Origin of the sequence: Pseudomonas sp. Root329 (assembly GCF_001424925.1) — a bacterium.
Lineage (GTDB): Bacteria > Pseudomonadota > Gammaproteobacteria > Pseudomonadales > Pseudomonadaceae > Aquipseudomonas > Aquipseudomonas arabinosi.
The window spans coordinates 1-57671 of record NZ_LMCV01000025.1 but is presented as its reverse complement, the minus strand read 5'-3'; the positions used below and the strand labels follow the sequence as shown (position 1 = coordinate 57671).

The following is a 57671-nucleotide window of genomic DNA, read 5'->3' as shown; positions in this document are numbered from 1 at the left end:
TCTGGTCGCTTTCCGACAGCTCCCGATAGCGCTCCAACAACTTCATCTCGTCCGAACTGACCCGACGCCTTCGGCGCACAGTGGTCAGGCAAGGAAGGATTCCCAGCAACTGGGTGATGCCTTGTACTTTCGTCATGGACGATGTCCTTCTATAAGCCCGAGAAAACTTCAAAAACCGCATCGCCCTCTCCTTTTTGTCAGTCGCCGGCCTGAAGGGCAGAAACCGGTCATGACCACAGAATAGAAACTATCCGGGCGCTGAAAAGCGGTTTTTAGAGTAATTAGTCAAAAAAAGCAGAAATGCCCTATAAATCAGAAAGTACTGTCGGAAAACTTAACCGACATTTCTTGTTTCATTGCCGCGAAGCCAAAGTGCTACCCATCATTTTTTCTACACAACCGAACGGTTTAAGCTATTTGTTATCTGTTTAATGTCCGTTGCGTTTGGCCGAAGGCATGTCCGAACCTTTATTTTTGATCCAGCACGTGCCAGGAACGGCGCGGGATTGTTCACGACAGGTTGAACTTATGCACCGCAGGAATTTGCTCAAAGCATCCATGGCCATCGCTGCCTACACCGGATTATCAGCCACCGGCCTGCTGGCTTCGCGGGCCTGGGCCGGTACCGGGGCGGCTGATGGCGAGGCTCAGGCGTTCGACTTCGAAGCGCTGAAAATCCAGGCCAAGCAGCTCGCCGGCAATCGCTATCAGGACACCAAGCAGGTGCTGCCGCCGACCCTGGCGACCATGACGCCGCAGAACTTCAACGCGATCCGCTACGACGGCAACCACTCACTGTGGAATGACCTCAACGGCCAGCTGGATGTGCAGTTTTTCCACGTTGGCATGGGTTTCAAACAGCCGGTGCGCATGTACAGCGTCGACCCCAAGACTCGTCAGGCGCGGGAGGTGCATTTCCGCCCGTCCCTGTTCAACTATGAAAAAACCACGGTCGACACCAAACAGCTCACGGGCGACCTGGGGTTTTCCGGGTTCAAGCTGTTCAAGGCCCCGGAGCTGGACCAGCACGACGTGTTGTCCTTCCTCGGCGCCAGCTATTTCCGTGCGGTCGATGCCTCGGGCCAGTACGGTCTGTCGGCACGCGGCCTGGCGATCGATACCTATGCCAAGAAGCGTGAAGAATTCCCGGACTTCACCAAGTTCTGGTTCGAGACCCCGGACAAGGACAGCACCCGCTTCGTGGTCTACGCCCTGCTGGATTCACCGAGCGCCACCGGCGCTTACCGTTTCGACATCGACTGTCAGGCCAGCCAGGTCGTCATGGGCATCGATGCCCACATCAATGCGCGTACTGCCATCGAACAACTGGGCATCGCGCCGATGACCAGCATGTTCAGCTGCGGCACCCATGAACGGCGCATGTGCGACACGATTCACCCGCAAATCCACGACTCGGATCGCCTGGCCATGTGGCGCGGCAACGGCGAGTGGATCTGCCGCCCGCTGAACAACCCGGCCACCCTGCAATTCAATGCCTTCGCCGACACCGATCCGAAAGGTTTCGGTCTGGTGCAGACCGATCACGAGTTCGACAGCTATCAAGACACCGTCGACTGGTACCACAAGCGTCCGAGCCTGTGGGTAGAACCTACGACCGCGTGGGGCGAAGGCTCTATCGATCTGTTGGAAATTCCTACAACCGGCGAAACCCTGGATAACATCGTCGCGTTCTGGACCCCGAAGAAACCGGTCGCGGCCGGCGACTCACTGAACTATGGCTACAAGCTGTACTGGAGCGCACTGCCACCGGTCGGCACGCCATTGGCGCGGGTCAACGCCACTCGTTCGGGCATGGGCGGCTTCATCGAAGGCTGGGCGCCGGGCGAGCATTACCCGGAAGTCTGGGCGCGACGGTTTGCCGTGGACTTCACGGGCGGCGGTCTGGACCGCTTGCCGGAAGGCGCGGGGATCGAGCCGGTAGTCACGTGCTCGAATGGGCAAGTGAAGGATTTCAACGTGCTGGTACTGGATGACATCAAGGGTTACCGCATTACCTTTGACTGGTACCCGACCAATGACAGCGTGGCGCCGGTGGAGCTGCGGTTGTTCATTCGCACCAATGACCGGACGTTGAGTGAGACCTGGTTGTATCAGTACTTCCCGCCAGCGCCTGAGAAGCGCAAGTACACCTGACGGTAAGACAGTGTCTGGGCGGGTCTCATCGCGATCAAGCTCGCTCCCACATTGGATCTCCATGAGACACAGGTTTTGTGTGCGCCTCAGATCACCTGTGGGAGCGAGCTTGCTCGCGATGGCGGCAGCACAAGCGCTGAATATCCATCAGACAAACAAAAGCCCCGATCACAACGATCGGGGCTTTTTGGTTTTACAGCATCACTCAGTCGCGCAAATCCGACTCATGAATTGGCTGTTCACGATGGGTGGCTCGCTGATACTGCGCCGGCCAGATGGCCTTGCGTCCCCCCAGGTCATCATCGGCATGCAGTGGCCAGTACGGATCACGCAGCAGCTCACGGGCGAGAAAGATGATGTCGGCCTGGCAGGTGCGCAGAATGTGCTCGGCCTGCGCCGGCTCGGTGATCATTCCTACCGTGCCGGTGGCAATGCCTGACTCTTTGCGCACACGTTCAGCGAAGCGGGTCTGATACCCGGGACCTGTAGGAATCTCGGCGTTGGCCGCAGTACCGCCCGACGAGACGTCAATCAGGTCTACGCCCAACGCGTGGAGGCGTCGTGCCAGCTCGACGGTTTCATCGGGGTTCCAGCCGTCTTCCACCCAATCGGTGGCCGACACCCGCACGAACAGCGGTAGCTCTTCAGGCCACACCGCACGCACCGCTTCAGTGACTTGCAGCACCAGCCGGATGCGATTCTCGAACGAACCACCATATTGATCGCGCCGCTGATTGCTCAGGGGCGAAAGAAACTGATGCAACAGGTAACCGTGGGCGGCGTGTATTTCCACCACTTTGAAACCGGCGGTCAGTGCTCGCTGGGCTGAAGCGACAAAGGCCTGAATGACCTCAGCGATCTCGCCATCATCAAGCGGCTTGGGATGTGTGTGCTGCGGGTCGAAAGCAATCGACGATGGACCCACCGGGATCCAGCCACCGTCCTCGGGTTTGACGCTGCCATGTTTGCCGATCCACGGCCGATGGGTGCTGGCCTTGCGCCCGGCGTGAGCCAACTGAATGCCGGCCACAGCGCCTTGAGCCGCAATGAAGCGCGTGATGCGTTGCAACGGTTCGATCTGTTCATCGTTCCACAGGCCGAGGTCCTCGGCGGTGATGCGCCCGTCGGCCGTGACCGCCGTGGCTTCGGTAAACACCAGGCCGGCCCCGCCGACAGCGCGGCTGCCAAGGTGGACCAGGTGCCAGTCATTGGCCAGTCCATCGACGCTGGAGTACTGGCACATCGGCGACACCGCAATGCGGTTGAGCAGGGTCAATTGGCGAAGGGTATAGGGTTCAAGCAGCAGACTCATGGGGCACCTCTCGAATCAGTGGGCAGGCTCCAGGGTTCTGTTTGAAAAGTCGACGAGTGACAGGAAAAAGGTGCAGCACCCGCCCCCGCGGGCAAAAAATTCGACAAGACGTCACAAGGATAATCAAGCAGTGCTTAGAGACTAGTCGACATCGCGGGATGAGGGAGGGTTCAGATGGATTGGGTGCCAGAAGATCGCTTCAACGCGGTTCGATGTGGGCAATCATCAACTGCACCGTCTCGTTGCCACGAAACTCGTTGAGGTCGAGTTTATAGGCCAATTCCACCCACTTGATGGTCGGATTCGGCCAGATGTCGCGGTCGATTCCGAAGGCAATGCCATCCAGCTTCACTGAACCACATTCAGTCTTCAGTACCACTTTGAGGTGCCGCTCGCCGACCACCCGCTGCTCGACCAGCTGGAACACACCGTGGAACAACGGCTCCGGGAAGTGCTGCCCCCAAGGACCGGCATGGCGTAGGGCGCGGGCCAGTTCCAGGTGGAACTCCTCGACCGCCAGCGTGCCGTCCGACAGCAATCGCCCGGTCAGGTCCTCTTCGCGCATTTGCCTACGCACTTCCGCGTCAAAGGCTTCGGCGAACAACGGAAAATTCGCTTCCGGCAGCGTCAGGCCGGCTGCCATTGCATGGCCGCCATATTTGCTGATCAGATTCGGATGCTGCGCCGCCACCACGCTCAGCGCGTCGCGAATATGAAACCCCTGAACCGAACGCCCCGAGCCCTTGAGCAAGCCATCGCCGGCATCGGCAAAGGCAATGGTCGGACGGAAATAGCGCTCTTTCATACGCGATGCGAGGATTCCGATGACACCTTGGTGCCACTCGGGATCGAACAGACACAAGCCGAACGGCATCGACTCGACCGGCAAATCCTTCAGTTGAGCCAGCGCTTCACGCTGCATGCCCTGCTCGATGGATTTGCGGTCCTGGTTCATGCCGTCGAGTTGAGCGGCCATTTCACGCGCCAGCCCAGCATCTTCGGTGAGCAGGCATTCGATGCCCAGGCTCATGTCATCCAGACGCCCCGCCGCGTTCAGGCGCGGGCCAACAATGAAACCCAGGTCGGTAGAGGTGATACGTGTGTGGTCACGCTTGGCGACTTCGAGGATCGCCTTGATCCCCGGCCGAGCACGCCCGGCGCGAATCCGCTCCAGGCCTTGGTGCACCAGAATCCGGTTGTTGGCATCCAGCGGTACCACGTCGGCGACGCTGCCCAGCGCCACCAAGTCCAGCAACTCGCCGATGTTCGGCTGCGGCTTGCTCTCGTACCAGCCGAGGCTGCGCAAGCGCGCACGCAGGGCCATCAGCACATAGAAAATCACCCCGACGCCGGCCAGCGCCTTGCTCGGAAACTCGCAACCTGGCTGGTTGGGATTGACGATGGCATCGGCCAACGGCAACTCGTCACCGGGCAAGTGGTGGTCGGTGACCAGCACCTGGAGCCCGGCCTTTTTCGCCGCCGCCACGCCTTCAACGCTGGAGATACCGTTGTCCACAGTGATCAGCAACTGTGGTGTTCGGGTCAGCGCCACTTCAACGATTTCCGGCGTCAGGCCGTAGCCGTACTCGAATCGGTTTGGCACCAAATAGTCGACGTGCGCCGCGCCCAGCAGGCGCAAGCCCAACATGCCCACGGTACTGGCCGTCGCACCATCGGCGTCGAAGTCACCGACGATCAGAATCCGCTGACGCTGCTCGAGCGCCGTCACCAGCAAATCCACCGCCGCATCGATGCCTTTGAGTTGCTGGAACGGGATCAACCGCGCCAGGCTCTTGTCCAGTTCAGCCTCGGACAGCACGCCCCGCGCCGCGTACAGACGGGTCAGCAGCGGCGGCAGATCACCGAGGAATGGCAGGGTGTCGGGCAACAGGCGAGGTTCGATGCGCATGGGGTGACAGGTGCTTCTCTTGAATACGTAGGATAAAAACGCGTAACACAGACCAGCAGCGAGTAATCAGCCGCGTTCGCCGCTCAGCCACTGCAACTGGACTTCATGCTGACCACGGTCGTCGGTGACGAAAATCGTCCCTTCGCTGATCATCACGTCCCACTTGATAACGCGGGGCATGTCTTTGGCCAGGGTTTCCAGCACTTCCTGCGGAACAGCCGCGATGTGCACGTTTTTCAGGTTCTTGATCGCCGGGATCACTTTGGTCTCCCACACGCGCAGGCTGCCGTAAGCCAGCAGGCTGGTGCGTTCGGTGCGACGCGAGCACCAGGTCAGGCGATCGGCGTCTGGCTGGCCGACTTCGATCCAGTGCAGAACACGGTCGTCCAGGCTCTTTTCCCACAGGGCAGGTTCGTCCACGTCTGACAGACCGCGACCAAACGACAACTGCTCGTTGTACCAGAAGGCGTAGGCCAGCAGCCGCACGGTCATGCGCTCTTCGGTTTCCGAAGGGTGGCGGGCGATGGTCTGCTTCACGCTCTCGTACACGCTGCGATCGAGGTCGGTAAGGTTCAGTTCAAACTTGTAGGTCGTGGACGGCTGGGCCATGAACGGGCTTCTTGATACGGGGAAAGGCGGCAAGTCTAACCGATGCGGTAGGCAATCCACGAATTGAAGGCGATCAACCTTGGTCGTCTGACGTTCGGCTATGTTAAAACCCTGTATTCGCTCAACCTTTGTCCTACAGGATCCAGCATGCCGCTCACCGGAAAACCGCTCTCAGGTCTGAAAGTCATTGAATTGGGGACGCTGATCGCCGGGCCGTTTGCCTCGCGCATTTGCGGCGAATTCGGTGCCGAGGTGATCAAAATCGAGTCCCCCGATGGCGGCGATCCGTTGCGCAAATGGCGAAAACTGTATGAAGGCACCTCGCTGTGGTGGTTCGTCCAGGCGCGCAACAAGAAATCCCTGACCCTGAACCTCAAACACCCCGACGGTCTGGCGATCCTGAAAAAACTGCTCAGCGAAGCGGACATCCTGATCGAGAACTTTCGCCCGGGCGTGCTGGAAAAACTCGGTCTGGGCTGGGACGTCTTGCACGCTCTGAACCCGAAACTGGTGATGGTGCGTCTCTCGGGTTTCGGTCAGACCGGACCGATGAAAGATCAGCCAGGCTTTGGCGCCGTCGGTGAATCCATGGGCGGCTTGCGCTACATCACAGGGTTCGAAGATCGGCCACCGGTGCGCACCGGGATTTCCATCGGCGACTCGATTGCCGCGCTCTGGGGCGTGATCGGCGCATTGATGGCCCTGCGTCATCGCGAGGTTAACGGTGGCCTCGGCCAAGTGGTGGATGTGGCGCTGTATGAAGCGATTTTCGCCATGATGGAAAGCATGGTCCCCGAGTTCGACGTGTTCGGCTTCATCCGCGAACGCACCGGCAACATCATGCCGGGCATCACGCCCTCCTCGATCCACACCAGTGCCGACGGCAAACATGTGCAGATCGGCGCCAATGGCGATGCGATCTTCAAACGCTTCATGCTGATCATGGGTCGCGAGGACCTGGCCAATGACCCTGCGTTGGCGAGCAACGACGGACGCGATAGCCGTCGCGACGAGATTTATGGGGTGATTGATCGCTGGGTCAACTCGCTGCCGCTGGACACCATCATCGAGCAGTTGAATCAGGCCGACGTACCGGCCAGCCGGATCTTCAGTGCTGAAGATATGTTCAGTGATCCACAGTACCTGGCCCGGGAAATGTTCCTGAAGGCCAAGTTGCCGGACGGCAAAGATTTCAAGATGCCAGGAATCGTGCCGAAACTATCAGAGACACCCGGCACTTCGGAATGGGTCGGGCCGCAGTTGGGCGAACACAATGCGCAGGTACTCAACGATCTTGGTTACGACAAGGAACAGATCGCAAAGCTGCGTGAAGACGGGGCCATCTAAGCTGAGGTGCCTGCTTGCGCGGCCCATCAACCGCTGCCTGACGCGCGGCGGACGAGCAGTGTGCGCGTTCGCGTTTTTCCTGTTGCTCGCCGGCCAGGCTCAGCCAACGTTGGCGCAACCGAAGGAAACCCTGGTCTGGCTGTTGCGCGACCTTCCACCGCTGATGATTTTCGAAGGATCGAAAAAGGGCCAGGGCGTCATCGATCAACTGCTGCAGCTGCTGATCGCCCGCATGCCGCAATACGAACACACCCTGATGCGGGTCAATCGCGCTCGCGGCTTGCAAATGCTCCACGAGCCATCCCTCACGTGCGATGCGGCGCTGAATTGGAGCAAGGAGCGCGATGACTGGATCGCGTTTTCCATCCCGGTCTTTCGGGCCATGAGTAATGGCCTGGCCGTGCGCCGCGTTGATCGGGAGGTGCTGGCACCCTTTATCAAGGACGGCGAAGTGGACCTGGCGGCCCTGCTGGCCAGTGGCCGCGAGAAACTGGGCATTATTGCCGAGCGCAACTACGGCGAGTATCTCGACGCGCTGCTCAAACAAGCGCCAGCCAACTCACTGACCCTCCACTACGGCAACGACGCTTTGGGCAGCCTGTTGCAAATGCAACGCTTGGGGCGCTTGCGGATGCTGTTGGGGTACCGCTCGGAGATCCTCTACCAGGCCCAGCAGCAAGGGATCGCGGAAGATGAATTGCAGTTCTACCCGATTAGCGGCACGGGCAAATACCTGTCCGGTTACATCGGCTGTACCGACACCCCCCAGGGCCGGCAGGCGATCATCGAGATCAACCAACTGCTGCGCACCCTGCCCCACGATCATTTGAGCGAAGCATACGCCGCCTGGCTGGACCCCGAAAGTCGCAGCGACTACCTGGAGGCCAGCCGGGCATTTTTCATGCATCAGGCCGAGCAATGACAAATCGCAGGCAAAAAGAAACCCCGAGAAGTGGGGAGACGACTCGGGGTTAAACGTGGCCTACATAAAGACCAGTAACAACAAGCTACAAGCACCGGAGCACAATGCTTGATCCTGCTGTTACAAGGTCTGACTGACCTAAGCGCAGGAAGGTTCCCACAAAAAACAATTCAATTTCGGTTGGCCAGGATTTTATCCTGAGCAGCATTACGCAACGCCGCGATGACGCAGGGCTCCAGCCTGCCTTCGGCGATCAGCACGTCGCGATGCAATCCGTCGACGACATCCGTCAGCAGACGTTTACTGGTCAACTGGGCCTGATTGAACGCCCGCTCGACCACGATAGCGCCGGTCGCATTTTTCAGTGTCACCAGGCATTCGCCATGGGTTCCCGACGGGGTCAACGTTACCTGATACGGGCTCAGAGCTTCACCGAGCAATAGACTGATACTTTCCATCTCGATCACCACTCATTAGTCCGAAAACAAAGTGCCTGGGGCGTGCCTACAGTAAATGACCACTGGCTCGAGAAGAAAGTTCTGGATACCGACTGCTGGTGAACCTGCGCCTCTGGTCAATAGAGCATGCACGGCCAAGATGACAGATAAAAAACAGCCGCGTCATGCCTGCTGCTTGCGCTTACCAATATCGGTCCATCCACCCAGCAGGCCCCGCAACTGTCCGTCGGCACCGTAAAAAGGCACCGTCCACTGATAGACATGCCTGACGCCGTTCTTGAACCTCAATTGACGCTCACTGAAGCGCGTCTTGCGCGTACCGAGCTGGGCCATGAACTCTGCATGCAGCAGTTCGGCAGTCTCTTTGGGCAAGACGTCCAGTTCAATCAGCTGTCGTCCCTGAACCTGGTCGAAACGCGTCGACAAGCCCTCCTCATAACTTTTGTTGCACATGATCAAACGCCCTTCCAGATCACGAACAAACATCGGATCGGGCATGGCGTCCATCAACGCATGCTGGAAGGCAAGCTGATCACTCAGACTCTTCTCGGCATCCAGGCGCTGCTGGATCAATACCGTGAGCCGTCGGTTCCAGAGCAGGGACAACAGGCCGAACAGACTGACGATAAACATTCCCCAGCAGCCCCACTCGGCGAGTCGTTGCCAGGCGCCAGGCACCTTGACCGGGGCAATCCCATTGAGCCATTTCAGGCGAATGGCGCGCAATTCAGCAGGATCAAGCGCCTCAAGCGCCTTGTTGAGGATGCTCGACAACTGAGGCTGACCTTTGCGTACGGCCAGGTGGTCCGCCTCCCATTTGCCTTCCACCGTATACCCGACCTTGAGCTGCCCGGACGGATAGAGTTGTGCTCCGGTTTCGTTTTCGATGGTGGCATAGGCCTCACCGCTCTCGACCAGCGCCCGGGCCTCCGCGTAGGTTTTAACCGAGCGTAGCTCGATGTCCGGATGGTCGCGGCGAATCGTGGCCTCGAGCGCATGCCGGGTCGGTAACACCAGAACCCGTCCCGACAGCTGCTCCAGGGATTTCACCTCTGACGCCCCGGCCCGCCCGACGAACACCCAGCCAGCGCCACCGAACGCATGACTGAAATCCAGAAACGTCTTGCGTTCGTCATTCATCGCCAGCGTCGTGCTCATGTCCGCGGCGCCACTTTCCAGTCGCCCGAGCAACTGATCGGTGGAAAACGATTCTTCGTGAACAAACTGCAATCCCGTCATTGCGCTGATGCGGTTGAGCAGATCATTGTTCAAGCCGCCCCAGTGGCCGCGCTCATCCTTGAACAGGTACAGCGGATATTGCACCGATGCGACGATGACTTTTGAATGCTCGGCAATCCATTTCAACTCCTGAGCATCCAGCTCGATCTTTAGGCCAGCAACCGATCCTTTGGAGTCGGTCGCCGCCAATTGCGACGCGCCCCCCCATTGAGCAAAGCCCAGGGTGCCGACTAAAAAAAACATCCAGCACGCGGCTGGTTTTAACCCTCTGAAAAACAGCATTGCCACTTCCTTGGTGATCGTCTCGCCCGCCCTTCATAGGCGGCTCTTCATTTACGAAACCCGACAAGTGTGGCATGCAGAAATGAGAAAGCCCGTCAGGAGACGGGCTTCAAAATGTGACAGTTTTAATCGGTTACAGAGGCTTGCCGCGGTTGCCATGCTTGCTGACAAAGGCCTGCACGGCTTTCAGGTCATTTGGCAGCACGGTGCAGCGCTCATCTCGCTCAAACAAATCAGAAAGATGTGCAGGTAGTTCGAGCGCTTTTCCTACGCCTGCTTTTTCCACTGCGTCCGGGAATTTGACCGGATGCGCCGTACCAAGGATCACCATCGGGATATCCAGGCTGCGACGGCACTCGCGCGCCGCCTTCACGCCGATGGCGGTGTGCGGATCCAGCAGTTCGCCGGTTTGCTCATAAACTTCAGCAATGGTTTCGCAAGTTTGTGCGTCATCCACGGCCAGCGAATCGAACAGCTTGCGGGCTTCGGTCCAGCGTTCCTGTTCGACGCTGAAACCGCCACCTTGCTTGAAGGTGTCCATCAGCCCGGCGATCGCTGCGCCGTTGCGACCGTGCAGGTCGAACAGCAGGCGTTCGAAGTTCGACGACACCATGATGTCCATCGACGGCGACAGCGTGGCGTGCAGGGTGTCCTTGACGTACTGATTGCCGCTCATGAAGCGGTGCAGGATGTCGTTGCGGTTGGTAGCGACGATCAACTGGTTGATCGGCAGGCCCATGTTGCGCGCCAGGTAACCGGCGAAAATGTCGCCAAAGTTGCCGGTCGGCACCGAGAACGACACCGAACGTGCCGGGCCGCCCAACTGCAGGGCTGCATGGAAGTAGTAAACGATCTGGGCCATGATCCGCGCCCAGTTGATCGAGTTCACGGCCACCAGACGCGTGCCTTTGAGGAAGCTCTGGTCGGCGAAGCTGGCCTTGACCATTTCCTGGCAGTCATCGAAGTTGCCTTCGATGGCGATGTTATGGATGTTCTCGCCGAAAATGGTGGTCATCTGGCGACGCTGCACTTCGGACACGCGGTTGTGCGGGTGCAGGATGAAGATATCGACGTTATCGCAGTGCTTGCAGCCTTCGATGGCGGCCGAACCGGTGTCGCCGGAGGTGGCGCCGACAATCACTACGCGCTCACCACGTTTTTCCAGCACGTAGTCGAGCAGACGACCCAGCAGCTGCAAAGCGAAGTCTTTGAACGCGAGGGTCGGGCCGTGGAACAGCTCCAGCACCCATTCGTTGCCGTTCAGCTGACGCAGTGGCGCCACGGCGTTGTGGGAAAACACGCCATACGTTTCTTCAAGAATCTTTTTGAAATCGGCATCAGGAATGCTGCCGGTGACGAACGGGCGCATCACCCGAAAGGCCAGCTCGTGATACGGCAGGCCGGCCCAGGAAGCGATTTCTTCCTGGGTGAAACGTGGCAGGTTTTCCGGGACGTACAGACCGCCGTCCGTGGCCAGACCGGCCAGCAGGACGTCTTCGAAATTCAGGGCCGGTGCCTGGCCGCGGGTACTGATATAACGCATGACTGGCTCCAATAGACAGTGTTCGCAAACCCGGGCCCGCAGGCGGGCCCGGTGAACGATAACGGCTTAGTTCAGGTGCTCGACGCGGATCCGTACGACCGGACCGACCACGCCCGCCAAGGCTTCCAGGGCGGCGATCGCGTCGTTCATGTGCTGTTCCAGCACGCGGTGAGTCAGCAGGATCATCGGCACCAGGCCGTCGTGTTCTTCGACTTCCTTCTGCATGATCGATTCGATGTTGATGCCGCGCTCCGACAGGATACTCGCCACCTGCGCCAACACGCCCGGATGGTCCTTGGCCTGGATGCGCAGGTAATAGGAGCTTTCGCAGGCCTCGATCGGCAGGATCGGGTGCGCCGACAGCGAATCCGGCTGGAAGGCCAGGTGCGGTACGCGGTTTTCCGGGTCGGACGTCATGGCGCGAACCACGTCCACCAGGTCGGCGATCACCGACGAAGCGGTCGGCTCCATGCCAGCGCCAGCGCCGTAGAACAGGGTCGAACCGGCGGCATCACCGTTGACCATCACCGCGTTCATCACGCCGTTGACGTTGGCGATCAGGCGATCGGCCGGAATCAGCGTCGGGTGCACGCGCAGCTCGATGCCGGCCGCGGTGCTGCGCGCCACGCCCAGGTGCTTGATGCGATAGCCCAGCGCTTCGGCGTAGTTCACGTCAGCGGTGGTCAGCTTGGTGATGCCTTCGGTGTAGGCCTTGTCGAACTGCAGCGGAATGCCGAACGCAATCGACGCGAGGATCGTCAGCTTGTGGGCCGCGTCGATGCCTTCAACGTCGAAGGTCGGATCGGCTTCGGCGTAACCCAGGGCTTGCGCCTCGGCGAGTACGTCTTCGAAGGTGCGGCCCTTCTCACGCATTTCGGTGAGGATGAAGTTGCCGGTGCCGTTGATGATGCCGGCGACCCAATTGATGCGGTTGGCCGACAGGCCTTCACGGATCGCCTTGATCACCGGAATGCCACCGGCCACGGCGGCTTCGAACGCCACAATCACGCCCTTCTCGCGGGCCTTGGCGAAAATTTCATTACCGTGAACGGCGATCAACGCCTTGTTCGCGGTCACAACATGTTTTCCGTTCTCGATCGCTTTGAGTACCAGCTCGCGGGCAACGGTGTAGCCGCCCACCAGCTCTATGACGATGTCGATCTCAGGGTTCGTGGCCACTTCGAACACATCGTTGGTAATCGCAATACCGGTCGTCTGGAACTGAGGCTTTGGCGTGCGCATGGCAATTTGTGCCACTTCGATTCCACGCCCGGCACGACGAGCAATTTCCTCGGCGTTACGCTGAAGTACGTTGAAGGTACCGCCACCGACGGTCCCTAACCCACAGATGCCTACTTTGACCGGTTTCACTGTGAACTCCCCATAAAACGGCCGACTCAAGGCCGGCCGTGAAAACAACCGCATACTCGCGGTTCTCTATTAATGGCCCGGCGAATGCTGCCGCCGAACCATGATCGTCAATGGCTGACCGTGACGATGCGAATTTACTTCGCGCCCAACGCCAGTTTGGCGACTTGTGGCGCAGGCTGGTAGCCCGGAATGACCTGGCCGTCGGCCAAAACGATGGCCGGTGTACCGTTCACGCCGATCGACTGACCGAGGGCGAACTGCTTGGAAACCGGGTTATCGCACTTGGCGGCCTTGATTTCCTTGCCGTCGACCATCTTGTCCATGGCCGCTTTCTTGTCTTTCGAGCACCAGACCGCTTGCAGCTGTTCGTCACCCGGCGAGCCAAGGCCCTGGCGCGGGAACGCGACATAACGCACTTCGATGCCGCGCTTGTTCAGCTCAGGCACTTCGGCGTGCAGCTTGTGGCAGTACGGACAGGTGGTGTCGGTGAACACGGTGATGTGCGATTTGGTTTCGCCGATCGCCGGGTAGACCACGGTTTCAGCCACCGGAATTTCGTTGACCAGTTTGGAAACGCCCAGGCGTTCAGTCTTTTCGGTCAGGTTGACCGGCTTGCCGTCCTTGAGCTGGAACATGTAACCCTGAACGATGTACTGGCCATCGGCGCTGGCATAGAGCACGCGACTGCCCTTGAGTTTGACTTCGTACAGACCTGGCAGCGGGCTGGCGGTGATGGTTTCTACCGGCACCTCGAGCTGGAGGTTTTCCAGGCTTTTACGAATGGCTTTGTCGGCCGCGTCATCGGCGACGGCAAAGGTGCTGACCAACGCAATGGCTGCGGCGGCGAAAATCTGGGTCAGACGCATGAGAACTCCTGAAGGCGGACAAATGGGACGATCAGAACGCCCGTGCCGAAACACCGGGTCATAAACGCCCATCGTGCAAACCGGCAAAGCCTACCACATAAGGCCCGTGTGGCCGAATGCGGGTGACAAGACACCTAACTCCCGGTGTACGACGCTTTATGTAGCAGCTGGCGAAGCCTGCGTTCGGCTGCGTAGCAGTCGTAAACCCTGAATCTTCGGTTTAACTGAAGCACCGCAGTGTCTGATTCACGACTGCTGCGCAGCCGAACGCAGGCTTCGCCAGCTGCTACAAAGCCCTGCGTTATCCGCGCGGATGGTGTTTGGCGTGCAGGTCCTGCAAGCGGGCGCGGGCGACGTGGGTGTAGATCTGCGTGGTCGACAGATCGCTGTGGCCAAGCAGCATTTGCACCACCCGCAAGTCCGCACCATGGTTGAGCAAGTGCGTGGCGAAGGCATGGCGCAAGGTGTGCGGCGACAGCGACTTGCCGATCCCGGCAACCTTGGCCTGGTGCTTGATGCGATGCCAGAAGGTCTGCCGAGTCATCTGCTCGCCGCGCTGGCTGGGGAACATGACATCGCTGGGACGCCCGCCAAGCAGCTCCTGGCGGCCATCGCGCAGGTAACGCTCGACCCAGACAATCGCCTCCTCGCCCATCGGCACCAGCCGCTCCTTGCTGCCCTTGCCCATCACTCGCAGCACGCCTTGGCGCAGATTGACCTGCTCCAGCGTCAGGCTGATCAGCTCCGTCACACGCAAGCCGCAGGCATAAAGCACTTCGAGCATGGCGCGGTCGCGCTGGCCGATGGCTTCGCTCAGGTCAGGCGCTTTTAACAAGGCCTCCACATCCGCTTCCGACAAGGACTTAGGCAATGGCCTACCCAGCTGCGGCATGTCGACACGCAAGGTCGGATCGACGGCAATCAGCTTTTCCCGCAGCAAATAGCGATAGAAGCCACGCACGCCGGAGAGAAATCGCGCCGTCGAGCGGGGTTTGTAGTTTTGCTCCAGACGCCAGGCCAAGTGATCGAGGATCAATTCGCGGCCGGCATTGATCAACTCCAGCCCTTTTTCCTGCAGCCAGCCGTTGAACAGGGCCAGGTCGCTGCGATAGGCATCGCGGGTGTTATCGGAAAGACCTTTCTCCAGCCACAGAGCGTCGAGGAATTGGTCTATCAGTGGATGATCGATGGCAGGCATAAAGGCTCAGGCAAGACCGACAGTACGGCCAGGAAAGATAAATCGCAGGCAACAAAAAAGCAGCCCGTAGGCTGCTTTTTTCTGCATCGGAAGCTGGACTTAAGCCAGTTTTTCCTTGATGCGAGCTGCTTTACCGGACAGGTCACGCAGGTAGTACAGCTTGGCTTTACGTACGTCACCGCGACGTTTAACGGCCATGCTGTCGATTTGCGGGCTGTAGGTCTGGAAAGTACGCTCTACGCCAACACCGTTGGAGATTTTACGAACGGTGAAAGCACTGTTTACGCCGCGGTTACGCTTGGCGATAACAACACCTTCGAACGCTTGCAGACGCGAACGGTCGCCTTCCTTCACTTTCACCTGAACGACAATAGTGTCGCCCGGGGCAAAGGTAGGGATCTCTTTGGTCATCTGCTCTGCTTCGAGTGCAAGGATGATTTTGTTAGTCATGCTGTGCTCCTAAGGTAAATCGTCGGATCTACCATCGATACGTTGTTAACTATCGTCCCGCTCGCGGATGTATTCCTCGAGCAGCTTCTTCTCTTCTCCAGAAAGCGAGCGGCTTTCCAGAAGATCGGCGCGTCGTTCAAAGGTCCTACCAAGGGACTGCTGTAAACGCCAACGCCGGATATGCGCGTGATTGCCACTTAGCAACACGTCGGGAACACGCTGATCCGCATACACCTCCGGTCGGGTGTAGTGCGGGCAATCCAGCAAACCATCCGTAAAGGAATCTTCCTCGGCGGAGTCCGCATGCCCTAAAGCTCCAGGCAGCAGTCGTGTAACCGCATCGATCAGGACCATCGCCGGCAGCTCGCCGCCAGACAGTACATAGTCGCCAATCGACCACTCTTCATCGACATGAGCCTCTATAAAACGCTCGTCAATGCCTTCATAGCGGCCGGCAATCAGGATCAATGCATCCAGATTCGCCAACTCGCGTACCGCCGACTGAGTCAGTTGACGGCCTTGGGGGGACAGGTAAATTACCTTCGCCGCCTCCCCGGCTGCTGCCTTGGCCTGAACCAACGCATCTTCCAGGGGCTTGATCTTCATCACCATGCCCGGACCACCGCCAAATGGGCGATCGTCCACAGTGTGATGTCGATCCGTCGTGTAGTCTCGCGGATTCCAACAGGTGAGCTGCAAGAGCCCCTGTTTCACCGCACGACTGGTGATGCCGTACTCGCTGATGGCGGAGAACATCTCGGGAAACAAACTGATCACTTCTACGCGCAAGTTAGCCACGCTTAGAAGTCCGCATCCCATTCCACCTTCATCTCGCCTGCGGCAAGGTCGACGGCCAACACGCATTGCTCCGTATAGGGCAACAGGCGTTCGCGATCATCCAGGCTGCCAGCGCAAGGCTTGACCACCATTACATCATTGGCGCCGGTTTCCAGAAGATGATCGATTTTCCCGAGCAATTGCCCGAGTTGATCAATGACCTTCAAACCTTCCAGCTGGTACCAGTAGTACTCGCCGTCGGTCAATTCAGGGAACAGGTTGCGCGGCACGCAGATCTCATAACCGGCCAGAAGACGCGCTTCTTCACGATCATCAAGACCCTTGAGCTTTGCGACCAGGAACTTGTCGTTCCCACGTCCGCTGACCAGCTCAACCTGTTTCACACTACCTTCGCGCTTGAGCGTCCAGGTTTTGTACTGCAACAGGTTTTCAGTCGGATCAGTAAAGGAATACACCTTCACTTCGCCGCGAACGCCATGAACCGAATAAATTTTGCCGATAACGATCAAATCATCAGCAACAGCTGGCGTCGCGTTCATATTGCTCAGGCCGCAGCCTTAGCCGCGTCCTTCAACAACTGAGCAACACGCTCAGAAGGTTGTGCACCAACGCTCAGCCAGTAGGCTACGCGCTCTTGGTTCACGGACAGACGGACTTCTTGACCACGAGCAACAGGGTTGAAGAAACCAACCTGTTCCTTGTGCGAACCGTCCCGCGGGTTGCGGCTGTCGGTTACGGTCAAGTGGTAAAACGGGCGCTTTTTGGAGCCGCCAAGGGCAAGACGGATTGTTAGCATGTGAACATCGTTCCTGTAGTCGGTGCTGCAAATCTAAAGGCACAGCGGGCATAGGTGCCCGAAAGGCCGCATATTCTAAGGAATATCCGGACTTTTGCAAATGTCTTTTTCCGGCTGCCTATCGGCCGCCATCAAGATTTGCTATAGAGCCGTCGTTGAAAACGGCCAGTCAGCTCCCGCCAAGTGCGGGTTTGCTGGAGATCCCACTTCCGTGTGGGAGGTGCAAGGGCAAGCCCCTGCGTAAATTATTTACATTCTCGGCATGCCGCCGCCGGGCAACATACCGCCCATGCCGCGCATCATTTTGGCCATTCCGCCTTTCGCGGAGAACTTCTTCATCATCTTCTGCATCTGCTTGTGCTGCTTGATCAAGCGACCGATGTCCTGCACCTGAGTGCCGGAACCCATGGCGATCCGGCGTTTGCGCGAACCGCTGATCATCTCAGGGTCGCGGCGCTCGGCCGGGGTCATGGAATTGATGATGGCTTCCATCTGCTTGAATTGTTTCTCTGCCGCGCCTTGGGCGTTGCCCATCTGCGCCAGGTTCATACCGGGCATGTTTGGCAGTTTGTCCATGAGGCCGCCGAGGCCGCCCATGTTTTTCATCTGTTGCAGCTGATCGCGGAAGTCTTCGAGATCGAAGCCCTTGCCCTTCTTCAGCTTCTTGGCCAGTTTGTCGGCCTTGTCCTTGTCAAGGGTCTGCTCGGCCTGCTCGATCAGGCTGAGTACGTCGCCCATACCGAGGATGCGCGAAGCAATACGCTCCGGGTGGAACGGCTCGAGCGCGTCGCTCTTCTCGCCCATACCGATGAACTTGATCGGCTTGCCGGTGATGGCGCGCACCGACAGCGCGGCACCGCCACGGGCATCGCCGTCGACCTTGGTCAGGATCACACCGGTCAGCGGCAGCGCATCACCGAAGGCCTTGGCCGTGTTGGCGGCGTCCTGACCGGTCATGGCGTCAACCACGAACAGCGTTTCGACCGGGTTGATCGCGGCATGCAGCGCCTTGATCTCGCCCATCATCTCTTCATCGATGTGCAGGCGACCGGCGGTATCGACGATGACCACGTCGATGAATTTCAGTTTTGCTTCTTTAATCGCCGCTTGCGCGATGTCGACCGGCTTCTGGCTCAGGTCGGACGGGAAGAAGGTAACGCCGACTTCACCCGCGAGCATTTCCAGCTGCTTGATCGCTGCCGGACGGTAAACGTCCGCAGATACGACCATGACCGACTTCTTCTTGCGCTCTTTAAGGAAGCGCGCGAGTTTGCCGGCGGTGGTGGTTTTACCCGCGCCCTGCAAACCGGCCATCAGCACGACGGCAGGAGGAACGGCGCTCAGGTTCAAGTCTTCGTTGGCCGCGCCCATCAGGCTTTCGAGTTCGGCCTGGACGATCTTCACGAAGGCCTGGCCCGGCGTCAGGCTGCGCGACACCTCGGTGCCGACGGCGCGTTCCTTGACCGAATTGACGAAGTCCTTGACGACCGGCAAGGCGACGTCAGCTTCGAGCAACGCCATGCGCACTTCGCGCAGGGTGTCTTTGATGTTGTCTTCGGTCAGCTTGGCCTTGCCGGTGACATGGCGCAGCGTCTGCGAGAGACGGTCGGTTAAGTTTTCAAACATTGCGCGATCCTTTCAGGCCCTGTGTAGACCGGGATAATGGCGGCCCAGACCGGAATAAACATGTGCTCGGCGAGCCTGCGGCGTGGGCAGGTCGCGGATTATAGCGAAGACTGCGTCTGGCGGACACCTCGTCGTCAGCTTGCATGGTCTTTCGTGCTGCGGGGGTTCTATGCCAAACTCAGCGCCTTTCGGGCTTGCCTAACAGGATTTATGCTCCCCTTGTCACCCAGTTTGCTAGCTACCCTCGCCGCCGCCTGCTTATATGCCGCTGCGACCCTCTATCAGGGCACTCGTCTGGCCACCGCTGCCAAGGCGAACAAACGCCTGCTGGTCACGCTCGGCGTGCTCGCCGTGCTGGCTCATAGCGCCAGTCTGTTCACCCACCTGCTGACACCGATTGGCCTGGGTCTGGATTTTTTCAGCGCCGCCAGCCTGATTGCCGCCGCGGTGATTGCCCTGACGCTGTTGGCCTGCTCGCGGATCCCGGTGGAAAACCTGCTTATATTGCTGTTCCCGCTCGGCGCCGCCACCGTGCTGCTCGCACAGTTCGCCCCCGCCGGCACCGTGCAGATCATCGACGAAGAACCGGGCATCCTCGCCCACATCCTGTTGTCGATCCTCGCCTACGGCATGTTCACCATCGCGGTGTTCCAGGCGTTGCTGCTGCTGGTTCAAGACCATCAGCTCAAGCACAAGCACCCGTCGGGCCTGATCAAGAACTTCCCGCCGCTGCAAACCATGGAAAGCCTGCTGTTCGGTTTTCTCTGGGCCGGCTGGACCCTGCTGTCGCTGTCGCTGATCTCCGGCTGGCTGTTCGTCGACAACCTTTTCGCCCAGCACCTGGTGCACAAAACCTTGCTGGCATGCCTCGCCTGGATCGTCTTCAGCGTGCTGCTATGGGGCCGTAATCGCCTCGGCTGGCGCGGACACAAGGCCATTCGCTGGACCCTCGCCGGTTTCTGCCTGCTGATGCTGGCGTATTTCGGCAGTAAGCTGGTTCGTGAATACATCCTGCATATCTGACGGGCGGCATTAATGGACGACTTGCCCATAGGGCCGATGCTCGCGGTAGTGGCCTTGCTGATTTTATGGTCGGGGCTGTTTACCGCCATCGAAGCTGCGCAACAGTATTTGCTCGCCCAGCGGACCGCTTCGCGCTCGAGCGACAAGCCGGTGGCAAAGCTGAGCTTTTCGCTCAATAGCCTGATCCTCTGCAACACCCTATGCCGCGCACTGGTCGTGGTCATCAGCACCTTGCTGGCGATTTTCACCTGGGCGGAAAACGGTCCATGGGTGGCCTGCCTGGGGGCTGGCGCCGTGCTTCTGGTGTTCGCCGACTACCTGCCGCGTACCCTCGCCGTCCGTTATCCGGACGCCGTCCTGGCCCTGGGCAACACCTTGCTTGGCGCGCCACTGAAAATCATCTATCCCGCTGCCTGGTTGCTCAATGGCCTAAGCCAGCTGCTGATGCGACCGTTCGCCCGCAAAGTCAAAGTGGTGCAGCAGAGCGAAGACGAGGCCCCGAACGATCGGCACGACGATCACGAACACGCCGTCTGCCGCCCACACCCGCTGTCAGGCATCCATGCGCTGGACAACATCACGGTCAACGACATTCTGGTGCCACGCAGTGACGTCGACGGGGTCAACCTGGATGACTCCCTCGAGGAAATCATCGAGCAGCTTCGCGTCAATAAACGCACGCGCTTGCCGGTTTTCCACAGCGACATCAATCAGGTCGAGGCGGTGCTCAATACCCGGCAGATCCGCCATCTGCTGTCCGACGCCACTCTGACCCGAGAGGCACTGCTGGCAGCCTGTCACGACCCCTACTTCGTGCCGGAAAGCACCCCGTTGCAACTGCAGCTGTTGAACTTCCACAAACAACAGCGACGCCTGGGCATGGTGGTCGACGAATACGGCGAAGTGCTCGGTGTCGTGACCCTGGAAGACATTCTCGAAGAAATCGTCGGTGAGTTCGAAAGCCAGCACAGCCTGAAAAACCCGCACATCCATCCACAGGCCGATGGCCGCCTGGTGATCGAAGGGGCGGCGTCAATTCGCGAATTGAACAAGAGCCTGGGCTGGCACCTGCCCAGCGACGGTCCGAAAACCCTCAACGGGTTGGTGACCGAGGCGCTGGAGACGATTCCGGACAGTTCGGTATGCCTGAAGATCGGGCGTTATCGGCTGGAGATTCTGGAGACTGAAGACAATCGCGTCACTCGGGTTTTAATCTGGCATACCAGTTCGACGCCTGCGATTGTTTCTATCCGTTAGACAGTTAAAAGATCGCAGCCTCGCTTCGCTCGACAGCTCCTACAAGGGAACGCATTCCAAATTGTAGGAGCTGTCGAGCGAAGCGAGGCTGCGATCTTTTTCAATATCTATGCCCTTGTTTGATCGTTAGCCGCCTTCCTATAATCGATCCGCTTACCCAAGCCCCGCCATACCCCCGTGCTACCCGCACCCCGCATCAAACCCACATCCCTGGGTGTTCGACCATAATAATTCGCTCCACTGGGGCACATGACTGTCAGGGATAACCGCATGACGACCAGCACGACTTACAACGACACCGCGCCTGCGCAACCGACGAACTCCGCCACCCGCGTGGCGACCGCGAGTTTCATCGGCACCGCCATCGAGTTCTACGACTTCTACGTCTATGCCACTGCCGCTGCGCTGGTGATCGGTCCAGTATTTTTTCCGCAGACCTCCGGCACGGCCCAGATGCTGTCGGCGTTCCTCACCTTCGGCATCGCCTTCCTGGCTCGACCGCTGGGATCGGCGCTTTTCGGCCACTTCGGTGACCGCATCGGGCGCAAATCGACACTGGTTGCCTCGCTGCTGCTGATGGGCGTGTGCACCACACTGATCGGCGTACTCCCGGGCTACGACAGCATTGGGGCCTGGGCGCCGATCCTGCTCTGCGTGCTGCGCTTCGGCCAAGGCCTGGGACTCGGCGGCGAATGGGGCGGCGCGGCGTTGCTGGCGACGGAGAATGCACCAAAGGGCAAACGCGCCTGGTTCGGCATGTTCCCGCAGCTCGGTCCTTCGATCGGTTTTCTCGCGGCCAATGGCCTGTTTCTGACGCTGGCAATGACCCTGAACGACGAGCAGTTCCGCTCGTGGGGCTGGCGGATTCCGTTCCTGCTCAGTGCTGCGCTGGTGATGGTCGGTCTGTACGTGCGCCTCAAGCTTCACGAAACGCCGGTGTTCGCCAACGCAATGGCTCGCCAGGAGCGAGTGAAGATCCCGCTGGTCGAGCTGCTCAGCCAATACTGGGCGCCGATGTTGCTGGGTGCCGGAGCGATGGTGGTGTGCTACGCGCTGTTCTATATCTCGACGGTGTTTTCGCTGAGCTATGGCGTGTCGACGCTTGGCTACACCCGCGAAACCTTCCTCGCGCTGCTGTGCTTTGCCGTGCTGTTCATGGCCGCCGCTACGCCACTGTCGGCCTGGGCCAGTGATCGTTACGGGCGCAAACCGGTGCTGATCATCGGCGGTGTGCTGGCGATTCTGTCCGGCTTCCTGATGGAGCCGCTGCTGACCCAAGGTTCGACCTGGGGCGTGGCGCTGTTCCTGTGCATCGAGCTGTTTCTGATGGGCGTGACGTTTGCGCCGATGGGCGCGCTGCTGCCGGAGCTGTTTCCGACTCACGTGCGTTATACCGGTGCGTCGGCGGCCTACAACCTGGGCGGTATTGTCGGGGCCTCGGCGGCGCCGTTCTTCGCACAGAAGCTGGTGGCGATGGGTGGCTTGAGTTATGTCGGCGGGTATGTGTCGGGGGCGGCGGTGCTGAGCTTGATTGCCGTGCTGTGCCTGAAGGAAACGCGCAATAACGATCTGAATCGGGTTGCCTGAAGAAAAAGCAAAAGCTTCGCGAGCAAGCCCGCTCCCACATTAGATTTTGGGTGAACACAAAATCTGTATTCACCCCGATCAAGTGTGGGAGCGGGCTTGCTCGCGAATGGCGCGACTCGGTTTACAGCTCTACAACAACAGCCTGGGAAGCGCGGGTCGCTTTAGCGCGAGCAGCGTCAATCGACTCATCACGCGCCAACGCCACACCCATCCGACGCTGACCATTGACCTCAGGTTTGCCGAAGAGACGCAACGCCGTATCCGGCTCGCTCAACGCTGCGCCGAGATTGGCGAAAGCCGTCTGGGTCGACTGCCCTTCCACCAGAATCACCGCCGAAGCCGATGGGCCGAACTGACGGATCAGTGGAATCGGCAGGCCCAGAATCGCCCGTGCGTGCAGCGCAAACTGCGACAGGTCCTGGGAAATCAACGTCACCAGACCGGTGTCATGTGGACGCGGCGAGACTTCGCTGAACCAGACTTGATCACCTTTGATGAACAGCTCAACACCAAACAGACCACGGCCACCCAAGGCTTCAGTGACGGCTTTGGCAACGCGCTCGGATTCGGCCAGGGCAATCGGGCTCATGGCTTGTGGCTGCCAGGATTCCTGATAGTCGCCCTTCTCCTGACGGTGACCGACTGGCGCGCAGAACGTAGTGCCGCCAACGTGACGCACGGTCAACAGGGTGATTTCGTAATCGAAGTCGATAAAGCCTTCGATGATCACGCGGCCTTTACCGGCACGGCCGCCTTCTTGGGCGTAATCCCAGGCTTTCTGCACGTCATCGACGCTCCGCAGCAAGCTCTGGCCTTTGCCCGAGGAGCTCATCACCGGTTTAACCACACATGGGAAGCCGAGGTCTTCGACAGCCTTGCTGTAATCCTCGAAGGTGTCGGCGAAGTGGTACGGCGAGGTCGGCAGGTCCAGCTCTTCAGCGGCCAGACGACGGATGCCTTCGCGGTTCATGGTCAACTGCGCGGCGCGAGCGGTCGGGATCACGGTGAAGCCTTCGGCTTCCAGTTCCACGAGGGTCGCGGTGGCAATGGCTTCGATTTCCGGCACGATGAAATGCGGCTTCTCGGCTTCGATCACCGCACGCAGGGCGGCGCCATCGAGCATGTTGATCACATGGCTGCGATGGGCAACCTGCATGGCCGGCGCATTGGCGTAGCGATCCACGGCAATCACTTCAACGCCCAGGCGTTGCAGCTCGATCACCACTTCCTTGCCCAACTCGCCACAGCCACACAGCAATACGCGGGTCGCGGTTGGCGACAATGGAGTTCCGATACGGGTCATCTCAGGTCCTCAAGAAGCGGATCATCGAGGGTCGCAGCGCCTGGCGCGCTTCCCATGGGGAGAAAGCGCGGCATTTTACATGAACCTGAAGGTTTGGCTTCAGCTGACGACGGCCTGCTTACGCAAGCGCCAGGCCATGATCAGCCACACGGCGGTCACGCCCGCGAACTTCGAGCCCATGGCGGTGAGGATCACGCCGGGGGTGAAGGCATCGATCATGCCGAAGAAGATGAAGGTATCGAGGGGAATGCTCAGGGCCGAACTTATCCACAGGCGGTCGTGCAAGGGACGTTTGGTGATGCTGAACACCAGCCAATCGATGCATTCGGACACCGCGAACGCCGTGGCGCTGGCCAGCGCGATGGAGGGATCGGACGTCACGTAGGACAACACCAGCGCTGCCAGCATCGCCGCGATCGCGCCATGGCCGAAACGGATTTGCACCATGTCGCGCAAAACGAACACCAAACCACCCCAGGCTGACCAGAGGATGTCCAGGTGCGGGGCGGTGGAAAAGGCGTAGTTGATCAGCACGACGCTGCTGATGTAAGCGATCAGGAAGAACATGGGGCGGCGGGATACCTGTCAATTTGGCGCACAGGGTACTTCAGCCATACACAAGCACCAAACCCAAACGCGAATCCTGTAGCAGCTGGCGAAGCCTGCGTTCGGCTGCGCAGCAGTCGCAAAATCAGGCAATGCAGTCATTCAGGCACACCGCGGACTCAGGATTTACGACTGCTGCGCAGCCGAACGCAGGCTTCGCCAGCTGCTACAGGTTGGGAGTTTTGCCGATCATCCAGAGAATGCCACTCGATTTGGCCCGCTCATGACACAACCCCAACACTTTGCGGCGCTCTTCGTTGTCCATCCGGCTCCAGCGCGTGATCTCTTCCACCGTGCGCTGACACCCAGTGCAAATATCGTCCTCGTCCAACGCGCAAATGTTCACGCAGGGCGATAGTACCGGCCGTTCAGTGGCGCTCATTCTTCCTGCTCAACCAGATCGCGGGCATAACGTTGCGAGTTATGCACATAGTGAGCAGCGCTGGCCTCCAGCATTTTTTTCTGCGGCTCGGTCAGCTCGCGCACCACTTTGCCGGGGGAGCCCATGACCAGCGAACCGTCTGGAATCTCCTTGCCCTCACCGATCAGTGAGTTGGCGCCGATGATGCAGTTCTTGCCGATTTTCGCGCCGTTGAGGATCACCGCATTAATCCCGATCAAGCTGTAATCGCCCACCGTGCAGCCATGAAGCATGGCGTTATGGCCGATGGTCACGCCGGTGCCGATGGTCAGCGGGTAACCCATGTCGGTGTGCATCACCGTGCCGTCCTGGACGTTGCTGTTCTTGCCGATCAGGATCAGTTCGTTGTCGCCACGCAACACAGCGTTGAACCAGACGTTGGCGCCCTCTTCCAGTTTGACCTTACCCACCAGCACAGCATTGGGTGCGACCCAGCTCTGCGGATGGGTTTCGACGCGGGCGTCGCCCAGGCGATATTTCATCTTATTGTCCTCAAGGCCAGGCTGGCTCACTTGCAAAAAGCGGGGTTCGCGCCATACGGGCGATGGCTTCAGGTGTTGATAAACGTCTTGGGTGGCTGGTGCAGGCTGATTTTGGCGTCATAGAGCAGGTTGATCAACTCGACGATCATAATCGCCGTCAGGCCCCAGATTTTGTACTCGCCATAACGATAGCTCGGCACGTACCAACTTCGGCCCTGGTAATCGATGCGATGGGTGTGTTCGCGCGGATCCTTGCGGAAGAACTCCAGCGGTACGCTGAAGACTGCGGCGATCTCGGCATCGTTGGCCCGGTACTCGACAAAGTCCGGAATCACGCCGACATAGGGTGTGACCTTGATGCCGTGCAGGGAGATCAACGGGCTCAGCGGGCCGATCACTTCGACCAGCCCGGGCGGCAGGCCGATTTCTTCTTCGGCTTCGCGCAGGGCGGTGAAAATCAGGTCAGGGTCTTCGGGGTCGCGCCGCCCGCCGGGAAAGGCGACTTCGCCGCCATGGGTCGAGAGCCCGCTGGCGCGCAGGGTCAGAACCAGTTCCGGTTCGTCACTGCGAGTGATGGGCACCAGTACCGCGGCTTCAGGGAAACGTTTGTCGGTTTCCAGTGTTCGAGGGGTGTGGTTGCTTACTCGATGCAGTAGCTCGTCCAGCATGAGACTTCTCGATTTGTTCGCTACCTCGCATCATGCACCAATCGAACCGACCGCCCAAGCCCATAACCACTGCATGTCGCTAAACGACAACTTGCCGACAGACACCGTCGCACGCCAAGATAGGCGCAGCATTCAGGAACCCAAGCATGAAATTTTGCAGTCAGTGCGGCAACCCGGTGACCCAGCGCATTCCAGAGGGCGATTCGCGCTTGCGTTTTGTCTGTGACAGCTGTCAGGCGATTCACTACCAGAACCCCAATATCGTCGCCGGTTGCGTCGCGACCTGGGGCTCCAAGGTCTTGCTGTGCCGACGCGCCATCGAGCCTCGGCTCGGTTATTGGACCCTGCCCGCCGGCTTCATGGAAAACGGTGAAACCATCGAGCAGGCGGCCATTCGCGAGACGGCCGAAGAAGCCTGCGCGCGGGTGCGCAACCTGAGCATCTATACGTTGATCGACGTGCCGCACATCAGCCAGGTGCATGTATTCTTCCGCGCCGAGCTGGTGGACCTGGACTTTTGCGCCGGTCCCGAGAGCCTTGAAGTGGCGCTTTTCGAAGAAGCCGACATCCCTTGGTCCGACCTGGCTTTCCGCACAGTGGGCCGTACCTTAGAATGTTTCTTCGCTGACCGGCGGACCGAGGTCTACCCCGTGCGGTCCGAGTCGATCCCGCCGCTTGCCCAGCCTGCCATCACTTAAAGCTTCTAAACTCACCTATAACTATTAAATAGTCGCGACACCTTTTAGGGATATCGTTTCATGCGCTGGTTGCTTGCCCTGTTTTGCTTGTCGTTCGTCGCTGTCTCCCAGGCTTCCGTTGCGGAAACGCTGGACGGCAAAGTCATCGAAAAAGTTCTGGTGCTCAAGTCCGCCCACCAATTGCAATTGATCAATGACGGCAAGCCGCTCAAGACCTATCGCATTTCCTTGGGCAAACGCCCCAAGGGGCCGAAGCTGATGGAAGGCGACAAACGCACGCCTGAAGGTTTCTATTGGCTGGATTGGCGCAAGGTCAGCGATAAATTCAATCTGGCGATGCACATCTCCTACCCGAACATCAGTGACTCCGTGCGCTCCCGTCGTGAAGGCGTCGAACCCGGTGGCATGATCATGATCCACGGCACCCCGGACACTGAAGAAAACCCCGAAGACCTGTTCCACACGCTGGACTGGACCGACGGCTGCATTGCCATGCGCAACATGGACATGCGCGAGGTTTGGGGTTTGGTGCCGGACGGCACGATGATCGAAATCCGCCCGTAACCCCCCGCAATGATCGTTCCCACGCTCTGCGTGGGAATGCAGCCCGGGACGCTCCGCGTCCCATGCGATCAATTGGCTACCGCTGGTCGCTCCTCGAAAAATAAATTCAAAAGATCGCAGCCTTTGGCGGCGCCTACCGGGTAGATACCACTCCCATCGGTAAGAGCTGCTGCAAGCTGCGATCTTTGCGTTCAAAAACCCAACCTCTAATACCACTTCAAACCAACAACCCTCTTACCCATCAATCAGGGCAGGCTTTCCCGCGCCAACAGCAAAGTGGTCTCATTGACATGGTATTTAAGTGGTATTAGGTTTCACCCCACCACCGGGCGACAACACTCCAATATCCGCATCGGACCAAACCTACATGAATGACCTTCAGGCCCTACGCCCTGACGACACCCAGCCCACGCCGTTGTACCTGCAACTGGCGCGCAATCTGGAAGCGGCGATCCATGCCGGCCAGTGGAAAGCCGAACAGGCCATGCCATCGGAGCGCAACCTCAGCGAAATGCTGGGCATCTCCCGGGTCACTGCACGCAAAGCGCTGGAAGTTCTGTTCGAGCAAGGCCTGATCCGTCGCAACCAGGGTTCCGGCACCTTCATCACCCCACGCCTGGAACAACCGCTGTCGCGCCTCTCGGGTTTCAGCGAAATGCTGCGCCTGAAAGGCTTCGTCCCCGGCTCGCAATGGCTGGAGCGTGAAATCACTCCGCCGACCCACGAAGAACTGATCCGTCTCGGCCTCTCGCCGAACGACAAGGTCGCGCGGCTCAAACGCCTGCGTAAAGCCGACGACACAGTGATGGCGATCGAGATGAGCACCCTGCCCGCCTCGATCATTCCCAAGCCACAAGCGGTGGGCGACTCCCTCTACGAATACCTCGACGGCATCGGCAAGCCGATCGTCCGCGCCCTGCAGCACATTCAGGCGATCAACGCCTCGGACGAGTTCGCCGCCCTGGTGGGCATCGCGCCCGGCACCGCCATGCTGCTGATGACCCGGGTTGGCTACCTGGAAGACAACACACCCATCGAAGTCACCGACACCTACTGCCGCAACGACTACTACGACTTTGTCGCAGAGCTTCGTCGATAACCCGCTTCACCGCCAAAGAACCGAGAACCGATCATGTCCGAAGACAACATCCTCACCGCCCGCGGCTGGATTCGCGGCCGGCTGATTCACGAACACGGCAAGGTCGTGTCGATTGAAGGCCAACCGTGCGATCCGGCCGACAACGACCTGCCTTACCTGCTGCCGGGTTTCATCGACCTGCACGTTCATGGCGGCGGCGGCAAAGACATCATGGAAGGTGCGCCAGCCTTCGAGACCATCACCAAAACCCACGTGCGTTTCGGCACCACGTCGCTGCTGGCGACCACCATGACTGCGCCGAACGAAGAAATATCGCGAGTACTCAAGGACGTCGGCGAGTTCTGCGAGCAGCGCCCGAAAGGCAGCGCCCGAGTCCTCGGCGTGCACCTGGAAGGCCCATACATCAACCCCGGAAAACTCGGTGCCCAACCGAATTTCGCCCACACCGCATTGATGGCCGAAGTCGAAGAATACCTGGCACTGGCGCCGATCCGGGTGATCACCATCGCCCCGGAAATCGCCGGCCATGACGCCTTGATTCGTGACCTCAGCGCTCGTGGCGTGCGCATGCAAATCGGCCATACCCTCGGCAGTTATGAGGAAGGCGTTGCCGCGCTGAACGCCGGCGCCAGCAGCTTCACTCACCTCTACAACGCCATGAGCCCGCTGCATCACCGCGAGCCGGGCATCGTCGGCGCGGCACTGGCTCACGCCAAATACGCCGAGTTGATTCCGGACTTGCTGCACGTACACCCCGGCGCCATCCGCGTGGCCCTGCGTTCGATCCCATGCCTGTATTGCGTCACCGATTCCACCGCCGCCGCTGGCATGCCCGACGGTGAATACAAGCTCGGCAGCCACACCGTGACCAAATGCCTGGGCGGCGTGCGCTTGCCCGACGGCACGCTGGCCGGCAGCACGCTGACCATGGATCAGGCCCTGCGCAATCTGGTGAAGATCGGTTTGCCGATCGCCGAGGCCTCGCAACGTCTTTCGCAATTCCCCGCCGACTACCTCGGCCTCAACGAACGCGGACGCCTGCAACCTGGCAGCTGGGCCGACTGCGTGCGGCTCGATCGCTCACTCACACTGACCGCCGTCATGGTCGAAGGAGAAGACATTGACTTCAAAAATGCTTGAAGAGGCGCTGTCCTCGTTCGAGGCCGTGCAAGCCCAATTGCAGCAACTCGACCCGCAGATGATCGAGATCGCCGGGCGCCTGCGCCGTCAGCCACCGCAAGTGGCGATGACCGTCGCTCGCGGCAGCTCCGATCATGCCGCCAGTTATTTTGCCTACCTGACCATGCAGCAGCTGGGCTTCCCGGTGGCGTCGTTGCCGATGTCGGTGGTGACCATGTTGCAAGCGCCACTGAAGGTCAGCGGCCAAGTGGCGTTCGCCTTCTCGCAGTCCGGGCAAAGCCCCGATCTGGTGAACAGCATGCGTCTGCTGCGCAAACGCGGCGCACTGAGCATCTCGATGGTCAACGCCGAGAGTTCGCCGCTGGAGGCCGCCTGTGAGTTCAGCCTGCCGCTGTGTGCCGGCACCGAAAGCAGCGTCGCCGCGACCAAGAGTTTTATCGCCACCCTCAGCGCCAGCGCCCGTCTGATCGCCCACTGGAAAGAGGATGCGCAATTACTGGAGGCCGGTCTCGCGCTGCCGGAAGGTTTGCGCGAGGCGGCGAAACAGGACTGGAGCCTGGCCATCGACGCGCTACGCAATTGCCAGCGCCTGATGGTAATTGGCCGTGGTGCCGGTTTTGCCATCGCCCAGGAAGCCGCGTTGAAATTCAAGGAAACCTCGGCGATCCAGGCTGAAGCCTTCAGCAGCGCCGAGGTCCGTCACGGCCCGATGGCGTTGATCGATGAAAATTATCCACTGCTGATCTTCGCCCCGCGTGGTGCCGAGCAGGTCGGTTTGTTGAGCCTCGCCGCCGACATGCGCCAGCGCGGTGCCCGCGTATTGCTGGCCGCACCGGATGATGTTGCCGAACGCGACCTCACCCTGACCCGCGCCGAGCACCCGGCCCTCGACCCGATTCTGGCAATCCAGAGTTTCTACGTCATGGCCGCCGGTTTGGCCGTTGCCCGAGGCATGGACCCGGACCAGCCGCGTCATTTGAGCAAAGTGACGCGCACGCACTGAGTCCGAACCCGTACGTATTTCCTGATGAGACCGAGCCATGCACAACAATAATAAAGAGCTGACCCTCAGCGCCCCGCTCAGCGGCCCGGTGCTCACGCTCGCCAAAGTCCCGGACCCGGTGTTCGCCAGCGGCGCCATGGGCGACGGGATCGCCATCGATCCGCTGAACGACACCCTCCACGCCCCGTGCGCCGGCATCGTGGTGCACGTCGCGCGCACCGGCCACGCCGTCACCTTGCGTGCCGACAACGGCGCCGAGTTGCTGCTGCACCTGGGCCTCGACACGGTCGAGTTGCAGGGTGAAGGCTTCTCGATGCTGGTCAAGGAAGGCGCGCGGGTCAGCAATGGCCAACCGCTGTTGCGCTATGACCTGGACAAGGTCGCGCAGCAGTGCAAAAGCCTGGTCAGCTTGATGATCCTGACCAACAGCCAGGACTTTCAGGCGCGGCCGATCACGCTGAAGTCGGTAAAAGTTGGCGAGCCATTGCTGCACATCATTCGTCGGCACGCACCTGGAGCGCAGGCTGAAGCGGAGCTATCCGGGGAAGAGATTGTCGGCCACATTCGTATCGCCCATCGCGGCGGGCTGCATGCTCGTCCGGCAGCGCTGATTCGTCAGACAGCCCAAGGTTTCAAGAGCAAATCGCAGCTGCATTTCGCTGGCAAATCGGCGACCTGCGACAGCTTGATCGGGCTGATGGGTTTGGCCGTTGGCGAACAGGACGAGGTTCAGGTCAGCTGCCAGGGCCCGGACGCCGAAGCCGCGTTGCAAGCGTTGCTGATCGCGTTATCCACAGCGCTGGCCGAAGACAGCCACGCCGCCGCGCCGACACCGATTACCCGACGCACTCGAACTGCCGAAGTGGGCGTGCTGCACGGTGTTTGTGCAGCGCCCGGTTTGGTTGGCGGCCCGTTGTTCCGCTTGAGCGCAATCAGCCTGCCGGTGGACGCCGGCAACCATGATCCCGAGCAACAGCTGCACGCTCTCGATACCGCGCTGACCGTTGTGCGCAGCGAAATCGATCACACGCTGGCCCAAGCCAGGAAACATAAAAACACCGACGAAGAAGCAATCTTCGCCGCGCACCTCGCCCTGCTCGAAGACCCGGCGCTTCTGAACGCTGCGAACACTTCCATCGACCAGGGCATGGCCGCGACCCACGCCTGGAGCCGATCGATCGACGTGCAGTGCGAGGTGCTCCAGCAACTCGGCAGCCCGTTGTTGGCCGAACGCGCCAACGATCTGCGCGACCTCAAACAACGCGTGCTGCGCGCCCTGCTCGGCGAAACCTGGCACTACGACGTGCCTGCCGGCGCCATCGTCGCCGCGCATGAATTGACGCCGTCCGATCTGCTGCAACTCAGTCAGCAAGGTGTCGCCGGGTTGTGCATGGCCGAGGGCGGCGCGACCTCCCACGTCGCCATTCTCGCTCGCGGCAAAGGCTTGCCGTGCATAGTCGCGCTAGGTTCTACGCTGCTGGATCAGCAGCAAGGCCAAGCGGTTGTGCTGGATGCCAATGGTGGTCGCCTAGAACTGATGCCAAATGCCGAACGTTTGGCCGAAGTGCATCAGGCGCAACTCGATCATCAACAGCGCCGCGCCGAGCAACAGGCTCAGGCTCACACCCCGGCACTGACGCTCGACGGTTTGCAGATTGAAGTCGCCGCCAATGTGGCCTCCAGCGCCGAAGCGGCTGATGCCCTGGCCAATGGCGCCGACGGCGTCGGCTTGCTGCGTACCGAGTTTCTCTTCGTCGACCGCAACACCGCGCCGGACGAAGAGGAACAGCGCGCTGCTTATCAAGCCGTGCTCGACGCCATGGGCGACAAGTCGGTGATCATCCGCACCATCGACGTCGGCGGCGACAAACAACTCGACTACCTGCCGCTGCCGGTTGAGGCCAATCCCGTGCTTGGCCTGCGCGGTATTCGCCTGGCTCAGGTCCGCCCGGAATTGCTCGATCAGCAACTGCGCGCCTTGCTGCATGTCAGCCCGCTGTCGCGCTGCCGGATCCTGTTACCGATGGTCACCGAGGTCGATGAGTTGCTGCACATCCGCCAGCGTCTCGACGCGTTGTGCACTGAACTCGGTGTGCTTGAGCGCCCGGAGCTGGGCGTGATGATCGAAGTCCCCGCCGCCGCGCTGCTGGCCGAGCAGCTTGCAGAGCATGCGGACTTCCTGTCCATCGGCACCAATGACTTGTCCCAATACACCCTGGCCATGGACCGCGACCACGCCGGTCTCGCCTCGCGGGTCGACGCCATGCACCCGGCACTTCTGCGGCTGATCGCCCAGACCTGCGCCGGTGCTGCGGTGCATAACCGTTGGGTCGGTGTCTGCGGCGCCCTTGCCTCCGATCCGCTGGCCACGCCAGTTTTGATTGGCCTGGGCGTCAGCGAGTTGTCGGTCAGCCCGGTGCAGATCGGTGAAATCAAGGACCGCGTCCGCCACCTGGACGCGAGCGAATGCCGACGCCTCAGCCAGGACCTGCTCAAGTTGAGCAGCGCCAGCGCGGTGCGTCACGCCTGTCACCAGCAATGGCCTCTGAGCTGAAAACAACAAAAAATCCAGGGAGATCCGCCATGTACCACTACTTCATCGAAGGCCTGCAACGCCTTGGCCGCGCGCTGATGCTGCCGATCGCGATCCTGCCGATCGCCGGCCTGTTGCTGCGCCTGGGCGACACCGACCTGCTGAACATCGCGATCATCCACGACGCTGGCCAAGTCATCTTCGCCAACCTGGCGATGATCTTCGCCATCGGCATCGCGGTCGGTTTCGCCAAGGACAACAACGGCACCGCAGGCCTCGCCGGGGTGATTGGCTATCTGGTGATGATCTCCACCCTCAAGGTGCTCGACGCGAGCATCAACATGGGCATGCTCGCCGGGATCGTCAGCGGCTTGATGGCGGGCGCGCTGTACAACCGTTTCAAGGACATCAAACTGCCGGAGTACCTCGCGTTCTTTGGCGGCCGGCGCTTCGTGCCGATTGTCACCGGGTTCGCCGCCGTCGGCCTGGGCGTGATCTTTGGCTTGATCTGGCCGCCCATCCAACACGGCATCAACAGCTTCGGCACGTTGATGATGGAGAGCGGCAGCTTCGGCGCGTTCGTCTTTGGCGTTTTCAACCGCCTGCTGATCGTCACCGGGCTGCACCACATCCTCAACAACATGGCGTGGTTCGTCTTCGGCAACTTCACTGACCCGACCACCGGAGCCATCGTCACCGGCGACCTGTCGCGCTACTTCGCGGGTGACCCGAAGGGCGGCCAGTTCATGACCGGCATGTTCCCGATGATGATCTTCGGCCTCCCCGCCGCATGCTTGGCGATGTACCGCAATGCGTTGCCGGAACGCCGCAAGGTCATGGGCGGGATTTTTCTGTCGATGGCGCTGACGTCGTTTTTAACGGGGGTGACTGAGCCGATCGAATTCGCCTTCATGTTCCTCGCGCCGCTGCTTTATCTAGTGCATGCGTTGCTGACTGGGCTGTCGATGGCAATCACCAACTTGCTGAATATCCATCTCGGCTTTACGTTTTCCGGTGGTTTGATCGACATGATTCTCGGCTGGGGAAAATCCACCAACGGTTGGTTGATGGTCCCGGTCGGCCTGGCGTATGCGGTGATCTACTACGTGGTGTTTGATTTCTGCATTCGTCGGTTCAACTTGAAAACGCCGGGGCGTGAAGATGCTCTGAATGGCGACAAAGTGGTCATCGCTGAGAATGAACGGGCCGGGGCTTACATCAAGGCGCTGGGTGGTGCGCAGAATTTGATCACCGTGGGTGCGTGCACCACTCGGTTGCGGCTGGACATGGTGGATCGCAACAAGGCAAACGATGCGCAGTTGAAAGCACTGGGTGCGATGGCGGTGGTGCGTCCGGGCAAGGGTGGGAGTTTGCAGGTCGTGGTCGGGCCGATGGCAGACAGCATTGCCGATGAGATTCGCTTGGCGATGCCTGCGTTGGGGCGCGCACTTGTTTCTTCCCCTCCTGCTGTTATCGATGCGCCGAAACCTGCGGCGGTGGCGAATTCAGAAGCACAGCAATGGCTGAAGGCCTTGGGTGGTGGCGAGAACGTATTGCAGCTGGATTGCATCGCCATGACCCGGATTCGATTGCAACTGGCGGATGGCAAGGTGTTGTCGGAATGTGAATTGAAGGCGTTGGGTTGCCAGGGTGTCAGTCAGTTGGAGGGTGGGGTTTGGCATCTGTTGGTTGGCGACAAGGCATCGAGTTTGAATGATGCGCTGGATGCGTTGGTGAATCGCAGTGAGGTGAGTGCCAAGGTTTAGATTGTGGGTGCCACTCCTCATGATGGCGAGCGGATAGGACGCATGGAAGATTCTTTCTTGCCAACATTTCCGATGGTTAAACACCGCTCGACGGCGTTTGTTTAAAACGCCTCAAGGTTACTTCCTGCAAGCTACAACACCTTGCGCCGTTGCCTACGGCTACGCCAGAATCCGCCGGCTTGTGCGCCTTGGGGGCGGTCGGTAACTTGGTTCCTGTCACTGCCCATCAGTGATCGGGTTTAGTAGCCCGTCGATGTCAAGACGCACAACGTATCTATCTAGCAGGCAGCCCATGCCCGCACTTGATGGCGGTTGTGTGCAGGGCGCTTCGGCGCGCCGATTTCTTGGCTCATCGGTCTACTAACCTGTGCACAGCTGCCACCCTTACGTTTAGTAGCGAACGGGTTGCAGCCTCACTCATATGAGGATTGAGCCAATGTTCAAGGTCACACCAAATCCGCCGGAAACCGATCCGGCATCGCCCTACGAATCACTCGACTCCAACAAGCTCCACGAAGCCGCCGAGCGCGCCCTCGACCATCACTTCCCGCCAGCCGATCCCAAGCCACCAAAACGCAACGGCCAGCTCTTCAGCGAAACCCTTCTCGCCAATGCCTCGGAAGATTTGCTGTCCATCAGCGCCATCGCCGCCAACCTCGCCGACGATGTGGACGGTTCCCGCCGCTCCGTAGCCTTGGCGCTCAGCCGCATGGCTGACGGCGTGCATTTGTTGGTGGAGCGAATGCTGGATCATCTGGATGAACCCGAGATGGCGGCGATTTTCGCCAAGCTTCAAAATCGAGTCAGCTGATTCGTCAGGCATAAAAAAAGGGCACCCAACCTCGTTGGCGTGCCCATTTTTTATTCCGCTCCCGCGCTACGCGGGAAGTCGGCGCGTTTGTTGTAGTTGTGGAACCAGACGCAGAGGCCGATGAATAGGGTGCTAAAGCCGGTTACGGAACGCCGCCCGAAGCAAGCTCGCTCCCAAAAAAAAGCAAAGTAGCGCATGCCCGCCTCGCTCCTCACCACTCATCAGGCCGAGCGTTAGCTCGCCAGCAGCTTTTATCCCCGTTCGGTTGCGCAGTAGCCGTAAAGCGGGACTTGACGATGAAAATTCACGATTTGTGTATTCACAATTTTTTCACCAAGGCCAACCACCGTCTAAGCTTCAGACAAGTCCTCTCAATCTGCGTGAATGGATCAGTCGACTATGGGCGCTTTATGGCAAACCGATTCGAGAAAAAATGTGGTTCCGACTGAACGTGTGGATGAAGCGCCTTTACCTGAAAAACCCCCTCGCAGTCGTATAAAGCACGGTTGGGGGGCGTTCTGGTTGTTGTTGCTGATAATTCTGATTGTCCTCGGGCTGGCCGCGGCCAAGGAAATGCGCACGTCGAAGTTTCAATCCCGGGAACTCAGCCAATTCGCCGCCACCCTGAGCTACGAGCTGAAACCCGGTCCCAGCGATGCCATTCACTATCCCGGTGCCGGTCCTTTCGACCTGCGTCTGGGCTACAGCTCCCTGGGTGAATTCCTGCCGCGTCTGATCAAGCGTGACTATGTTGTGGCGTCCCAGACCCGGTTTTCCCAAAAGTTGATGGACTACACCGGCAATGGCTTTTTCGTGCCCTACGCGGAGAAAATCCAGGCTGGATTGTCGATCACCGATTGCCGTGGGGCACCGCTTTACCAGTACAAATACCCACAACAACTGTATTCAAGCTTTGCGGCGATCCCCCCCGTGGTGGTCAACAGTTTGCTGTTCATCGAAAACCGCTTTCTGCTCGACCCCCATCAGCCCCGGGCCAACCCTGCCGTGGATTGGCCACGGTTCGGCATGGCGGCGTGGTCCCAGGTCGCCAAGTTGATGCACCTGCCAGGCCAGTCGGCGGGCGGCAGTACCCTGGCCACGCAACTTGAGAAGTACCGGCATTCGCCCGATGGCCTGACCGTATCGGGCGCGGAAAAAATCCGTCAGATGATTTCTGCCAGTGTGCGCGCCTATCAGGCCGGACCGGAGACCCTCGAAGCCCGGCAGGACGTGATCCGCGATTACCTCAACAGCGTGCCCCTGTCGGCAGTACCGGGCCACGGTGAAGTGCATGGCATGGCCGAAGGTTTGCGCGTCTGGTACGGCGCCGATTTCAACCAGGCCAACGAGCGGCTGGCCAGTAAGGAGACAGATCCGAAAAGCATGTCGGAAAAAGGTCTGGCCCTGCGTGAGATGCTGTCTTTGATGATTGCCCAGCGCCGCCCTTCCCACTACCTGACCAAGGGCCACGATGAACTGGCCGAACTCACCGACAGCCACATTCGCCTGCTGGCACTGAATGACGTGATCGATGCGCCACTCGCGGCAGCGGCATTGACCAGCAAAGTGACCTATCGCGACTGGCAGACACAGCCAACCATTCAGCCGATCGAAACCAACAAGGGCATCAGCGTGGCACGCAGTCGTCTGGGCGGGTTGCTCAACCGTCCGCTGTACGACCTCGATCGCCTTGATCTTTCCGCCACCAGCACCCTGCAAGGCGAGTTGCAAACCAAGGCTACCGAGTACCTGAAGCATCTGGCCGACCCTGTGTTTGCTGCGCAGATCGGCTTGATGGGCGAACGCCTGCTGACTCCCACCAGTACCACCCAAGTGCGCTACAGCTTCACCCTGTTCGAACTGACCCCGGACGGCTCGCGGGTGCGGGTGCAGACCGACAGCACCGACCAGCCGTTCGATATCAATGAAGGCAGCAAGCTGGAACTGGGCTCCACCGCCAAGATGCGTGTGCTGACCACCTATTTGCAGATCATCGCCGAGCTGCACGATAAGTACGCAACGATGACCATCCCGGAACTGAAGAAGGTCGACGTCCCTGATCAGGACCGCCTGAGTCGCTGGGCCGTCGATTACCTGATCCAGAACAAAGACCGCAACTTGCCAGGCATGCTCGGCGCTGCGCTGGATCGCAAATACTCGGCCAGCCCCGGTGAAGCTTTTTTCACCGGTGGCGGGCTGCACACATTCGTTAACTTTCGCAAAGAAGACAACGGCCGCATTCCTACCCTGCGTGATGCCCTGCGTGAGTCGATCAACCTGCCGTTCATTCGGCTGATGCGTGACCTGGTGCGCTACACCACGTACTCCGGCGCCAATAGCAGCGCCGAATTGCTCAAGGACGACCGCGACCCTCGGCGTCAGGAATACCTGGCCTCGTTCGCCGACCGCGAAGGCACGTCGTTCCTGCTGAAGTTCTGGAAGAGATACAAGAACAAGGACACCCAGGCGCGGCTCGAGACCTTCCTCGACAGCATGCGCCCGACCCCGATTCGCATGGCCGCGGTGCATCGTTATCTGTTGCCACAGGCCAGTCAGGAAAGCTTCAACATGTTCGTGCACTCGCACCTGTCAGGCGCCAAGCTCACCGAAAAACTGACCGACGAACGCCTCCAACGGCTCTACGAAAGCTACGGCCCTGGCGCCTACGACCTACCGGACCAGGGCTTCATCGCCAAGGTTCACCCGCTGGATCTATGGTTGATCGGCTACTTGTTGAAAAACCCCGACGCCAAGTTCAGCCAGATCGTCAAAGCCAGCCAGTTCGAACGCCAGGAAGTCTACAGCTGGCTGTTCAAAAGCCGTCACAAGGGTGCCCGCGACAGCCGCATTCGCACCATGCTGGAGATCGAGGCGTTCCTCGACATTCACCAACGCTGGCAGAAAGTCGGCTATCCATTCGACCATCTGGTGCCGTCGCTGGCCACGGCCATCGGCAGTTCCGGCGACCGTCCGGCCGCCTTGGCGGAGCTGATCGGTACCATCCTCAACGACGGCGTGCGCATGCCGACACTGCGCATCGACAGCCTGCACTTCGCGGCGAACACGCCATATGAAACCAAACTGATCAATGATCCGGATGTCGGTAAACGGGTGATGCCTTCCGAGGTGGCCACGGCCATGCGTGAAGCGTTGTCGCAGGTGGTGGATGCCGGTACGGCCAAGCGTGTGTCCGGCAGTTTCGTGACGCCCGATGGCAAACCGTTGGCCATGGGCGGCAAGACCGGTACGGGCGATAACCGCATCGAAGCCTTCGGTTCGGGTGGGCGAATTCTGAGTTCGAAATCCATCAACCGCACCGCGACCTTCGTGTTCTACATCGGCGATCGTCACTTCGGCACGATGACTGCGTTCGTGCCCGGGCAATCGGCCGAAGCGTTCAAGTTCACCTCGGCCTTGCCAGTGCAAGTGCTCAAGGGGATGGCGCCGATTCTGACGCCGTACCTGCAACCGGGCAGCAGTGTCGCGTGTCAGCCAGTTCCGACATCGCGACTGTGAGCTTTTGCGCAGCAGGTGGTATTTAATTATTTTTCAGATTTGAATACTGACCTGTTTACCGGCTGAAAGCGCCGGTTAAGCACAGATCTTTAGACTGTTGTTTTTAGCCCCGACAGATAGGCTGATCATTCTTAAAACGATCAAGGATGATTGCCATGTCTGACGCTCCCACGCCTGCCGCAAACACCGATAAAGGCCGGCACTCCGACTTCATCAAGAACGCCACCAGCGACAATTTCAAAACCGCCACCCTCAACCGAGGCCTGGCCCTGGCGGCCACTCCATTGAAGATGCAGCCGTGGTACACCACCGTGTCCGCCTCCCATCATGACAAGCTCAAGGCCGCTAACCTCAAGGCCTGGGGCTCGCAGAACCGGGTGGATCATCTGTTCAAACAACTGGACGTGTATCCGTTTGCCAAGCCCCTGCTCCAAGCGAAACTCAAGGAACGCTACGGCATCGAGGATGACGTCAGCACGACTTACCTGCGCTTGTACCTGCCCAAAAGTTTGCCTTGGTATGCGCATGATGTGACGGGCGGTGTCACGACCCGGACCGTGTCCCTGCTGGATGCGGCGCTGCATAACTTCGCCAAGACCGAAACGGTCGATGCCGACTCGCAGTTCATCAGCAAACCCGACGATTGCGGGCACTTCGATGTCATCGCGATCAAGCACAAAATGACCATCGGCCAGTTTCAGGCCCTGTGCCGGGAACTGGACCTCGGCGCGCTTTACAAGAAACACCTCGAGAGCTATCTGCTGCCCGGCGAACCGGTAGCCGAAACCTTCATGCAGCTTAAGGTGACCGCAAGCCAGAAAGACGCACTCGCCGTCGCCGCGCAACTGGCATGGATCACCGCCGATATCCAGTCCGATGCCTGCCAGCTGATGCTGGACCTTGCCAAGGATGAACCTCAACTGCTGCTCAATGGCAGGCTCATGCGCTGCTGCGACCTGTCGATGATGGGAACCCGCCTGACCGGCATTGTTCTGCTGATTCCTGCCGTGCCCGGCAGGGGCGGCATTCGGAGGCTCATTGCCTACATCCCCCATGACCCCGATCACCCGCTTAAGGAGTACGACTCAGCCGACACGTTCATGACTGAACTGGCGCGTCAGTTACGCGAAAACAAAGTCGGCGCCTCATCAAAGCAGAGCTATCGACAATTCTTCAGCCAGTTCGTCGATCAACAACAGCGCGGGCATTTTTTCGCAGACCTTGATCGACGGCTCGTGACTGTCAGGTGGCATGACAAAGAGGGTCCGACGGATCAGCGTCCGACGTGGCGAGAGGATGCTGTGGCTCGCCCCCGCCTGGAGTTCGAGCACTTTCCACTCTCCGGTAACTATTGGGCCTACGCCTACCGGCAAAAGCTCAACAAGATCCTCAACGATGCACGGCAGATCGCCGTATCCACCGCCGACACGGACAGCAACGCGCGCTGGGCCTGGTGGGACGACTTCAAGAAAATCGTCTCGGATATTTTCAATGTCGCACTGTTGATCGCCACGCCGTTCGTGCCGGGGTTGGGCGAACTGATGATGGCGTACACCGTTTACCAGCTGACCTCGGACGTCATCGAAGGGATCGTCGATCTGGCTGAAGGTCTCGGCTCTGAAGCGGCCGAACATGTGATCAGCGTGGTGACGGATGTCATTCAACTGGCGGCATTTGGAGCCGGCGCTGAAATAGGTAACGCTTTGAAGTTGAAACTGTCGCCGTTGGTCGATGGCATGAAGCCGGTCAAGCTGCCTGATGGCAAAAAAACGTTATGGCAACCCGATCTCGCACCTTACGAGCAGAAGAATGTCACCCTCTCGGCGGACTCAAAACCCGACGAATACGGCCTGCATCGCCACGCCAATCAGAACATTCTGCCGCTGGATGACAAGTTCTACGTCGTCGAGAAAGCCTCGAAGGCGCCGACCTCCAGGACGCACCGTATCAAGCACCCCACTCGCCCTAATGCCTACAAGCCCACGCTGGAACACAACGGCCATGGCGCCTGGGTGCACGAGGCGGAAAACCCGGTCGAATGGGAAAGCGAAACCTTGATGCGCCGCCTCGGCCACCGCGTAGATCGCTTCTCGCCCACCGAGCTTGAGCACATCCGCGTCAGCAGCGGCACGCAAACCAATGCGCTACGCCGCATGCATATCGATAGCGCGCCGCCTCCACCGATTTTGGCTGACACGATCAAGCGCTTCATTGCGTATGACGAGGCCAAGGCCCTCGACGGACGCGCAGGCAGCTCAGGCGAAACCTCAAAGCGCCTGTACCAAGCAGGAGAGACGTCGGACAAGGCGCAAATCCTGCTGCTGAGGCAATCCTTCCCGAACATCCCTCTCACCGTCGCAGAAACAGTGCTGGCTGACGCAAAATCCGCCGAGCGCACGATAATGGCCGAAGAAAGTCGCCTGCCGCTCCGCATTAAAACCCTGGCCCGTGAAATGAACTTCGAAGCCGGAACCGCCAGAGCCTACGATGGTTTTTATCGCAATGAGCAGGTTGTACCGGACACCGAAAGGCTGGCGCTCAACACATTGAAATTCCACACCGACAGCTTCGCCGATTTACGCATCGAAGTTTGGGACGGCACTCATGACGGCACACTGCGCTGCAGCGCGGGTCCGGAGGATGCTTCGACGGTTCGACGGCTGATCCGGGATGAACACGGCCAATACGAAGTGCTCGACGGGGACAATAAAAAACTGCACAACTCCGGCGACCTCTATGAGTCGATCCTGCGCGCCTTGCCTGAGGACAAACGCGCGGCGTTGGGCTACCAACGGGGTCAAGGTCGCCTGTTCAAACTCTGGATCATGGAAAAGTCCGCACCACCTACTGAACGTCGGACATTGCTGGCAGAACCGCCCATTCGCGCAGTTGCCAAAACTGAAACCGTCAATCTGGTGCGTGGTCCGTTCTGGTTCTTTGGCGAAAAAACCCCGGAGCAGAGGATCAAGGAGCTGCATCCGCAATTGAGCGATCAGCAAGTCACCCGGTTTCTCGAGGCATTGCGTGCCAAGGGCGATCCCGACCAGGCCATCGACCGCATCAGGGATGACCTCAAGCAATTGCGCAACACCTTACAGGCGTGGCGCGACGACCAGCCGACTCAATTCGACAGTGTCGGGGATCCCATCGCAGGGATTAACAGGGACTTCCTGCAAAACGGCGGAAGGCATATCGAGGAACGGCTGCTTGAGTGCTTCGAACGTAAGAGCGAAGCGTTCGGCGAGCGCAATATCCATCCGGACGGTGGCTACACGCTGGACCTTTCCTCCGAAATCATGGGCCCGGATCTCGAGCGCTGGTGGAAGCAAGTACGCAAGCTGGCCGACATCAGAAAATACGTTGATCAGATCACTGTGCTGAATCTGGACAAAGCGCGTTTTTCGGTCGACAGGAACGGTCTATTGAACGACTTCCCGAACCTTCATCAGCTGAGCGCCCGCAACACAGGATTGACCACGGTGCCATCCGATATCGGCAAGCTCGGTCAGCTGACAACCCTGGATTTGGCTGACAACCGAATCAGTCTGAGTGCCAATTCACTCGAGCAGTTGAGCAACCTCACCCACCTGGAAACGCTGAGGCTGGACGGCAATCCGCTGCGCCAGCCCCCGAATGTCGGTGGCATGCGCGACTTGAAAGTATTAGGCCTGGCAAGTACCGGTATCGAAGACTGGCCGCAAGGTCTTTTCAGCGATGCGGCCGGCGAGAAAAACCGCCCGCGTGGTTTTTCTCTCGACATGCGCCAATGCCCGATCAAGACCGTACCAGAGGTCACGTCAGGGTCGGATCAAGCGTTCATCCTGGCACGTGCGCGATTCGGCACCCTGCGGCTTTCCGATGCTGACCGGATCCGTTTTGGCGACTACCGCGAATCCGTGGGCTTTGCCCGTCAGCAGGCCTATTCAGGCGCTGTAGAGGATGAACTGAGCCATTGGAAGCCGTCCTCGACCGCACCCTCGGTTTTCGATTTGTCCGAGGGTTACAAAGTACACAGGGAAGAGTCCTGGCACGATGTGATGGCCGAACCCGGCTCCACCGATTTTTTCAGGGTCATCAGTAAGCAGAGAGACAGCCAGGACTACCAGAACGTCGGAGCTCGCAAGCAGTTGACCAAGCGCGTCTGGCAAATGATCGATGCCATGGCGCTGGACTCCGAATTGCGCGAAGAACTGTTTAAACAGGCCAGTCAGCCCGAGACCTGCGCGGATGCCGGGTCGCAACTGTTCAACAACATGGGACTCAAGGTGCTGGTGTCGCAAGCGTACAGCGAGTCGGCGTCCGCCACGGTACTTGACGAAAGGCTGGTGAGGCTGGCCCGTAGCGCCGCTCGCCTGGAAAAGGTCGGTGATGTCGCCAGAGCCGAAATCAGCAGCCAGCAGCAAAAGTTTCTGATCAATCCGGCAAACAACACCGCTCCGGATGATGTGGAAGTGCACCTGGCGTTTGAAACGGGACTGGCGAAACGCCTGGAGTTGCCGTGGCAGTCCGAGGGCATGCTGTTTGAACCGAGATCCGGTGTGGATCGGGTAAAAATCGAAACAGCCTATGACACGATCATCGAACGGGAGAAAGGTGACGGGTTGGTCAACGGGATGGTCGATTCATTCGAGAACCCGTTCTGGGAGCAACATTTGCGTAAAACCTACCCTGAACAGTTCGAGTCGAACGATCAACTTTTCGAGGGAAAACTAGGGCAGCTCGAAGAACTGCGCGAGGTTCAAAACAAGTGGGCCAATAATCAGGACAGGACTCAGACAACACGGCTTCAGAAAAAACTGGAAGCGTTAGCCCGAGTGCTAAACGTTCCAGAGAAAGTAGTGTTCAGTGGTGAAGAAATGAGCACCTCGTTTTACAACAGGCTGATTCGAGACATGGACTATGCACGTAACGAGTTGGCCAGAGACCTGACTCGTGCAGCGATGGCACGAGCCGGGATTTAAACATGTAACGCGTCTGGGGACCTTTTGATTGACCCTACGCCAGCGCCGAGTCTTATCACTCGGCGCTGCTTCTCGATCGACACATCAATCCCCCGGCGCCCTGGCGTTGAACAACAACAGTACGTTGCCACTGTAATCCCCCGGGCGGAAGCCCCCCGCCGGTTTCACCGGATCGATTTCCAGCAACACCCGCTTGCCTGCTGCCGCGTCAGCCGCCGACACCACCAGACGTGGGGCAAGGTCCGAGCTCAACTCCATACCGTTGAAACTGACCCGCAACGCAATGTCGTCAGCCGGCCTGCCGTTCGACAAATAGGGAGCGACCTCCAGGCGCGCTTCGATGGCGCTGGTGTCATGCCGTACATCAAAGTTCCTGCGCACACTGCTCAGGGTCGTTGTCGAGGGGCTCCAGATCAACCGCTGCGGCCGGTGTATCCAGTCCGGTTCGGCCGGGATCACATAGAACGAGCGTGCCGGGATGCTCACAATCACCTCGAAGGTGTGCTCTTCCCGGGCAGCCCATGTCAAAGAGCCCATCAGTGCGGTCATTGCCGTCAGCGCGACGGCGGCGCATTGCTTGATCATGTTCGATACCCGTTGTGTCAATGGAAAGCCGGCCTATCGGCTGGCAATCTTCAGGACTTTTTTACTGTCGCCTTCGATCAGGGTGAAACGGTATTCGCGCCCCTTTTCCTTGTCGAAGCCAAATGCCTTGCCGGCCATGACGTGGTGTTTGGTGGTCGCTCCGCATTCGGTTTCATTGCTGATTGCGCAGCTTTTGAACTCGTCGACGATGACCACGGTGTTGCCGTTATTGCGCAACTCATAACGTTGGTCGGTTTCACTGATGGCGCTCTCGAAGCGAGCGTTTTTTGGACGAACGAAGAAGACCGTGCCAAACCCGGTCATCACGTTGACCCCCGCAGACAGGTTCTTTTTGTAGTCTTCGCGCTCGTCGCTTGAGACGGCGAATTCATCTTCCTTCTCCGGTACCACTGGCACGAAACGCACGCGAAAATAGCGTTCTCGGTCTCGCTCGCCCATGTACAACAGGCGTGTGCCCTGCATGCCCTGGGCCGGCACGATCAGCCGCGCCGGGCTGGCCATCACGCCGTTGCGCGAGGCACCGTCCACGGTAGCCTCGACCGGAATTTCCTTGGGCGCGCCATCGGCGTCGTAGACGATTTCCAGCACGTTGACCTTGACGAACGCGGTGGCATCACCGCTGTTGAATACCCGTTTGAGGTAGGTACTTTTATCCGCATCCAGATAGTCATACACGGTGCCGACATTGATCTGTGGCCCGGCGTTGGCCGTCCCGCAAAACACACTGAGCACCCACAGTAAAAACACACGGTTCATTGTCTTTAATCTCATCAGAAAAAAGTGGCCAGACTCGAACGGTCAAACATCCGAGTCCCAGATAATGGTGATGTTGCCGCTGAACGTGTCTCTCATGCCGGGCCGCAGCAGAAAATCGATGGAGTCCCTGGGCATCTCGAAACGTAGCGAGCCGGCCTTGCGATTCACATAGATGTCTGGTTGAAAGACTGACGTCCAGGTGTTGTGTCTAAGCGGGTAAAGCTTGACCTGGGTCGGCGAGCCCGACTCACCCGACCTGATGATTCCGGGTGGCAAGGTGAGGTAGGTTTCCACTTCGGTGGTATTGCCTGTGGGGCTATACAGCTTGCAGCGAGTGCCGCCGGTCGAGTTGCATAGCATCATGACTTTGAAGCGTGACGACGCCGACAGATAAAACAGCTGGTCGCGGTAGAGCTTGTTCGGTTTGCGACCGCTTTCAATCCAGCGTTGCCACCCGCCCTCGGGTTCCAGCGAAACTTTGTTGCCGCCCGCTGGCAGGTCAACCTTCAAGGTGTGTTGCACATCCAGATCGAAACTTAGGGTCAGGGTCGAGTCATCAGGCTGCATGATGTCGCCCATGTCGAAATCCATCCCGGGTCCGATATCGTAAGTCCAACTGCCAAAATAATTACCGGAAGACATCTCCAGCGGGTTTGGCGTACGCAACTCATAGCCAATCTGCATCCGGTCATAGGTCACGGACGGAATTGGGTAATTGGCCTTCGCGGCACACACGCTGGATCCGCTGGTTAACCAAAAGAAGGTTCTACTGGCCGGTAACGTGTACATACCTCCTGTGTATTGACAAGGTTGAGGAGGTTGCCACGTCCAGTCGCCCCAAAGGCGTGTGTGCCAACCCTGAACACTTGTGGGCTCGCCTGTACCGACCAAATTTTCCGCCGTATCAGGCAGGATATAGCGGCCACCGATCGAGACTATCCGGACTTCCAAATCAGCTTTTTCGAGTGTCTCTGAATGCTTGACACTCAGTCTTTGCCATTCACCGGGTACCCGAAACATCGGCCCCCTGCGTTGATCGGCATTCCCCGCCTCAAAGGGCGCAACAGATCGGAATCCGATGGGTATAAGCAAAGAAAACAGCTCTCTGTCTTTGCAAAACGCAGGTTGCATTTCGCAATGTCCACTTAGAGGGGTTTCATTAACAAACTTGTTTTGCAGTGGTTTTGAAGGATCGGGTCGAAACACCGCACGAATATCCATCGTTGCACTCACCGCTGCTTCGGCCATCAGGCTTAATATCAAAAACCAAAAACTGCGGCTTCCTGTTTTACCCCTTATCATCGTTTCAACCCGCCTTCTGTTTAATAAACGACGCATCCGCCAGGGTATCCGGCGTGCACCGCAGATCACCGATCATCAACACGTTGTTTTCACTGCGGTGACGACTCGCATCGAGGCGGAACTGGCACAGCAATTGATTACCCTGACGCACTTCCAGCGTGGGCGAGCCAGCATTCATTTCCATCGAGAAGAACCCGTCGACTTCCGTTACCCCGCGACTGGCGTGGTTAATCACGTGATGCCCCTTGAGCGGTCGCCCCTGCGCATCGACCAGTCGGCCAAGCACGGTCAGGGTCTTCATCACGCGGACCTTGCGGTATTCCACCCCGCCCTTGTTCAGGTGATAGCGGGTGCGCGCCGGCTCGATGGTCGCTGCCGGGACATGGTTGCCCTCGAAGTCGAAACTCACCGAGCTGTTCTGGTATGCGGTAATCGGGATGAAATTACGCCCCGGCTTCAACGCCGCGCCGCCACCGCTGTAATCGTCGGCGCGCAGGGTGATGTCATCGATGTCCGATTCCACGTCGACAATCATTCCCGCGCCACGCATTTCGTAATGGCTGGTCATGAGCATTTGCTCGCCGCCGACGACCAGGGTGCTGTCCAGGTTAAGACCGCCGGTGAAGTTGCCGTTGTACGACGAACGCTGGACGAAACCGTCGCCATTGACTGCGTCGGTACGAAAGCTGGCAAGGCTCGACACACCCACACCGTAGGTGTCAGTGAGTGCAGTCATCGAGACGTTTTGCAGCACGTGATCGTTGAAATCCTGGCGCCAGCCGAGGGAAGCATTGTTGTCGCGGCTGCCGTCACGGGCCGTGCGCGAACCGATGCTGCCGGTGATCTGCTGGCCGGGCGCGCCCAGTGCCAAGTTGACGCTCAGGTCTACGCCGCGATTGCGCGCACTGCCGCTGCTGTAGCTGCCCGGCCGGTCGAACAGCGACAGGCGCCAGTTGCCATCGCTACCGAACAGCGTCGTGCGCTGGTTCCAGCCCAGGTCCAGGCCGACGCCTTCGACGTTGCCCTCACTGTGTGAAACGCGGGCGTTGATCGAGCTTTTGCTGTTGAGGCGATGGTTGAGCGCCAGCGATGAATTGCTGGTTTCGCCAATGAACACATTGCGTTGGCGCACCCGTGTACCGTCTGGCAGGGTTTCATACAGGTTGGTGGTGTCCAGCCAGCTGCGGTTGTGGCTGAAGACCAGGCTACCGGCGCCATAGTTGTAGAGGCTTTGCAGATCGAGGCCGGTGCCATGATCCTGCGTCTGGTACACGTTGGCGTACAGGCTGATGTGATCGGCCAGGGTCCAGTCGATGGAACTGCCGTATTGCAGTTTTTCGCGAATTTGCCGTGCCGATAGCCCGAGGATCACCCGCGGGTGCATCAGGTAATTGATCGAGGCCCCTGCCGTGGGACTGCCGCTGGACTGCTGGTCCCAGTTACTGAGCAGCTTGCTTTCTTCCCCGGCAAACACGTTGTAGCGCCAGCGCTCGTCGAGGTTTCGCCAGTTGTTGGGTTTGTAGACCAGCTCCTGGGTAGTGGAGGTGATCTGGCCGTCCTCTATCAGGCGCACTTCCACTTCGTAGATGCCGCCCGGCAGCGGCCGGGTATCGAGGGTCTGCAACCCCGCGGGCACCGACTGGGTGTTGATCAACAGACCATCGCGATAGATCTCCACCGAGCCTTGGCGATTGGCCGTGACGTAGATCGGATAAACGCTGGGCATCGGGCTATTGATCGCCAGGCTGTCGGAGCTGCCGACCATGACGCCGACAGCGGTATCGGGGCTGGTGCCAAACGTTCGAGGTTGGCGGGTCAGCCCTTCGGAATTGGGGGTGAAATAGCCCAGGCGCAGGAAGCTGCCTTGCAGTTCGCGCTGGGTGTAAAGCTCATGGATCGCGTGATAAAGCTTGTCATCGGGACCGCCGAGGCGGGCCAGTTGCATGTTGAACGTCTGGCTCCAGTTGCCCAGGCTCGCGCTGGCTTCAAGGCCATAGCGCCCGCCCAGATCCTGATCCTGGCCGCCATTGAGGTTGAGCTGGTTGCGCACCATCAGTCCGCTGCTTCCACCCACGGGCTGATCGAAATAACGTTTGGCTTCAACATCGCGTTCAGCGTTTTCGGTGAGGATCGATACCAACGAGTTTTCCAGGTTGTAATGCACGGCCAGCACCTGGTCCGGACATGAACCGGTGCAGTTGCCCAGTGGCACGCCTGGCTTGAGGTAGCTCGTCCATTTTTCCCGCTCGACAGGGCCAAAGCGGTTTTCGCTGGTGTCGGTAAATTCGAGCAGGGTGACGCGATCATCGCGAGACAACACCACCATGGCCTCTCCCAGAGGCTGTTGATCGAGTTCTACCCGGACAGCCAGAGGCACATCAAAAAAATGCTCCTCAAAATCCGCCGGCAGACCTCTGGCCTGCGCCAGGAGACTTCGCGGTGTCGTACCGGCGGAAGAAACGGGAGCCGCCGCTGCACTGGCGCAAAACAACAGCGCAAGCGCAGCCGCGATGGGGGTCATCGGGAACATGAACTCTTACTCTGATTACGATCAAGTTGAAGTCCGACGGGACAAACAATTGCTGTTTGCCCTGTCGGTTTACGCGACTTTGAAAGTTAGCGCGCCACGGGAGGCACAGCGTCGAAGGTCATTGCCACGACACCGGTGTAGTCGCCCGGCTGGAAGGTCGTACCTACCGCACTGATTTTCAACGGTGCACGGAAGTTCACGTCAGACTCGGCTTCACCGACAACCTTTTGCGGGGTCAAGTTGAGTTCCGTGTTATTGAGTTCAACTTTCAAGGTAATGGAATTGGCACCAGAGATCAGTTTTGGCGTGCTGTCCAGGCTGGCGTGAACCGAACCGCTGTTGTTACGCACATCAAAGAACCCGTTCACTTCTCCCATTTTGCCGGTGGTAGGCTGGTAGCTCATGTCCTGATCCTTGTTGACGAGGTCAGGATTGGTAGGTACCACGTAGAAACCGTTAGTCGGCACGTGGGCGATAATGCTGATGGAGTGAGCCGCTTCACCTGCGGCAAATGCCCCGGCGGAACCCAGCGCCAAAAAAGCCAATGGGGCAGCGATTGCGATTTTCTTGAACATTGTTAAGTCCCTGTTTTCTTTATGGAGTCGATTCATTGAAAGTTAAAAAATGCTTACCTGTAATAGGTCGCCTTATTTGAACTTCCAACGCCGAAACATATTCGGCTTCTTGCTCCTAAAAGTAAGCAGGCAACTTCCCATGAGCGCGTAGTTAAACAACCTCATGGCCAGAAGGAAAAAGAAACAAAAAACCCAAACACCAAACAGCGACTGTAAGTTACAGCCTACATACAGTTTTACGAAAAAAACCATACAGCGGCTTCGCCTAGACAACAATGGACTTGCAGGATTTTTAGAACATAAGCTCAACTATTATTAGAGTAATAGCTTTAACTATTAGACAATGCCTGCATCGGCGACAAAATCAGCTTATGTGCGGTGATATTTCCTGGTGAATTTCATCATTGACCGCGCCAACCGCCCGTCGGTACCGATCAGTCCCTTGCAAAAAACGTCTTGCCCTGCGATTAAGATATATCTTAAGTTGTATCTAAATACGACGAGAGAGAAGGAAAATGAGAGACCATCATTCCCCCCACCGCGAACACAGCGACGGCCGCGACGGCTTCGAGAAACGCCCTGGCCCCGGCCGCGAACGCGGTGGACGCGGACCACGGGTGTTCGCCCCCGGCGACCTGAAATTACTGTTGTTGGCCCTGATCGCCGAGCAGCCTTGCCACGGTTATGACCTGATCCGCCAGATCGAAAGCATGTTCGACGGCGCGTACAGCCCCAGCCCCGGTGTGATTTACCCGACCCTGACCTTCCTTGAAGAAAGCGAGATGATCCTGGGCGACGCCGAGGGCGGCAAAAAACGCTACACCATCACCGATGCCGGACGTCTGTCGTTAAGCGATCAGGCGATCGCACTGGACGGCGTGCGGATGCGCATCGAGGTCAGCAAACGCTCATTGCGCGGCCATGACCGCCCCGCCGAGATTCACGAAGCGGTGCACAACTTGCGTCATGCCTTGCAGATGCATCACGGCCGCTGGAGCCCGGAAGAAATCCTGCGGGTACGCGACCTGCTCAACAACACCGCCAAAGCCATCGTCGATGGCCCTGTCGTTCAACCCGTTCAGGAGCAAGCCGAATGACTGAAGTGATCGTGCAAACCATTCACCGTGTCAGCCACGAGATCAAACGCCGTCGCCTGGAAGTGTTGCGGGTGGTCGACCTGACGCCGCGCATGCGCCGCATCACGCTGGGCGGACCGGAACTGGCCGGCTTCGTCAGCCTCGGCACGGACGACCACGTCAAACTGTTGTTCCCTCAAAACGCTGCGGAACAAGCCGCCCTGGAAACCCTGGTGCTCGGTGCCGGCAAAGACAACGGGCCGATGCCGGCGATGCGCGACTACACGCCGCGCCGCTACGACCTCGACACGCTGGAACTGGACATCGACTTCGTGCTGCACGGCGATGGCCCTGCCGCGACCTGGGCCGAACAGGCCAAACCCGGCCAGTTTCTGCACATCGGCGGGCCACGGGGCTCGATGGTCGTGCCGGACATCTTCGACAGTTACCTGCTGATCGGTGACGAAACCGCCCTGCCCGCGATCGCTCGGCGGCTGGAAGGCCTGGCGGCCAATCGCCGGGCATTGGTGATTGTGGAAGTGGAGAACGGCGCCGAACAGCAACGACTGGAAAGCGCCGCGCAGGTCAACGTGATCTGGGTATTGCGCGAGGGCGGCAAGGACAACCTGCTGACGACGGTGAAGCAGCTGCAAGTGCCCAGCGGCAATCTGTACGCCTGGGTGGCGACCGAGAGCAAAGTGTCGCGGCAGATACGCCGGGTGTTGCTGGATGAGCACGGGCTTAGCGAGCAGTCCGTCAAAGCCGTCGGCTACTGGCGGCTGGATGACAGCGACGAAGAGTGATTCGTGCTGGCGGCGCTATCGGCGCCGCCCAATCTGGCGGTCGATACCCATCAATAGCAAGGCAATCACCACAAACCCCACCAACAACCCGCCAGCATTCACGAACACCTGTGGATAACCCAGCTTCTCGACATCAATAAACGGATAGGGATAAACCGCCAGCAGACGCCCGCGCCACAACGAATACGCGAAGTACACCACTGGATAGATCACCCACGCCGCGATATGCCGCAGTCGCAACGTGCCTTTCGGCACACAGCACCACCAATAAGCCAGAAACAGCAGTGGCATGACGTCATGCATCAGCTCATCGGCCAGCCATTGCCAGCCTTGCGGATGCCATAAATGGCGCAACAACACGTTGTACCCCAGGCCGACCACGGCGATGCTCACGGCAATGCCACTACTCACCCACGGTTGTAAAAACCAGCGTCGCGCGGCCGACTCGCGGGACGTCAGCTCACACGTCAGCACGGTCGCCACCAGCGTATTGCTCAGCACGGTGAAATAGCTGAAGAAGCTGACCAGCCCACCGAGCAGGCTGGCCGCCAGTGTCCAGCGTGAGTAGAGAATCAGGTACAGCTGAATGCTCAGTCCCGCCCAGCCAAGCACCGCAGCCACGGCGACAACACGACGCCTCGCGGCAGAACCTGGCGTCGGTGGGTTGACCATGCTCAGACCGGTCGCTTGGTGCGCATCAACTTCACGTACAAGCGCTCGACCTTCTCCCGTGCCCACGGGGTTTTACGCAGGAATGTCAGGCTCGACTTGATGCTCGGGTCACTCTTGAAGCAGCGGATATCGATGCGCTCGGCCAGCCCCGACCATTCGTAGTGTTCAACCAGCGCGTTGAGGATTTGCTCCAGCGTCACGCCGTGCAGCGGGTTGTTGTTCTGTTCGGTCATGCCGGGCCTTCGAGCGGTGAAAGAATGGGAAGCCGCGCACCTTAGCCGAGGGCTTCGTTGGGGGGAAGCGATCTGTGTGCGGTCAGTTAAATGTAGGTGAAACGCAAAAGATCGCAGCCTCGTTTCACTCGACAGCTCCTACATTGGAATGCGTTCACCTGTAGGAGCTGTCGAGTGAAACGAGGCTGCGATCTTTTCCCACTGACTGTTACCAAATCCGAAACGCTCCATGTCAGCAAAAGCGCTTTCTCTATTTGTAACAGAACATTATCCTTGCGCCCGTCAAGCTGAAACGCTTCATCTGCCCGCGACATACTGCCGCTTCAGTTCACTTCCCAGAAAAAGACCCAGAATTACTTCCCCTATGCCTTATCTTCAAACTCCGCGAGACAGCGCTGTCTGCACCGCTATTGCTGGTCGAAAAGCCCTGAACCTGATGGGCGGATTCACCGCGCTGGGCCTCGCCACTTGCACCCAGGCCGCTCCGGCCTTCGATAGCGAGTCGCCGTGGATGCTCGGCGACTGGAACGGCACGCGCACCGAACTTTCGGAAAAAGGCTACGACTTCAAAGTCGATTACACCGGCGAAATGGGCAGCAATCTGCACGGCGGCTACGACCATGACCGCACCGCTCGCTACAGCGACCAGTTCGGCCTCGGCACGCACATGGACTTGCAGAAGATTCTGGGCTGGGACGACGCCGAGTTTCAGCTGACCATCACCGAGCGCAACGGCAACAACATCAGCAACGACCGCATCAATGATCCACGCGTGGGCGGGTTCACCTCGGCTCAGGAAGTCTGGGGTCGCGGGCAAACCTGGCGCCTGACGCAGATGTGGTATCAGCAGAAATTCTTCGATCAGAAGCTCGACATCAAGGTCGGCCGTTTCGGCGAAGGCGAAGACTTCAACAGCTTCCCCTGCGACTTCCAGAACCTCGCGTTCTGCGGCTCGCAGGTCGGCAACTGGGTCGGTGGCATCTGGTACAACTGGCCGGTCAGCCAGTGGGCGATGCGCGTTAAATATCACCTGACGCCGGAGCTGTACGCGCAAGTCGGCGCCTACGAGCAAAACCCGTCGAACCTCGATCGCGACAATGGCTTCAAGCTCAGCGGCAGCGGCACCCAGGGCGCGATCCTGCCGGTGGAACTGGTCTGGTCGCCGAAGCTCAACGGCCTGCCGGGGGAATACCGCGCCGGTTATTACTACAGCAGTGCCAACGCCACCGACGCTTACAAGGACAGCAACGGTCAGCCGGCAGCCTTGAGTGGCGAGGCTTACCGCAGCGCGTCGAGCAAACACGGCGTGTGGCTGGGTGTGCAGCAGCAGATCACCCGCCGCGCCAGCGACAACTCCCGCGGCCTGAGCGTGTTCGCCAACGGCACGATGCACGACAAGAAGACCAACGCCATCGACAACTATGTCCAGGCGGGCGTCGTCTACAAAGGCTTGTTCGATGCACGCACCAAGGACGACATCGGTTTCGCCCTGGCCCGCGTCCACGTCAACCCGGCCTATCGCAAGAACGCCGAGGCGACCAACCAGGCCCGCGCGGTCTTCGACTACGACAACCCGTCCTTCCTGCCACCGCAGGACACCGAATACAGCGCCGAACTCTATTACGGCGTGCACGTCACGAACTGGCTGACCGTACGCCCGAACCTGCAATACATCCGCCACCCCGGTGGCGTGGACAAGGTCGATGACGCGCTGATTGGCGGGATCAAGATCCAGTCATCGTTCTAACCAACACCACAAAAACCATGTGGGAGCGGGCTTGCTCGCGAAGGGGCCGGCAGCCCCAACATCAATGTTGACTGAACCACCGCTTTCGCGAGCAAGCCCGCTCCCACAAGGACCGCATCAACTAAACAGTTTTTCTATGAACCCTGCCCGCACCGGATCGTCATCTACAGTGAACTTGCGCGGGACAACTTAAAACGTCACGGAGAACCACACTATGAGCACTGATGGTGCTTTGAGTCGAAGCCGTCTGCTGCCGAGCCTGCTCGGTATCCTGCTTCTGCTAATGGGCCTGGCCATGCTGGCCGGGGGGATCAAGCTGAGCATGCTCGGCGGCTCGCTGTATTACCTGCTGGCCGGTATCGGCCTGGCGCTGACCGGCGTGCTGTTGATTGCCGCTCGCCGCTCTGCGCTGGGCCTGTACGCAGTGGTGCTGTTCGCCAGCACCGTCTGGGCCCTGTGGGAAGTCGGCCTGGATTGGTGGCAACTGGTGCCGCGTCTGGCGATGTTGTTTGCCCTCGGTATCGTCATGTTGCTGCCGTGGGTCCGCCGCCCGCTGCATCGCGGTGAGTTCAATCCGGTCGGCACGGGTGCGCTGAGCGCTGCCGTGGCGATTGCCGGTGTTGCCGCGCTCGCCAGTCAGTTCACCAACCCCGGTGAAATCAAAGGCCAACTGGACCGCGACAGCGTGCCAGGCATGACCAACACCGCCCCGGCCATGCCCGACGGTGACTGGAATTCCTACGGCCGCAGCGCCCACGGCGATCGTTACTCGCCCCTGGCGCAGATCACCCCGCAAAACGCGAACAAGCTCGTTCCGGCGTGGACCTATCGCACTGGCGACCTGCCAGGGCCGAACGACCCGGGCGAAACCACTGCCGAAAACACCCCGCTGAAAGTCAACGGCATGCTCTACGTCTGCACGCCGCACAGCCAGGTGATCGCGCTGGACCCGGACACCGGCAAGGAAATCTGGCGTTTCGATCCGAAGCTCTCCACGCAAAACGCGGCGAACTTCAAGGGTTGGGCGCACATGACCTGCCGTGGCGTGTCGTATCACGATGACGCCGCTTACGCTTCCGAGCAAAGCCCGACCGGCACTGCCAGCCCTGCGCCGGTCAGCAACGTCTGCCCACGCCGGATCTTCTTGCCGACTGCCGACACCCGTCTGATTGCTCTCGACGCCGACACCGGCAAGATGTGCGAAGACTTCGGCGACAAGGGCCAGGTTGATCTGCGCGCCAACATCGGCAGCTTCACGGCCGGCGGCTACTACTCCACCTCACCTCCAGCGGTCACTAAAGACCTGGTGGTGATTGGCGGCCACGTCACCGACAACGTCTCCACCGACGAGCCTAGCGGCGTGATCCGCGCGTTCGACGTTCACACCGGCAAACTGGTGTGGAACTGGGACAGCGGCAACCCGGACGACACCACGCCGATTGCCGAAGGCAAGGTCTACACCCGCAACTCGCCGAACATGTGGTCCATGTTCGCGGTCGACGAAAAACTCGGCATGCTCTACCTGCCGATGGGCAACCAGACCCCGGACCAGTTCGGTGGCGCGCGTACCCCTGAGTCGGAACTGCACTCTGCCGGCCTGACCGCCCTCGACATCGCCACCGGCAAGGTGCGCTGGCACTTCCAGTTCACCCACCATGACCTGTGGGACATGGACGTCGGCGGCCAGCCAACCCTGATGGACCTGAAAACCGCTGACGGCGTGAAGCCAGCGGTACTCGCGTCCACCAAACAAGGCAGCATCTACGTGCTGGACCGCAGCACCGGCAAGGCCATCGTGCCGATCAACGAAGTGCCAGTGCCGCAAGGCGCTGTCGAAGGTGATCACACCTCGCCAACCCAGCCGAAATCCGACCTCAACCTCATGCCGCCGCCGTTGAAAGAACGCGACATGTGGGGTGTGACGCCGTTCGACCAACTGATCTGCCGGATCGACTTCAAATCCCTGCGCTACGACGGCCCGTTCACGCCGCCATCGCTGCAAGGTTCGATCGTGTATCCAGGCAACTTCGGCGTGTTCGACTGGGGCGGTATCTCGGTTGATCCGGTGCGTCAGATTGCTTTCATGAACCCGGACTACATGGCGTTCAAATCGAAACTGATCCCGGCCGCCGAAATCGCTGCCCAAGGCCCGCGTAAAAGCGAAACCGAAGGCGTGCAGCCAAACAAAGGTGCGCCCTACGGCGTCGTCCTCGAACCCCTGCTCTCGCCAATGGGCCTGCCATGCCAGGCACCGGCCTGGGGTTACGTGACAGCGGTCGACCTGACCACCAGCAAAATCATCTGGAAACACAAGAACGGCACCGTGCGTGACAGCTCACCGGTTCCGATCCCACTGAGCATGGGCGTGCCTAGCCTGGGCGGCACGTTCACCACCGCCGGTGGCGTCGCCTTCCTGAGTGGCACCCTCGACCAGTACCTGCGCGCCTACGACGTGAAAAACGGCAAGCAGCTGTGGGAAGGCCGCCTGCCAGCCGGCGCGCAAACCACGCCGATGACCTACACCGGCAAGGACGGCAAGCAATACGTGCTGGTTGTTGCGGGCGGTCATGGGTCGCTGGGCACCAAGCAAGGTGACTATGTGATTGCGTACAGACTGTCCGAGTAAGTTTTAGCGGCGGTTAAAGGAAAGGCGACTCCTGTGAGGGGGTCGCCTTTTTTTTGTGGCAATCTTCGCCATACCGCAGAACAAATGTGGGAGCGGGCTTGCTCGCGATAGCGGTCAAACATTCAACATTGATGGCGACTGACACACCGCATTCGCGAGCAAGTCGAATCGTCGCACCGCCGCTCCCACAATTGAATTGGGTACATCAGTAATACATTGGTCGGCTGTCAGGCCGCCTTCGCGGGCAAGCCTCGCTCCTACTAAAACAGAACAGCGCACACCCGCTTCTCACCACTCAACAGGCCGAGCGTTAGCTCGCCTGCAGCCCTTGATCTTGATCCACCCGCCCCCTCGGGAGGCTGAGTGGAGGTGTGCATCCGGGGAGTGGCGCGCAGCGCCGTTCGACGCAGTCGAACACGCTGCATGT

The 57671-nt window shown here is 59.3% G+C and carries 47 protein-coding genes (1 of these 47 running past the window's edge); 20 read left to right on the top strand and 27 right to left on the bottom strand.

Annotation, left to right across the window (positions count from 1 at the left end; translation table 11 throughout):
• On the bottom strand, window positions 1-136 hold the 5' portion of the coding sequence (locus tag ASC74_RS19840) for a hypothetical protein (RefSeq protein ID WP_008151642.1). Its footprint begins 50 nt before the window's first position; 136 of the gene's 186 nt are visible here — the first part of the coding sequence; its start codon is at window positions 134-136; the stop codon falls past the left edge of the window.
• A gap of 392 nt (window positions 137-528) precedes the next feature.
• Here ASC74_RS19840 and ASC74_RS19835 point away from each other — a divergent pair, with 392 nt between their 5' ends.
• Window positions 529-2154, top strand: a complete 1626-nt coding sequence (locus ASC74_RS19835; RefSeq protein WP_056743397.1) for a glucan biosynthesis protein D — start codon at window positions 529-531, stop codon at window positions 2152-2154.
• A 205-nt stretch (window positions 2155-2359) separates the two neighbouring features.
• On the opposite strand, the gene ASC74_RS19830 is transcribed toward ASC74_RS19835, so the two are convergent.
• From ASC74_RS19830 to ASC74_RS19820, 3 genes are all read right to left on the bottom strand, one after another.
• The gene (locus tag ASC74_RS19830) at window positions 2360-3466 is read right to left on the bottom strand and encodes an NADH:flavin oxidoreductase/NADH oxidase (RefSeq protein WP_056743394.1); all 1107 of its coding nucleotides are present in this window, start codon (window positions 3464-3466) and stop codon (window positions 2360-2362) included.
• 199 nt (window positions 3467-3665) lie between these two features.
• Window positions 3666-5375 carry a single-stranded-DNA-specific exonuclease RecJ gene (recJ, locus tag ASC74_RS19825; protein WP_056743392.1) on the bottom strand — a complete coding sequence of 570 codons (1710 nt, stop codon included), beginning with the start codon at window positions 5373-5375 and terminating at the stop codon, window positions 3666-3668.
• A gap of 66 nt (window positions 5376-5441) precedes the next feature.
• Window positions 5442-5984 carry a YaeQ family protein gene (locus ASC74_RS19820; RefSeq protein ID WP_007897614.1) on the bottom strand — a complete coding sequence of 181 codons (543 nt, stop codon included), beginning with the start codon at window positions 5982-5984 and terminating at the stop codon, window positions 5442-5444.
• Between the two features lie 147 nt (window positions 5985-6131).
• Here ASC74_RS19820 and ASC74_RS19815 point away from each other — a divergent pair, with 147 nt between their 5' ends.
• Both ASC74_RS19815 and ASC74_RS19810 read left to right on the top strand, forming a co-directional pair.
• Entirely contained in the window at window positions 6132-7331 is a 1200-nt protein-coding gene (locus ASC74_RS19815; RefSeq protein WP_056743390.1) for a CaiB/BaiF CoA transferase family protein, read from the top strand.
• A gap of 58 nt (window positions 7332-7389) precedes the next feature.
• Window positions 7390-8253 carry a TIGR02285 family protein gene (locus ASC74_RS19810; RefSeq protein ID WP_056743387.1) on the top strand — a complete coding sequence of 288 codons (864 nt, stop codon included), beginning with the start codon at window positions 7390-7392 and terminating at the stop codon, window positions 8251-8253.
• A gap of 170 nt (window positions 8254-8423) precedes the next feature.
• On the opposite strand, the gene ASC74_RS19805 is transcribed toward ASC74_RS19810, so the two are convergent.
• The 11 genes from ASC74_RS19805 to ffh form a co-directional block, all read right to left on the bottom strand.
• Complete coding sequence (locus ASC74_RS19805) at window positions 8424-8711, bottom strand: DUF3509 domain-containing protein (protein WP_033056390.1); 288 nt, start codon at window positions 8709-8711, stop codon at window positions 8424-8426.
• 162 nt (window positions 8712-8873) lie between these two features.
• Complete coding sequence (locus ASC74_RS19800; RefSeq protein ID WP_056743385.1) at window positions 8874-10232, bottom strand: transporter substrate-binding domain-containing protein; 1359 nt, start codon at window positions 10230-10232, stop codon at window positions 8874-8876.
• Window positions 10233-10365: 133 nt separating this feature from the next.
• Entirely contained in the window at window positions 10366-11775 is a 1410-nt protein-coding gene (gene thrC, locus ASC74_RS19795) for a threonine synthase (protein WP_056743384.1), read from the bottom strand.
• 66 nt (window positions 11776-11841) lie between these two features.
• The gene (locus ASC74_RS19790) at window positions 11842-13146 is read right to left on the bottom strand and encodes a homoserine dehydrogenase (protein ID WP_046053481.1); all 1305 of its coding nucleotides are present in this window, start codon (window positions 13144-13146) and stop codon (window positions 11842-11844) included.
• Window positions 13147-13280: 134 nt separating this feature from the next.
• Complete coding sequence (gene dsbC / locus ASC74_RS19785; protein WP_056743383.1) at window positions 13281-14012, bottom strand: bifunctional protein-disulfide isomerase/oxidoreductase DsbC; 732 nt, start codon at window positions 14010-14012, stop codon at window positions 13281-13283.
• 301 nt (window positions 14013-14313) lie between these two features.
• Window positions 14314-15210, bottom strand: a complete 897-nt coding sequence (gene xerD, locus ASC74_RS19780) for a site-specific tyrosine recombinase XerD (RefSeq protein WP_008151625.1) — start codon at window positions 15208-15210, stop codon at window positions 14314-14316.
• 99 nt (window positions 15211-15309) lie between these two features.
• Window positions 15310-15660: a 50S ribosomal protein L19 gene (rplS, locus tag ASC74_RS19775; RefSeq protein WP_003175895.1), complete on the bottom strand. Its 351-nt coding sequence runs from the start codon at window positions 15658-15660 to the stop codon at window positions 15310-15312.
• A 45-nt stretch (window positions 15661-15705) separates the two neighbouring features.
• Complete coding sequence (gene trmD, locus ASC74_RS19770) at window positions 15706-16479, bottom strand: tRNA (guanosine(37)-N1)-methyltransferase TrmD (protein ID WP_154503229.1); 774 nt, start codon at window positions 16477-16479, stop codon at window positions 15706-15708.
• Window positions 16461-16997, bottom strand: a complete 537-nt coding sequence (gene rimM, locus ASC74_RS19765; protein ID WP_010565276.1) for a ribosome maturation factor RimM — start codon at window positions 16995-16997, stop codon at window positions 16461-16463. Before rimM ends, trmD begins: the two co-directional genes overlap by 19 nt.
• Window positions 16998-17002: 5 nt before the next feature.
• Window positions 17003-17254, bottom strand: a complete 252-nt coding sequence (gene rpsP, locus ASC74_RS19760; RefSeq protein ID WP_007944872.1) for a 30S ribosomal protein S16 — start codon at window positions 17252-17254, stop codon at window positions 17003-17005.
• A 249-nt stretch (window positions 17255-17503) separates the two neighbouring features.
• Complete coding sequence (gene ffh / locus ASC74_RS19755; protein ID WP_033056394.1) at window positions 17504-18880, bottom strand: signal recognition particle protein; 1377 nt, start codon at window positions 18878-18880, stop codon at window positions 17504-17506.
• 210 nt (window positions 18881-19090) lie between these two features.
• Between ffh and ASC74_RS19750 the strand changes: the two genes are divergently transcribed.
• The 3 genes from ASC74_RS19750 to ASC74_RS19740 all read left to right on the top strand — a co-directional run bounded on the left by ASC74_RS19750 (window position 19091) and on the right by ASC74_RS19740 (window position 22747).
• Window positions 19091-19903 carry a cytochrome C assembly family protein gene (locus ASC74_RS19750; RefSeq protein ID WP_046048193.1) on the top strand — a complete coding sequence of 271 codons (813 nt, stop codon included), beginning with the start codon at window positions 19091-19093 and terminating at the stop codon, window positions 19901-19903.
• 12 nt (window positions 19904-19915) lie between these two features.
• Window positions 19916-21160 carry a transporter associated domain-containing protein gene (locus ASC74_RS19745; RefSeq protein WP_056743382.1) on the top strand — a complete coding sequence of 415 codons (1245 nt, stop codon included), beginning with the start codon at window positions 19916-19918 and terminating at the stop codon, window positions 21158-21160.
• Between the two features lie 270 nt (window positions 21161-21430).
• A complete protein-coding gene (locus ASC74_RS19740) occupies window positions 21431-22747 on the top strand; it encodes an MFS transporter (RefSeq protein ID WP_056743381.1) in 1317 nt (438 codons plus the stop codon).
• A gap of 121 nt (window positions 22748-22868) precedes the next feature.
• Here the strand turns inward: ASC74_RS19740 and purT are convergent, their stop codons facing one another.
• The 5 genes from purT to ASC74_RS19715 all read right to left on the bottom strand — a co-directional run bounded on the left by purT (window position 22869) and on the right by ASC74_RS19715 (window position 26227).
• Window positions 22869-24050: a formate-dependent phosphoribosylglycinamide formyltransferase gene (purT, locus tag ASC74_RS19735; protein ID WP_033056398.1), complete on the bottom strand. Its 1182-nt coding sequence runs from the start codon at window positions 24048-24050 to the stop codon at window positions 22869-22871.
• A 99-nt stretch (window positions 24051-24149) separates the two neighbouring features.
• Window positions 24150-24617: a VUT family protein gene (locus ASC74_RS19730; RefSeq protein WP_056743380.1), complete on the bottom strand. Its 468-nt coding sequence runs from the start codon at window positions 24615-24617 to the stop codon at window positions 24150-24152.
• Between the two features lie 205 nt (window positions 24618-24822).
• A complete protein-coding gene (locus ASC74_RS19725) occupies window positions 24823-25038 on the bottom strand; it encodes a DUF1289 domain-containing protein (protein ID WP_056743378.1) in 216 nt (71 codons plus the stop codon).
• On the bottom strand, window positions 25035-25559 hold the full coding sequence (locus ASC74_RS19720; RefSeq protein WP_007954617.1) for a gamma carbonic anhydrase family protein: 525 nt from the start codon (window positions 25557-25559) through the stop codon (window positions 25035-25037). Before ASC74_RS19720 ends, ASC74_RS19725 begins: the two co-directional genes overlap by 4 nt.
• Window positions 25560-25627: 68 nt before the next feature.
• Window positions 25628-26227, bottom strand: a complete 600-nt coding sequence (locus ASC74_RS19715) for a CoA pyrophosphatase (RefSeq protein ID WP_056743377.1) — start codon at window positions 26225-26227, stop codon at window positions 25628-25630.
• A 146-nt stretch (window positions 26228-26373) separates the two neighbouring features.
• Between ASC74_RS19715 and ASC74_RS19710 the strand changes: the two genes are divergently transcribed.
• From ASC74_RS19710 to ASC74_RS19665, 10 genes are all read left to right on the top strand, one after another.
• A complete protein-coding gene (locus tag ASC74_RS19710; RefSeq protein ID WP_056743375.1) occupies window positions 26374-26925 on the top strand; it encodes an NUDIX hydrolase in 552 nt (183 codons plus the stop codon).
• Window positions 26926-26985: 60 nt separating this feature from the next.
• Window positions 26986-27489 (top strand): L,D-transpeptidase family protein, encoded by a 504-nt coding sequence (locus tag ASC74_RS19705; protein ID WP_056743373.1) that lies wholly within the window; start codon window positions 26986-26988, stop codon window positions 27487-27489.
• A gap of 367 nt (window positions 27490-27856) precedes the next feature.
• On the top strand, window positions 27857-28588 hold the full coding sequence (locus ASC74_RS19700; protein WP_008151596.1) for a GntR family transcriptional regulator: 732 nt from the start codon (window positions 27857-27859) through the stop codon (window positions 28586-28588).
• 33 nt (window positions 28589-28621) lie between these two features.
• Complete coding sequence (gene nagA / locus ASC74_RS19695; RefSeq protein WP_056743371.1) at window positions 28622-29728, top strand: N-acetylglucosamine-6-phosphate deacetylase; 1107 nt, start codon at window positions 28622-28624, stop codon at window positions 29726-29728.
• Window positions 29709-30731, top strand: a complete 1023-nt coding sequence (locus tag ASC74_RS19690) for an SIS domain-containing protein (RefSeq protein ID WP_156400835.1) — start codon at window positions 29709-29711, stop codon at window positions 30729-30731. Before nagA ends, ASC74_RS19690 begins: the two co-directional genes overlap by 20 nt.
• Window positions 30732-30768: 37 nt before the next feature.
• On the top strand, window positions 30769-33285 hold the full coding sequence (ptsP, locus tag ASC74_RS19685; protein WP_056743367.1) for a phosphoenolpyruvate--protein phosphotransferase: 2517 nt from the start codon (window positions 30769-30771) through the stop codon (window positions 33283-33285).
• 29 nt (window positions 33286-33314) lie between these two features.
• Window positions 33315-35030, top strand: coding sequence for an N-acetylglucosamine-specific PTS transporter subunit IIBC (gene nagE, locus ASC74_RS19680; RefSeq protein WP_056743365.1), 1716 nt, complete (start codon window positions 33315-33317; stop codon window positions 35028-35030).
• A gap of 436 nt (window positions 35031-35466) precedes the next feature.
• Entirely contained in the window at window positions 35467-35841 is a 375-nt protein-coding gene (locus ASC74_RS19675) for a DUF6124 family protein (protein ID WP_056743363.1), read from the top strand.
• Between the two features lie 399 nt (window positions 35842-36240).
• A complete protein-coding gene (locus tag ASC74_RS19670) occupies window positions 36241-39357 on the top strand; it encodes a transglycosylase domain-containing protein (RefSeq protein ID WP_056743361.1) in 3117 nt (1038 codons plus the stop codon).
• 146 nt (window positions 39358-39503) lie between these two features.
• Window positions 39504-44318: an NEL-type E3 ubiquitin ligase domain-containing protein gene (locus ASC74_RS19665; RefSeq protein ID WP_330219786.1), complete on the top strand. Its 4815-nt coding sequence runs from the start codon at window positions 39504-39506 to the stop codon at window positions 44316-44318.
• Between the two features lie 84 nt (window positions 44319-44402).
• Here the strand turns inward: ASC74_RS19665 and ASC74_RS19660 are convergent, their stop codons facing one another.
• The 5 genes from ASC74_RS19660 to ASC74_RS19640 form a co-directional block, all read right to left on the bottom strand.
• On the bottom strand, window positions 44403-44903 hold the full coding sequence (locus tag ASC74_RS19660) for a CS1 type fimbrial major subunit (RefSeq protein ID WP_056743357.1): 501 nt from the start codon (window positions 44901-44903) through the stop codon (window positions 44403-44405).
• A 33-nt stretch (window positions 44904-44936) separates the two neighbouring features.
• Window positions 44937-45680, bottom strand: a complete 744-nt coding sequence (locus tag ASC74_RS19655; protein WP_056743356.1) for a hypothetical protein — start codon at window positions 45678-45680, stop codon at window positions 44937-44939.
• Window positions 45681-45722: 42 nt separating this feature from the next.
• Window positions 45723-47018 (bottom strand): hypothetical protein, encoded by a 1296-nt coding sequence (locus ASC74_RS19650; RefSeq protein ID WP_236713305.1) that lies wholly within the window; start codon window positions 47016-47018, stop codon window positions 45723-45725.
• The gene (locus ASC74_RS19645) at window positions 46987-49512 is read right to left on the bottom strand and encodes a CS1-pili formation C-terminal domain-containing protein (protein WP_056743352.1); all 2526 of its coding nucleotides are present in this window, start codon (window positions 49510-49512) and stop codon (window positions 46987-46989) included. Before ASC74_RS19645 ends, ASC74_RS19650 begins: the two co-directional genes overlap by 32 nt.
• A gap of 86 nt (window positions 49513-49598) precedes the next feature.
• Entirely contained in the window at window positions 49599-50087 is a 489-nt protein-coding gene (locus ASC74_RS19640) for a CS1 type fimbrial major subunit (protein WP_046047049.1), read from the bottom strand.
• Between the two features lie 515 nt (window positions 50088-50602).
• On the opposite strand from ASC74_RS19640, the gene ASC74_RS19630 reads away from it, so the two are divergent.
• Both ASC74_RS19630 and ASC74_RS19625 read left to right on the top strand, forming a co-directional pair.
• Entirely contained in the window at window positions 50603-51184 is a 582-nt protein-coding gene (locus tag ASC74_RS19630) for a PadR family transcriptional regulator (protein WP_056743347.1), read from the top strand.
• Entirely contained in the window at window positions 51181-51966 is a 786-nt protein-coding gene (locus ASC74_RS19625; RefSeq protein WP_056743345.1) for a siderophore-interacting protein, read from the top strand. Before ASC74_RS19630 ends, ASC74_RS19625 begins: the two co-directional genes overlap by 4 nt.
• A gap of 15 nt (window positions 51967-51981) precedes the next feature.
• Here the strand turns inward: ASC74_RS19625 and ASC74_RS19620 are convergent, their stop codons facing one another.
• The gene (locus ASC74_RS19620) at window positions 51982-52638 is read right to left on the bottom strand and encodes a Pr6Pr family membrane protein (RefSeq protein ID WP_056743343.1); all 657 of its coding nucleotides are present in this window, start codon (window positions 52636-52638) and stop codon (window positions 51982-51984) included.
• A gap of 2 nt (window positions 52639-52640) precedes the next feature.
• Window positions 52641-52871, bottom strand: a complete 231-nt coding sequence (locus tag ASC74_RS19615) for a VF530 family DNA-binding protein (protein WP_007944895.1) — start codon at window positions 52869-52871, stop codon at window positions 52641-52643.
• Between the two features lie 364 nt (window positions 52872-53235).
• Between ASC74_RS19615 and ASC74_RS19610 the strand changes: the two genes are divergently transcribed.
• Window positions 53236-54618, top strand: coding sequence for a carbohydrate porin (locus ASC74_RS19610; protein WP_056743340.1), 1383 nt, complete (start codon window positions 53236-53238; stop codon window positions 54616-54618).
• 214 nt (window positions 54619-54832) lie between these two features.
• Window positions 54833-57244 (top strand): glucose/quinate/shikimate family membrane-bound PQQ-dependent dehydrogenase, encoded by a 2412-nt coding sequence (locus ASC74_RS19605; RefSeq protein WP_056743339.1) that lies wholly within the window; start codon window positions 54833-54835, stop codon window positions 57242-57244.
• Window positions 57245-57671: the final 427 nt, after the last annotated feature.

Bases quoted from the DNA above. Each gene is read 5' to 3' on its own strand.
- ASC74_RS19660 (WP_056743357.1), bottom strand. From the start codon at position 44,903: ATGATCAAGCAATGCGCCGCCGTCGCGCTGACGGCAATGACCGCACTG.
- ASC74_RS19645 (WP_056743352.1), bottom strand. From the start codon at position 49,512: ATGTTCCCGATGACCCCCATCGCGGCTGCGCTTGCGCTGTTGTTTTGC.
- ASC74_RS19655 (WP_056743356.1), bottom strand. From the start codon at position 45,680: ATGAACCGTGTGTTTTTACTGTGGGTGCTCAGTGTGTTTTGCGGGACG.
- ASC74_RS19675 (WP_056743363.1), top strand. From the start codon at position 35,467: ATGTTCAAGGTCACACCAAATCCGCCGGAAACCGATCCGGCATCGCCC.
- ASC74_RS19720 (WP_007954617.1), bottom strand. From the start codon at position 25,559: ATGAAATATCGCCTGGGCGACGCCCGCGTCGAAACCCATCCGCAGAGC.
- rpsP (WP_007944872.1), bottom strand. From the start codon at position 17,254: ATGCTAACAATCCGTCTTGCCCTTGGCGGCTCCAAAAAGCGCCCGTTT.
- ASC74_RS19640 (WP_046047049.1), bottom strand. From the start codon at position 50,087: ATGTTCAAGAAAATCGCAATCGCTGCCCCATTGGCTTTTTTGGCGCTG.
- recJ (WP_056743392.1), bottom strand. From the start codon at position 5,375: ATGCGCATCGAACCTCGCCTGTTGCCCGACACCCTGCCATTCCTCGGT.
- ptsP (WP_056743367.1), top strand. From the start codon at position 30,769: ATGCACAACAATAATAAAGAGCTGACCCTCAGCGCCCCGCTCAGCGGC.
- ASC74_RS19670 (WP_056743361.1), top strand. From the start codon at position 36,241: ATGGGCGCTTTATGGCAAACCGATTCGAGAAAAAATGTGGTTCCGACT.
- ASC74_RS19820 (WP_007897614.1), bottom strand. From the start codon at position 5,984: ATGGCCCAGCCGTCCACGACCTACAAGTTTGAACTGAACCTTACCGAC.
- ASC74_RS19830 (WP_056743394.1), bottom strand. From the start codon at position 3,466: ATGAGTCTGCTGCTTGAACCCTATACCCTTCGCCAATTGACCCTGCTC.
- trmD (WP_154503229.1), bottom strand. From the start codon at position 16,479: ATGGGATGCGGACTTCTAAGCGTGGCTAACTTGCGCGTAGAAGTGATC.
- ASC74_RS19650 (WP_236713305.1), bottom strand. From the start codon at position 47,018: ATGCGTCGTTTATTAAACAGAAGGCGGGTTGAAACGATGATAAGGGGT.
- ASC74_RS19700 (WP_008151596.1), top strand. From the start codon at position 27,857: ATGAATGACCTTCAGGCCCTACGCCCTGACGACACCCAGCCCACGCCG.
- ASC74_RS19610 (WP_056743340.1), top strand. From the start codon at position 53,236: ATGCCTTATCTTCAAACTCCGCGAGACAGCGCTGTCTGCACCGCTATT.
- ASC74_RS19615 (WP_007944895.1), bottom strand. From the start codon at position 52,871: ATGACCGAACAGAACAACAACCCGCTGCACGGCGTGACGCTGGAGCAA.
- purT (WP_033056398.1), bottom strand. From the start codon at position 24,050: ATGACCCGTATCGGAACTCCATTGTCGCCAACCGCGACCCGCGTATTG.
- dsbC (WP_056743383.1), bottom strand. From the start codon at position 14,012: ATGCGTCTGACCCAGATTTTCGCCGCCGCAGCCATTGCGTTGGTCAGC.
- nagA (WP_056743371.1), top strand. From the start codon at position 28,622: ATGTCCGAAGACAACATCCTCACCGCCCGCGGCTGGATTCGCGGCCGG.
- nagE (WP_056743365.1), top strand. From the start codon at position 33,315: ATGTACCACTACTTCATCGAAGGCCTGCAACGCCTTGGCCGCGCGCTG.
- rplS (WP_003175895.1), bottom strand. From the start codon at position 15,660: ATGACTAACAAAATCATCCTTGCACTCGAAGCAGAGCAGATGACCAAA.
- rimM (WP_010565276.1), bottom strand. From the start codon at position 16,997: ATGAACGCGACGCCAGCTGTTGCTGATGATTTGATCGTTATCGGCAAA.
- thrC (WP_056743384.1), bottom strand. From the start codon at position 11,775: ATGCGTTATATCAGTACCCGCGGCCAGGCACCGGCCCTGAATTTCGAA.
- ASC74_RS19705 (WP_056743373.1), top strand. From the start codon at position 26,986: ATGCGCTGGTTGCTTGCCCTGTTTTGCTTGTCGTTCGTCGCTGTCTCC.
- ASC74_RS19815 (WP_056743390.1), top strand. From the start codon at position 6,132: ATGCCGCTCACCGGAAAACCGCTCTCAGGTCTGAAAGTCATTGAATTG.
- ASC74_RS19740 (WP_056743381.1), top strand. From the start codon at position 21,431: ATGACGACCAGCACGACTTACAACGACACCGCGCCTGCGCAACCGACG.
- ASC74_RS19710 (WP_056743375.1), top strand. From the start codon at position 26,374: ATGAAATTTTGCAGTCAGTGCGGCAACCCGGTGACCCAGCGCATTCCA.
- ASC74_RS19605 (WP_056743339.1), top strand. From the start codon at position 54,833: ATGAGCACTGATGGTGCTTTGAGTCGAAGCCGTCTGCTGCCGAGCCTG.
- ASC74_RS19835 (WP_056743397.1), top strand. From the start codon at position 529: ATGCACCGCAGGAATTTGCTCAAAGCATCCATGGCCATCGCTGCCTAC.
- ffh (WP_033056394.1), bottom strand. From the start codon at position 18,880: ATGTTTGAAAACTTAACCGACCGTCTCTCGCAGACGCTGCGCCATGTC.
- xerD (WP_008151625.1), bottom strand. From the start codon at position 15,210: ATGCCTGCCATCGATCATCCACTGATAGACCAATTCCTCGACGCTCTG.
- ASC74_RS19730 (WP_056743380.1), bottom strand. From the start codon at position 24,617: ATGTTCTTCCTGATCGCTTACATCAGCAGCGTCGTGCTGATCAACTAC.
- ASC74_RS19665 (WP_330219786.1), top strand. From the start codon at position 39,504: ATGATTGCCATGTCTGACGCTCCCACGCCTGCCGCAAACACCGATAAA.
- ASC74_RS19715 (WP_056743377.1), bottom strand. From the start codon at position 26,227: ATGCTGGACGAGCTACTGCATCGAGTAAGCAACCACACCCCTCGAACA.
- ASC74_RS19625 (WP_056743345.1), top strand. From the start codon at position 51,181: ATGACTGAAGTGATCGTGCAAACCATTCACCGTGTCAGCCACGAGATC.
- ASC74_RS19800 (WP_056743385.1), bottom strand. From the start codon at position 10,232: ATGCTGTTTTTCAGAGGGTTAAAACCAGCCGCGTGCTGGATGTTTTTT.
- ASC74_RS19805 (WP_033056390.1), bottom strand. From the start codon at position 8,711: ATGGAAAGTATCAGTCTATTGCTCGGTGAAGCTCTGAGCCCGTATCAG.
- ASC74_RS19620 (WP_056743343.1), bottom strand. From the start codon at position 52,638: ATGGTCAACCCACCGACGCCAGGTTCTGCCGCGAGGCGTCGTGTTGTC.
- ASC74_RS19630 (WP_056743347.1), top strand. From the start codon at position 50,603: ATGAGAGACCATCATTCCCCCCACCGCGAACACAGCGACGGCCGCGAC.
- ASC74_RS19745 (WP_056743382.1), top strand. From the start codon at position 19,916: ATGGACGACTTGCCCATAGGGCCGATGCTCGCGGTAGTGGCCTTGCTG.
- ASC74_RS19750 (WP_046048193.1), top strand. From the start codon at position 19,091: ATGCTCCCCTTGTCACCCAGTTTGCTAGCTACCCTCGCCGCCGCCTGC.
- ASC74_RS19725 (WP_056743378.1), bottom strand. From the start codon at position 25,038: ATGAGCGCCACTGAACGGCCGGTACTATCGCCCTGCGTGAACATTTGC.